General features: G+C 64.9%; 43 protein-coding genes and 1 riboswitch (1 of these 44 running past the window's edge). Of the genes, 22 read left to right on the plus strand and 21 right to left on the minus strand.

The genetic code is table 11. The annotated features are described in order from the left end of the window. The 4 genes in view from F3J45_RS12245 to F3J45_RS12260 are tightly spaced (at most 59 nt apart) and all read right to left on the minus strand, a layout consistent with a single transcriptional unit that may run on beyond the window. Window positions 1-675, minus strand: partial view of an ABC transporter ATP-binding protein gene (locus tag F3J45_RS12245; protein WP_167062411.1) — the beginning only. It extends 960 nt beyond the left edge of the window; 675 of the gene's 1,635 nt are visible here — the first part of the coding sequence; the start codon lies at window positions 673-675; the stop codon falls past the left edge of the window. A gap of 2 nt (window positions 676-677) precedes the next feature. Next, entirely contained in the window at window positions 678-1,505 is an 828-nt protein-coding gene (locus F3J45_RS12250) for an ABC transporter permease (RefSeq protein ID WP_167062414.1), read from the minus strand. Between the two features lie 3 nt (window positions 1,506-1,508). Further along, window positions 1,509-2,462, minus strand: a complete 954-nt coding sequence (locus F3J45_RS12255) for an ABC transporter permease (protein ID WP_205300487.1) — start codon at window positions 2,460-2,462, stop codon at window positions 1,509-1,511. Between the two features lie 59 nt (window positions 2,463-2,521). Continuing rightward, a complete protein-coding gene (locus F3J45_RS12260) occupies window positions 2,522-4,123 on the minus strand; it encodes an ABC transporter substrate-binding protein (RefSeq protein ID WP_167062419.1) in 1,602 nt (533 codons plus the stop codon). A gap of 186 nt (window positions 4,124-4,309) precedes the next feature. Here F3J45_RS12260 and F3J45_RS12265 point away from each other — a divergent pair, with 186 nt between their 5' ends. Further along, the gene (locus F3J45_RS12265; protein ID WP_167062422.1) at window positions 4,310-4,765 is read left to right on the plus strand and encodes an Rrf2 family transcriptional regulator; all 456 of its coding nucleotides are present in this window, start codon (window positions 4,310-4,312) and stop codon (window positions 4,763-4,765) included. A gap of 96 nt (window positions 4,766-4,861) precedes the next feature. Here the strand turns inward: F3J45_RS12265 and F3J45_RS12270 are convergent, their stop codons facing one another. The 10 genes from F3J45_RS12270 to F3J45_RS12315 all read right to left on the minus strand — a co-directional run bounded on the left by F3J45_RS12270 (window position 4,862) and on the right by F3J45_RS12315 (window position 18,047). Next, complete coding sequence (locus tag F3J45_RS12270; RefSeq protein WP_167062425.1) at window positions 4,862-6,043, minus strand: pyridoxal phosphate-dependent aminotransferase; 1,182 nt, start codon at window positions 6,041-6,043, stop codon at window positions 4,862-4,864. Window positions 6,044-6,072: 29 nt separating this feature from the next. Further along, the gene (locus F3J45_RS12275) at window positions 6,073-7,680 is read right to left on the minus strand and encodes a 5-guanidino-2-oxopentanoate decarboxylase (protein ID WP_167062428.1); all 1,608 of its coding nucleotides are present in this window, start codon (window positions 7,678-7,680) and stop codon (window positions 6,073-6,075) included. A 10-nt stretch (window positions 7,681-7,690) separates the two neighbouring features. Further along, on the minus strand, window positions 7,691-9,790 hold the full coding sequence (locus tag F3J45_RS12280; RefSeq protein ID WP_167062431.1) for an acetate--CoA ligase family protein: 2,100 nt from the start codon (window positions 9,788-9,790) through the stop codon (window positions 7,691-7,693). Between the two features lie 18 nt (window positions 9,791-9,808). Then, window positions 9,809-10,969, minus strand: a complete 1,161-nt coding sequence (locus F3J45_RS12285) for an acyl-CoA dehydrogenase family protein (protein ID WP_167062434.1) — start codon at window positions 10,967-10,969, stop codon at window positions 9,809-9,811. 36 nt (window positions 10,970-11,005) lie between these two features. Next, complete coding sequence (locus F3J45_RS12290; protein ID WP_167062437.1) at window positions 11,006-11,797, minus strand: enoyl-CoA hydratase/isomerase family protein; 792 nt, start codon at window positions 11,795-11,797, stop codon at window positions 11,006-11,008. A gap of 267 nt (window positions 11,798-12,064) precedes the next feature. Further along, window positions 12,065-13,471, minus strand: a complete 1,407-nt coding sequence (locus F3J45_RS12295; protein WP_167062440.1) for an amino acid permease — start codon at window positions 13,469-13,471, stop codon at window positions 12,065-12,067. A 125-nt stretch (window positions 13,472-13,596) separates the two neighbouring features. Beyond that, entirely contained in the window at window positions 13,597-15,849 is a 2,253-nt protein-coding gene (locus F3J45_RS12300) for an ATP-binding protein (protein ID WP_167062443.1), read from the minus strand. Then, window positions 15,846-16,610 (minus strand): transporter substrate-binding domain-containing protein, encoded by a 765-nt coding sequence (locus F3J45_RS12305; protein ID WP_167062446.1) that lies wholly within the window; start codon window positions 16,608-16,610, stop codon window positions 15,846-15,848. The genes F3J45_RS12300 and F3J45_RS12305 overlap by 4 nt, the downstream gene beginning before the upstream one ends. Further along, the gene (locus F3J45_RS12310) at window positions 16,607-17,323 is read right to left on the minus strand and encodes a response regulator (RefSeq protein WP_167062449.1); all 717 of its coding nucleotides are present in this window, start codon (window positions 17,321-17,323) and stop codon (window positions 16,607-16,609) included. Before F3J45_RS12310 ends, F3J45_RS12305 begins: the two co-directional genes overlap by 4 nt. Window positions 17,324-17,399: 76 nt before the next feature. Next, complete coding sequence (locus tag F3J45_RS12315) at window positions 17,400-18,047, minus strand: TetR family transcriptional regulator C-terminal domain-containing protein (RefSeq protein ID WP_167062452.1); 648 nt, start codon at window positions 18,045-18,047, stop codon at window positions 17,400-17,402. 137 nt (window positions 18,048-18,184) lie between these two features. Here F3J45_RS12315 and F3J45_RS12320 point away from each other — a divergent pair, with 137 nt between their 5' ends. From F3J45_RS12320 to F3J45_RS12330, 3 genes are all read left to right on the plus strand, one after another. Then, window positions 18,185-18,931 (plus strand): enoyl-CoA hydratase-related protein, encoded by a 747-nt coding sequence (locus F3J45_RS12320; RefSeq protein ID WP_167062455.1) that lies wholly within the window; start codon window positions 18,185-18,187, stop codon window positions 18,929-18,931. Between the two features lie 593 nt (window positions 18,932-19,524). Next, window positions 19,525-19,992 carry a GyrI-like domain-containing protein gene (locus F3J45_RS12325; RefSeq protein WP_205300488.1) on the plus strand — a complete coding sequence of 156 codons (468 nt, stop codon included), beginning with the start codon at window positions 19,525-19,527 and terminating at the stop codon, window positions 19,990-19,992. Between the two features lie 171 nt (window positions 19,993-20,163). Continuing rightward, window positions 20,164-20,916: an SDR family NAD(P)-dependent oxidoreductase gene (locus F3J45_RS12330; protein ID WP_167062461.1), complete on the plus strand. Its 753-nt coding sequence runs from the start codon at window positions 20,164-20,166 to the stop codon at window positions 20,914-20,916. A 48-nt stretch (window positions 20,917-20,964) separates the two neighbouring features. Here the strand turns inward: F3J45_RS12330 and F3J45_RS12335 are convergent, their stop codons facing one another. The 4 genes from F3J45_RS12335 to F3J45_RS12350 form a co-directional block, all read right to left on the minus strand. Beyond that, the gene (locus tag F3J45_RS12335; protein ID WP_167062465.1) at window positions 20,965-21,888 is read right to left on the minus strand and encodes a DMT family transporter; all 924 of its coding nucleotides are present in this window, start codon (window positions 21,886-21,888) and stop codon (window positions 20,965-20,967) included. A 93-nt stretch (window positions 21,889-21,981) separates the two neighbouring features. Beyond that, window positions 21,982-22,686: an SDR family oxidoreductase gene (locus F3J45_RS12340; RefSeq protein WP_167062468.1), complete on the minus strand. Its 705-nt coding sequence runs from the start codon at window positions 22,684-22,686 to the stop codon at window positions 21,982-21,984. Window positions 22,687-22,784: 98 nt separating this feature from the next. After that, complete coding sequence (locus F3J45_RS12345; RefSeq protein ID WP_167062471.1) at window positions 22,785-23,678, minus strand: LysR substrate-binding domain-containing protein; 894 nt, start codon at window positions 23,676-23,678, stop codon at window positions 22,785-22,787. 20 nt (window positions 23,679-23,698) lie between these two features. Further along, window positions 23,699-23,887: a DUF1737 domain-containing protein gene (locus F3J45_RS12350; protein ID WP_167062474.1), complete on the minus strand. Its 189-nt coding sequence runs from the start codon at window positions 23,885-23,887 to the stop codon at window positions 23,699-23,701. A 185-nt stretch (window positions 23,888-24,072) separates the two neighbouring features. Between F3J45_RS12350 and F3J45_RS12355 the strand changes: the two genes are divergently transcribed. From F3J45_RS12355 to F3J45_RS12390, 8 genes are all read left to right on the plus strand, one after another. Further along, window positions 24,073-24,609, plus strand: coding sequence for a sigma-70 family RNA polymerase sigma factor (locus F3J45_RS12355; protein ID WP_167062477.1), 537 nt, complete (start codon window positions 24,073-24,075; stop codon window positions 24,607-24,609). After that, window positions 24,602-25,585 carry a FecR domain-containing protein gene (locus tag F3J45_RS12360; protein ID WP_167062480.1) on the plus strand — a complete coding sequence of 328 codons (984 nt, stop codon included), beginning with the start codon at window positions 24,602-24,604 and terminating at the stop codon, window positions 25,583-25,585. Before F3J45_RS12355 ends, F3J45_RS12360 begins: the two co-directional genes overlap by 8 nt. Before the next feature lie 95 nt (window positions 25,586-25,680). Further along, complete coding sequence (locus F3J45_RS12365; RefSeq protein WP_167062483.1) at window positions 25,681-28,146, plus strand: TonB-dependent receptor; 2,466 nt, start codon at window positions 25,681-25,683, stop codon at window positions 28,144-28,146. Window positions 28,147-28,362: 216 nt separating this feature from the next. Beyond that, complete coding sequence (locus F3J45_RS12370) at window positions 28,363-29,085, plus strand: CPBP family intramembrane glutamic endopeptidase (protein ID WP_167062486.1); 723 nt, start codon at window positions 28,363-28,365, stop codon at window positions 29,083-29,085. Between the two features lie 115 nt (window positions 29,086-29,200). Then, entirely contained in the window at window positions 29,201-30,568 is a 1,368-nt protein-coding gene (locus tag F3J45_RS12375; RefSeq protein WP_167062488.1) for a diguanylate cyclase, read from the plus strand. Beyond that, window positions 30,568-31,896, plus strand: coding sequence for a glycosyltransferase family 2 protein (locus tag F3J45_RS12380; protein ID WP_167062491.1), 1,329 nt, complete (start codon window positions 30,568-30,570; stop codon window positions 31,894-31,896). Before F3J45_RS12375 ends, F3J45_RS12380 begins: the two co-directional genes overlap by 1 nt. A 12-nt stretch (window positions 31,897-31,908) precedes the next feature. Continuing rightward, window positions 31,909-33,993, plus strand: a complete 2,085-nt coding sequence (locus tag F3J45_RS12385; RefSeq protein WP_167062494.1) for a hypothetical protein — start codon at window positions 31,909-31,911, stop codon at window positions 33,991-33,993. Next, on the plus strand, window positions 33,990-35,015 hold the full coding sequence (locus F3J45_RS12390) for an HlyD family secretion protein (RefSeq protein WP_167062497.1): 1,026 nt from the start codon (window positions 33,990-33,992) through the stop codon (window positions 35,013-35,015). Before F3J45_RS12385 ends, F3J45_RS12390 begins: the two co-directional genes overlap by 4 nt. A 159-nt stretch (window positions 35,016-35,174) precedes the next feature. Here the strand turns inward: F3J45_RS12390 and F3J45_RS12395 are convergent, their stop codons facing one another. Beyond that, complete coding sequence (locus tag F3J45_RS12395; RefSeq protein ID WP_205300489.1) at window positions 35,175-37,286, minus strand: TonB-dependent siderophore receptor; 2,112 nt, start codon at window positions 37,284-37,286, stop codon at window positions 35,175-35,177. Window positions 37,287-37,538: 252 nt separating this feature from the next. Here F3J45_RS12395 and F3J45_RS12400 point away from each other — a divergent pair, with 252 nt between their 5' ends. The 3 genes from F3J45_RS12400 to F3J45_RS12410 all read left to right on the plus strand — a co-directional run bounded on the left by F3J45_RS12400 (window position 37,539) and on the right by F3J45_RS12410 (window position 39,010). Further along, a complete protein-coding gene (locus F3J45_RS12400; protein WP_167062500.1) occupies window positions 37,539-37,766 on the plus strand; it encodes a hypothetical protein in 228 nt (75 codons plus the stop codon). Between the two features lie 120 nt (window positions 37,767-37,886). Continuing rightward, window positions 37,887-37,947, plus strand: a riboswitch (cobalamin riboswitch). 59 nt (window positions 37,948-38,006) lie between these two features. After that, window positions 38,007-38,225: a CbtB domain-containing protein gene (locus F3J45_RS12405; protein ID WP_167062503.1), complete on the plus strand. Its 219-nt coding sequence runs from the start codon at window positions 38,007-38,009 to the stop codon at window positions 38,223-38,225. Between the two features lie 14 nt (window positions 38,226-38,239). Beyond that, window positions 38,240-39,010, plus strand: a complete 771-nt coding sequence (locus tag F3J45_RS12410) for a CbtA family protein (RefSeq protein WP_167062506.1) — start codon at window positions 38,240-38,242, stop codon at window positions 39,008-39,010. A gap of 348 nt (window positions 39,011-39,358) precedes the next feature. Here the strand turns inward: F3J45_RS12410 and F3J45_RS12415 are convergent, their stop codons facing one another. Beyond that, the gene (locus F3J45_RS12415; protein WP_167062509.1) at window positions 39,359-40,258 is read right to left on the minus strand and encodes a homocysteine S-methyltransferase family protein; all 900 of its coding nucleotides are present in this window, start codon (window positions 40,256-40,258) and stop codon (window positions 39,359-39,361) included. A 103-nt stretch (window positions 40,259-40,361) separates the two neighbouring features. Between F3J45_RS12415 and F3J45_RS12420 the strand changes: the two genes are divergently transcribed. The 5 genes from F3J45_RS12420 to F3J45_RS12440 all read left to right on the plus strand — a co-directional run bounded on the left by F3J45_RS12420 (window position 40,362) and on the right by F3J45_RS12440 (window position 44,828). Then, on the plus strand, window positions 40,362-41,183 hold the full coding sequence (locus tag F3J45_RS12420; protein WP_167062512.1) for an ABC transporter substrate-binding protein: 822 nt from the start codon (window positions 40,362-40,364) through the stop codon (window positions 41,181-41,183). After that, complete coding sequence (locus F3J45_RS12425) at window positions 41,180-42,001, plus strand: amino acid ABC transporter permease (RefSeq protein WP_167062515.1); 822 nt, start codon at window positions 41,180-41,182, stop codon at window positions 41,999-42,001. The genes F3J45_RS12420 and F3J45_RS12425 overlap by 4 nt, the downstream gene beginning before the upstream one ends. Before the next feature lie 222 nt (window positions 42,002-42,223). Then, entirely contained in the window at window positions 42,224-43,207 is a 984-nt protein-coding gene (locus F3J45_RS12430) for a DUF1852 domain-containing protein (RefSeq protein ID WP_167062518.1), read from the plus strand. A 28-nt stretch (window positions 43,208-43,235) separates the two neighbouring features. Continuing rightward, window positions 43,236-44,264 carry a methionine synthase gene (locus F3J45_RS12435; RefSeq protein ID WP_167062521.1) on the plus strand — a complete coding sequence of 343 codons (1,029 nt, stop codon included), beginning with the start codon at window positions 43,236-43,238 and terminating at the stop codon, window positions 44,262-44,264. Between the two features lie 57 nt (window positions 44,265-44,321). Continuing rightward, window positions 44,322-44,828 (plus strand): flavin reductase family protein, encoded by a 507-nt coding sequence (locus F3J45_RS12440; RefSeq protein WP_167062524.1) that lies wholly within the window; start codon window positions 44,322-44,324, stop codon window positions 44,826-44,828. Window positions 44,829-44,851: 23 nt separating this feature from the next. Here the strand turns inward: F3J45_RS12440 and F3J45_RS12445 are convergent, their stop codons facing one another. Beyond that, window positions 44,852-45,739: a LysR family transcriptional regulator gene (locus F3J45_RS12445; protein WP_167062527.1), complete on the minus strand. Its 888-nt coding sequence runs from the start codon at window positions 45,737-45,739 to the stop codon at window positions 44,852-44,854. A 112-nt stretch (window positions 45,740-45,851) separates the two neighbouring features. Between F3J45_RS12445 and F3J45_RS12450 the strand changes: the two genes are divergently transcribed. Beyond that, complete coding sequence (locus F3J45_RS12450) at window positions 45,852-46,913, plus strand: YeiH family protein (protein WP_167062530.1); 1,062 nt, start codon at window positions 45,852-45,854, stop codon at window positions 46,911-46,913. Window positions 46,914-46,976: 63 nt separating this feature from the next. After that, window positions 46,977-48,350, plus strand: coding sequence for a nucleotide 5'-monophosphate nucleosidase PpnN (gene ppnN / locus F3J45_RS12455; protein WP_167062533.1), 1,374 nt, complete (start codon window positions 46,977-46,979; stop codon window positions 48,348-48,350). Window positions 48,351-48,758 lie beyond the last annotated feature (408 nt).

Consider the following 48,758-nt stretch of genomic DNA (forward strand, 5'->3'; position numbering starts at 1 on the left):
GTCGGCCATCTGCGCCACCACCGCCAGGTCATGGCTGATGTACAGCGCGGCGCTGCCGAAGGTTTTCACCGCATCGCGGATCGCCGCCAGCACCTCGATCTGGGTGGTGACATCCAGCGCCGTGGTCGGCTCGTCGAAAATGATCAGGTCCGGGTGGCAGGCCATGGCCATGGCGGTCATCACCCGCTGCAACTGCCCGCCGGAAAGCTGGTGCGGGTAACGCTGGCCGATATGCTCAGGGTCGGGTAGGCGCAGCAGGCGGTACAGCGCCACCGCCTCGGCCTCGGCCGTGGCACGGTCCTGGCCGCCGTTGATCACCGCGGTTTCCACATGTTGGTCGATCAGCCGGTGCGCCGGGTTGAACGAGGCGGCGGCACTCTGCGCCACATAGGCGATGCGCAGCCCGCGCAGTTTGCGCAGGGCCTCGGCGCTGCAATCAAGCAACTGCAAGCCATCGAAACACACGCTGCCGCCGGTGATCCGGCAGCCGTCGCGCACGTAGCCCATGGCAGCCAGGCCCAGGGTCGACTTGCCAGCACCGGACTCACCGATCAGGCCCAGCACCTCGCCGCGCCGAAGGGTCAGGTCGATGCCCTTGATCAGCGGGTGCCAGGCACCGTCATGATGGCCTTCGATGTGCAGGCCGCGGATTTGCAGCAGGGTATCGGCGTTCATGTTCAGCACTCCTTCAGACCACTGGACAGGTGCAGCACCCAATCGACGACGAAGTTCACGCTCACCGTGATCAACGCCACGGCCAGGGCCGGCAGCAACGGGCTGATGTCACCGAAGGTGATCAGCACCGCGTTATCGCGCACCATGCTGCCCCAGTCGGCGGTGGGCGGCTGGATGCCCAGGCCAAGGAACGACAGGGCGCTGATGAACAGGAAGACGAAGCAAAAGCGCAGGCCGAACTCGGCAATCAGCGGCGCTGCGGCATTGGGCAACACCTCGCGGGTGACCAGCCACCACAGCCCCTCCCCGCGCAACCGCGCGGCCTCCACGTAGTCCTGCACCACCACGGTCATCGCCACGGCGCGTGACAGGCGGAATACCCGGGTGGCATCGAGCAGCGCGATCACCAGCACCAGCGAGGTGGCCGTGGTGCCGACCACGCTGAGGATCAGCAAGGCGAAGATCAGCTGCGGAATGGCCATCAGGATGTCCACCAGCCGTGACAGGCCCTGGTCGACCCAGCCGCCCTTGAGCGCGGCAACCAGGCCGCACAGGCCGCCCAGCAGGAACGCAAGGCTAGTGGTCAGGAAGGCGATGCCAAGGGTGTTGCGGGCGCCGTACAACAGGCGGCTGAAGGTGTCGCGCCCGAGGTTGTCGGTGCCCAGCAGGAACTGCGGGCTCCAGGGTGCGAAGCCCTCGCCCACCACCTGGGTTTCGCCATACGGCGCCAGCAGCGGTGCGAACAGCGCCACGCCGATGTAGGCAACGATCACCAGCAGGCCGAACTTCGCGCTCAGGGGCGCGCGCAGCAGCGGTGCGATCAGCTTCATGGTCTACCCCTTTGGATGCATCAGGCGTGGGTTGCTGGCGATCGACAGCACGTCGGCGCCGGTATTGAGCAGGATGTAGGTGCCGGCGAAAATCAGGCTGCAGGCCTGCACCACCGGAATGTCGCGCTTGGCCACCGAGTCCACCAGCAGCTGGCCCAGCCCCGGGTAGACGAACACCACTTCCACCACCACCACGCCCACCACCAGGTAGGCCAGGTTCAGCGCCACCACGTTGACGATTGGCGCCAGGGCATTGGGCAAGGCGTGCTTGAAGATGATCCGCGCAGGTGACACGCCCTTGAGCCTGGCCATTTCGATGTAGGGGCTGGCCAACAGGTTAATCAGCGCGGCACGGGTCATGCGCATCATCTGCGCGATCACCACCAGGCTCAGGGTGGCTACCGGCAGCACCGAAACCTCCAGTACGTCAGCCAGCGAGGCGTCGGTGGGCAGGCTGGAAATGCCTGGCAGCCAGGCCAGCTTCACGGCGAACACCAGAATCAGCAGGTAGGCCACGAAGAACTCGGGGAACGATACCGCGCTCAGCGCGCCGGTGTTGAGCAGGCGGTCGAACCAGCTGTTGCGGTACAACGCCGCGAGCATGCCCAGCAGCAACGCCAGCGGCACCGAGAACAGCGCCGCCAGCAGGGCCAGGCTGAAGGTATTGCCCAACCGCGCGCCCACCAGTTCGGCAATCGGCCGCTGGTTGGCCAGCGACACCCCAAGGTCACCGTGCAGCAGGCGCCAGGCCCACTGCACGAAGCGTTGCAACGGCGACAGGTCCAGCCCCAGCTGGGTGCGCAGGGCCGCGACGGTTTCCGGGGTGGCCGACTGGCCGAGCATGGCCTGGGCGATGTCCCCTGGCAGCATGCCCACTGCCAGGAAAATCACCACCGAGACCGCAAACAGCGACAACAGGCCCAGGGCCAGGCGCTGCACAAGCAGTTTGCCAAGCATGTTCACCGTAGATGTCCTCGAATGAAAAGGGAGCGTTCAACCCTGCAAGCGCCGACGGCTCAGGCTTGCCACCAGCGCTCGATCACCCGCAGGCCGTCCAGCTCGCCGTAGGGGGCGGTCTGCGGGCCGTGGGCCACGCGGCTGGAGCGGGCGGCAACGGAGCTGGCGAACAGCGGCACGATCGCCCCGCCGTCGTCGCGGCACAGGGCCTGCATCTCGTTGTACATCTCGCGGCGCAGCGGCTCGTTCATCTCGCCGCGGGCGGCGTTGAGCAACTGGTTGAAACGCGGGTTGTCCCAGTGGGTTTCATTCCATGCCGCGCCCTTGGCGTAACCGATACTGAACATGCGGTCGGCGGTGAGGCTTGAGTACCAGAACGAGGTGGTGAACGGCTGTTTCATCCACACGTTGGTGAAAAAGCCATCGGCGGGCTCGCGCACCACGTCGATGTCGATGCCGGCCTGGCGGGCCTGCTCCTTGAACAACACGGCAGCGTCCACGGCGCCGCTGTAGGCTGCGTCGGAGGCCTGCAGGCGTACCTTGAGGCTGTCCATGCCGGCCTGGCGCAAGTAGAAACGGGACTTGTCCGGGTCGTAGAGACGCTGCTCCAGGGCCGGGTTGATGAAGCGGTTGCCCGGTTGCAGCGGGTGGTCATTGCCAACCTGGCCATAGCCGTACAGCACCGAGGCCAGCAGGGCCTGGCGGTCGACCGCGTGCTTGAGCGCCAGGCGCACGTTGTTGTCGGCGAACTGCGGGCTGTTGCAGGCCATCGGGAAGGTGTAGTGCTGGGCGCCCTTGGTTTCCTCGATCACCAGTTTCGGGTTGCGCTTGAGCAGGGCCACGGTCTTGAGGTCGACCTTGTTGATCACATCGACCTTGTCGGTGACCAGGGCGTTGACCCGCGCCGCGCCATCGGCAATGGCGATCAGCTCGGCGCTGGCAAAGTGCGCCCTGCCCGGTTTCCAGTAGTCCGGGCTGCGCTCAAGGTCCATGCGCACGCCCGGCTCGAAACCCTTGATGCGGTAACCACCTGTGCCCACCCCGGCCTGCCAGTCGGCCAGGCCATCCTTGGCGGGCATGATTACCAGGTGGTAGTCGGCCACCACGTAGGCGAAGTCGGCATTGCCCGAGTGCAGTTCGAACACCACGGTGTCCGGCGCGCTGGCGTATACCTTGGCGACATCGCCCAGCACGGTCTTGGCCGCGGAGGTGGACTTCTCGCCCAGGTGATGCTGGATCGAGGCAACCACGTCCTCTGCAACCAGCGGCTTGCCATTGTGGAACGTTACGCCCGGGCGCAGCTTGAACGTCCAGGTTTTCGCCTCCGGGCTGGATTCCCAGTGCTCGGCCAGTTCAGGGATGGCGGTGCCGTCCACGGCAATTTCGGTGAGGGTGTTGTACACCGCCGAGAAGCCGATGAAGGTGAAGGTGTCGACCCAGGAACCTGGGTCTTTCGAGTCACTGGTGCTCCCCCCTGCCAGGCCCAGGCGCAGGGTGCCGCCGGGCTTGGGCGTGGCCTCGTCGGCGTGGCTGCGCAGCGGCAGGCCGAAGGCGAAGGCCCCGGCGATGGCCGCCGCGCCAGCGCTGAACCTGAGGAAATCTCGGCGCGGCAGGCTGCCTGCGGGAAAGGCGTGCGGATTGTTCTTGTTGTTATCGCTCATGGCAGTTGCCCCTGTTGAACCGCAAGGAATTGTTGTTCGGTCAAAGCGGATTGCGTAGAAGCTGTGTATTATTTGTAATTGTTACCGTAACAAATACATTAGCGCGTGGACAAGCTGATTTCCAGCGCCCGCTAACGTGCTTTGGCAACCGTGTACTATCTACGCTTTCGCAGGGAGCATTGCCCCATGAGCCAGTCGACCCGGCTGATCACCGCTTCGTACATCCTTTCCTTCGTGGCTGCCAATGCGCCGCAGAAGCTGCGCACCGAAACCATCGCCAAATGGGTCAAGGTGCACCCTACCCGGGTGCGCTCGATGGTGTCGCAGATGGTCAAGGCCAATATTCTGATGTCGTACCGCGGCGCCCAGGGCGGCGTGACCCTGGCCCGCCCGCCGCAGCAGATTACCTTGCGCGAGGTGTATGACGCGGTGCAGGAAAGTTCGCTGATCGCCGAGAAGATCGACAACCCGTTCGCGGGGCTGGAAGACCATTGCAAGGTGTACGAGGTGTTCACCCGGCTGTTCGCGATGCTGGAGCAGAACATGCGCCTGGACCTGGGTACGATCACGGCGGATCAGTTATTCGTGGCGTTCGATACGCCCAAGGAACAATGCCCGCAAACGCGCCGCAATCCTTTGTAGGAGCGGGCTTGCCCCGCGAACACCGGCGAAGCCGATGCCACGCACCGCGGTGCTTGCTTCGCGGGTCAAGCCCGCTCCAACAGAACTCGCCACGCCTCACGCGGCCCCCATCAGCGCCTTGGCACACAGCGCAATCCGCCGACACGCCTCACCCAGCGCCTCAGCCCCCAACACCAACCCCAGGCGGATATGCCCAGCAGCGCTCGGCCCAAAGGCCTCCCCCGCCAACACCGACACCCCATGCAGGTCCAACAGCCGGTCGGCAAACGCCTGCGCGCTAAGCCCGGTTTCGCGAATATCGACCATCACGAACATCCCACCATCAGGCCGCAACGGCCTTAGCCCTGGGCAGTTCGCAAGGCTGGCGCACACCAGGTCGCGGCGTTCACGGTAGGCCTCGCGCATGCCATCGAGCTCGGCCAATGGCTGCTCCAGCGCCACCACCGCAGCGTCCTGAATAAAATCAGGGCAACCGTAAAGCATGCACAACGCCAGGTTTTCAAGGTGCCCGGCCAGTGCCGGTGGCCCCACCACCCAGCCAACCCGCCAGCCGGTCATGGCGTGGGACTTGGAAAGGCTGTTGAGCGTTGCCGTGCGCTCGGCCATGCCGGGCAGGCTGGCCGGGCTGATGTGCTCGCCGTCGAACAGCAGCTCGCTGTACACCTCGTCGCTGATCAGCCACAGGTCATGGGCAACGCACAGCTCGGCCAAGGCCTCCCAGGTACTGCGCGGCAGGCTGGCGCCGGAGGGGTTGTGCGGGCTGTTCAGCGCCAGTGCGCGGGTGCGCGGGGTGATGCGTGCGGCCACCTCCTGGGCCTGCACACGAAAACCGTGCTCCGGGCGCACCGGCACCGGAATCACTGTAGCGCCACAGGCGCCGAACACGGCCTCGTAGGTAACGTACATCGGCTCGGCGACGATCACTTCATCGCCCGCCTGCAGCACGCACTGGGCCACGCTGAACAGCGCGCACTGGGCCCCAGCCAGGACGGTCACCTGGTCAGCGGTCACGGCCTGGCCGCTGCGCCGCTGGTGCCTACGGGCGATGGCTTCACGCAGGCTGCGTTTGCCGCGCACGTCGGCGTAATGGGTATTGCCGGCCTGCAGGCTGGCCACGGCGGCCTGAACGATCGGCGCCGGGGTGTCGAAGTCCGGGTCGCCAACCGATAACAGCAGCACGTCCTGGCCCTGCTCCAGCATGGTCAGGGCACGGTAGTGAATGTCCCAGGCGGCGGCGCCGTCACCGGCGATGCGTTGTGTGAGTGAGGAAAATCGCATGGTTCGCTTCCTGTGGTTCTGGGCCAGGCTCAGCGCGCGCAGGCGTGCTTGAGCTCGATCAGGGTTACGCCGTTGCGGGCAAAGCCGCTGCGCAGGTCGCGTTGCAGCTCATCCAGGCTTTGCGGCTGTGCGACCGAACAGCCAAAGGCGCGGGCCAGGCCCGCGAAGTCGGGGTTGCGCGGCAGCACGCCGATGGGCTCGATGGCCAGGGCCTGCATGTCGTCGCGAATCTGCCCCAGCGCGTCGTTGTTCCACAGCAACACCACCAGTGGGCGGTCGAGCTCTTCCACGGCGGTGGCCAGTTCCTGGGCGGTGTAGAGAAAACCGCCGTCGCCCACCAACACCAGGCCGGGGCGCCCTGCGCTGCCGAACATCGCCCCGATGCCGGCCGGCAGGCCAAACCCAAGGGTGCCGTAGCCGGTCGGGTGCAACCAGCTGCGCGGCGCGCGGCTGTTGAACACATAGTTGCCGGTGTAGGCCAACTGGGTCATGTCGGTGCTGATGAACGCGTTGTCCGGCAGCGCTGCGGCCACTCGCTGCAGAATGGCCTGGTGCAGCGCCTGCAACGGGCCATGGCCGGCCTGCACGGCCTCGCGCAGGCGCGCCACCACCGCCGTGGCCTGGGCCGCATCACGCCGCTCGCCCGGCAAGCGTTCGAGCAGCGCCGCCAGGGTTTGCCGGGCATCGCCGTGCAAGGCCTGCGCGCAGGGGTAGAAGTCGTTGAACTTGCGTGGGTCGATATCCACCCGCAACAGCTCGCCGTTGAGCGGCAGGCGTTCGCGCCAGAAATCGGTGTCGGCCATCTCGGTGCCCACCGCCAGCACCACATCGGCCTCGGCGATCAGTGCCCAGCCAGGCTCCACGCACAGGGTGGAACCGGCGTTCAAGGGCGAATCGAGCGCCGCCAGGCCTTTGCCGGCCACGCTGGTGAACAGCGGCGCCGCCAGGCGCTCGCTCAATGCCTGCAGTTCGGCCCCCGCCTGCAGTGCGCCACCGCCGGCAATGATCATCGGGCGCTTGGCTGCGGCCAGTAACCGGGCCGCCTGCTCCAGGCTATCGGGGTTGGCCGGGCCGCGCGCGGGGCGGCGCACCACCTGCGCGCTCCAGTCATGCGCCACCGGCGCGGCCAGCACATCCAGCGGCACGGAGATATGCACCGGCCGCGGGCGCTCGCTGTCGAACACCGCATAGGCGCGGGCGATCAGCTCGGGCAGGTCCTCGGGCTTCAGGGCCACGGCTGAGAAGGCCGTGATGGGCGCGGTCATGGCGCGTTGGTCCTGGGTTTCGTGCAGGCAGCCCCAGCCCTTGCCCAGGCTCGCGGTGTGGTTGACGCTGGAAATCACCAGCAGCGGAATCGAATCGGCGTAGGCCTGGCCGATGGCCGTGGCGGCGTTGGTCACGCCGGGGCCGGTGATGACGAAGCACACCCCGGGCTTGCCACTGGCCCGGGCATAACCGTCGGCCATGAAGCCTGCGCCCTGCTCGTGGCGGGTGAGCACGTGGCGGATGCCGCTGCCGGGCAGGCCACGGTACAGCTCCAGGGTATGCACGCCGGGGATGCCGAAGACCGTGTCGACGCCATAGTTGGCCAGCAGGCGCACCAGCGCCTGGCCGGCGGTGAGGGTTGGGTGGGTCATGTTCATGTCCTTACGCCTGGCCCAGGCGAATCAAGGCATCGACGGCGGTGGTGCCGCTGGCACCGACCATCAGGGGGTTCACATCCAGCTCCAGCAATTGGCTGGCGTTTTCACAGGCATAGTCGGCCACGGCGCCGATGGCGGCGACCAAGGCGTCCAGATCGGCCGCAGGCTTACCACGGTAGCCCTGCAGCAGCGCTGCACTGCGCAGGGACAGCACGGCCTTGCGGATCGCACCTTCGGTGGTGGGCAGCAGCAGGCTGGTGCTGTCCTTGAGCAGTTCGACCAGGGTGCCACCTGCGCCTATCACCAGCGCCAGGGCAAAGTCCGCCTCACGCTTGATACCCACGATCAACTCGGCCAATGGCGCAGCGGCCATGGGTTCGAGCAGCACCCGGTCGAATGCCAGGCCCGGCGCGTAGGCGGCGATGCGCGCCTGCATGTTCGCCAGGGCCTGGCTGAGCGCTGCCTCGTCGGCAAGGTTCAGGGCCACGGCGCCCGCTTCGGTCTTGTGCGGCAACTGCGCACTGATGGCCTTGAGCACCAGCGGGTAACCCACCTCGCGGGCAGCGGCCAATGCGCCCTGTGGGCTGCTGGCAACGCCCAGCGGCACCGGCAGGCCGAAACTGCGCAGGGCTTGCTTCGACACCCATTCGTCCAGCACCTGGCTGGCACCTTGCAGTGCCGGTGGGCACAGCGGCACCAGCGCCGACTCGCCCAGCGCCAGCAAGGCCTGGCGGTTCCGGGCATAGTGCGCCACGCGCCCCCAGGCCGCCAGGCCATCCTCGACACCTTGCAGCGCCGGCACGCCGGCCGCATGCAAACGCTCGCGGGCGCTGGCCGGCAGCAGTTCAGGGAAGGCCGAGGCCACGAAGCCCACCTTGCCATGGCGGGCAAGCGCCGCGCAGAAAAGCTCTAGCAGCAGGTCGCACTCCTTGCGCTCGCCGGTGAACTCGGCGGGATAGTCGAGCACCAGCATGGCGGCGTCGGCATCGCTGCGCAGGGCGCAGTCGAGCATGTGCTGCTTGGCCGGGCCATCACCCCAGATGGCCGTGGTGAAGTCCAGCGGGTTGACCAGGTTGGCGTAGGCCGGCAGCACCTGGGCCAACGCTTCGACCTGGCTGGCGTCCAGAGCCGGCAAGCACAGCTGGTTGCTTTCGCTGTAATCGGCGATCAGCCCGGCATCGCCGCCCGAGCAGGCCAGCGCGATCAGGCTGTTGCCCTTGGGCAGATGGCCGCAGGCGGCGGCCTTGAGGGTTTCGACGAAGCTCACCGGGCCGCTGACGCGGATCACCCCCAGGCGCTGGAACAGGCTGTCGTACAGCGCATCGGAGCCAGACAGCGAGCTGGTGTGGCTCAGCGCAAGCTCCGCGCCAATCTGCGAAACGCCGGTTTTCAGGGCAACGATCGGGATGCCCTTCTCCAGCGCCTTGTGCGCTGCACGGGCGAACCCCGGCACATTCTTCAGGCCTTCCAGGTGCAGGCCGATGGCGGTGACGCGCGGCTCATCGAGCAGCACGTCCATCAACTCGGCGATACCCAGTTGCGCCTGGTTGCCGACCGAGGCCATGTAGGCCACCGGCAGCGAGCGGTCGCTCATCGACAGGTTGTAGGCGAAGTTGCCGCTCTGGGTCAGCACCGCCACGCCCCGCTCCACCGCCTTGCCACCATGGGCCACTGGCCACAGCGCGGCACTGTGCAGGTAGTCGAGCAGGCCGTAGCAGTTAGGCCCAAGCAGGGCCATGTCGCCAGCGGCCTGCAGCAGCTGGCGTTGCAGGGCCTGGCCCTCGGCGCCGCTTTCGGCGAACCCCGAGGCATAGCAGATCGCCCCGCCCGCCCCTTTGGCGGCGAGTTCCGCCACGCAGGCCAGGGTCAGTTCACGGTTGGTGGCGACGAACGCGGCGTCTGGTGCGCACGGCAACTCGGCCACACTGCGCACGCAGGGCACGCCGTCGAGGCTGTCGTGCTGCGGGTTGACCAGCCACAGCGGGCCCTGGAAGCCACCCTCGGCGCAGCGCTTGAGCGCACGGGCCATGCTGCGCCCGCCAACGAAGGCCAGGTGCCGGGGCGCCAGCAGGCGCTTGAGGTTGTCACGAATGGCGTGGGACATGGCGATTCTCCGGGGTGCTCAACGCAGCAGTGGCCGCAGCAATTCGCGGGCGATGATGTGCCGCTGGATTTCCGAGGTGCCTTCCCAGATCCGCTCGATGCGTGCATTGCGCCAAATTCGCTCGACCGGCCCCTCGTCCATCAGGCCCATGCCGCCGAAAATCTGCACCGCCTCGTCGGCCACCTTGCCCAGCACTTCGCTGGCAAACAGCTTGGCCATGCCGGCTTCGCCGTCGGTCATGCTGCCTTGGTCCATCTTCCAGGCGGTGTGCAGGGTCAGCAGCTCGGCGGCTTTGATCTGCGTGGCCATGTCGGCCAGCTTGAACGACACGCCTTGGTAGGTGCCAATGGGCTGGCCGAACTGCTTGCGGTCGGCGGCCCATTGCAGCGACACGTCCAGCGCGCGCTGGGCCTGGCCGACGCAGTTGGCGGCGACCATCACCCGGCCTGCAGTAAGCCAGGCGTTGGCCACTTCCCAGCCTTTGCCAACCTCGCCCAGCACCTTGCTGGCCGGCACCTTGCAGTCGTCGAAGAACAGCTCGTAAGTGTGGTAGCCACGGTTGCTCACGCATTTGGGGCCGCGGCGGATGGTCATGCCCGGGGTGTTGCGGTCGACCAGCAGGGCGGTGACGGCGTTGCGCTTGCGGCCGTTGTGTTCATAGGTGTCGGTCACGGCGAACACAATCGCGAAGTCGGCGTGCCCGGCATGGCTGATGAAGTGCTTGCTGCCGTTGATCACGAAGTCGTCGCCTTCGCGTATTGCGCGGGTCTTGATCGAGTTGGCGTCGGAGCCTGCGCCCGGCTCGGTCAGGGCGAAACAGTCGGTTTTTTCACCGCGGATGCACGGCAGCAAGTAGTCCTCGACCTGCTGGCCTGTGCAAGCCATGAGGATTTTCGACGGCCGCGCCACAAACACATGCAACGCCCAGGACACCTTCGACAGCTCGCGTTCGATCAGCGCCTGGGACAGGTAATCGAGGCCGCCGCCGCCCACTTCCTCGGGCATGTTGAACGCATAGAAGCCAGCGGCGATGGCTTTGCCGCGGATCTGCGCGGCCAGTTCCGCTGGCACCTCGTCGGCACGGTCGACCGCTTCTTCATGGGGCAGCAACTCCTTGGCAACGAAGCTGCGTACGGCATCCACCAACATTTCTTGTTCTTGGGTCAGTTGGAAATTCATGGCCTGTTCCTGGGTAACCGGGGAATGAGGAAGTGCTTACTTGCCGGTGAAGCGTGGCGGGCGTTTTTCCGTGGCTGCGCGCAACGCCTCGGCGCCGTCGGCGCTGCGCCCGCACAGCAGCCCGGCGGCCAGTTCGGCGCTGAGCTGGTCGGCGAGGTTGCGCGAGGCGCCTTGGCGTATCAGGCGCTTGGTTTGCGCAAAGGCGAAGGTCGGGCCTTGAGCCAGGCGCGCTGCCAGTTCGGCGGTGGCGCCAGGCAACTGGTCATCGTCGACCAGCTCACCGACCAGGCCGGCCGCCAGGGCGCGCTCGGCGCTCCAGAGCTCGTCGAGGAACAACAGGCGCTTGGCTTGCTCGCTGCCGATCAGGCGCGGCAGGTGCCAGCTGGCACCGGCGTCCGGTGAGTAGGCCATGCTGGTGTAGCCGGCCTTGAAGCGTGCCGAGCGGGCGGCCAGGCGCAGGTCGCAGCACAGCGACAGGTCCATACCGGCGCCCACGGCGGTGCCGTTGATGGCGGCGATGGTGGGTTTGTCGAGGCTGTGCAGGCAGTGCATCAGGGCATGGGCGGTTTCGGTCCAGCCGTAGCTTTCCAGGGCGCCGCGGGCTTCGGCCTCGGCCCATTCGGCGAGGTCGGCGCCGGCGCAGAAGCTGCGGCCAGTACTGGTCAGCACCACCACACGCACGGCGGGGTCGGTGTTGTATGCCGCGAGAGTGGCATGCAGGGCCTTGAGGGTGGGAATGTCCAGCGCATTGCGCTGTTCGGGGCGGTTCAGGGTGAGCCAGGCGACACCGGCTTCAACCTGCGTGAGGAGGGACGACGGAGCAGTCATGACAGGCCTCGAATTATTGTGATTGGGGTGAGACGTGAGGCTCATGCTAAACGAGTGTTCAACAAGGAGGCAATTGGGGTAGGAGGCGGTGTTACAACTTCGAACAAGATCAAGCGCCGCCTGTGCGGCGGATCGCGACCTACGGTCGCTCCTACGTCTGTGTTGGGCCAAATATCGAAACGTAGCGAGCGCAGCTCGCGATGCGCCGCGCGGGCGGCGCTCGATCTCACGGGCGCTGCAAAAACACCGGCGAACCCTTGCCGCCCCTCAAGCCACCGACACTTCCACCCCCACCCCCTGGCGCTTGCGCTGCACCAGGAAATACGCCGCATAGCACACAGCAATAAACCCAAACCCCCAATACAACGAAGGCCGCTGCGTCTCATCCATCGCCAAAAACACGAACAGCGAACTGCACAAGGTGATGCACAACAACGGCAACAGCGGATACAACGGTGCCCGGTACTTCAGCTCACTCAACTGCCCCCCTTCACGCAGGAACTGCCGGCGGAAGCGGTACTGGGCCAGGGCGATGACGATCCAGGTCACCGTGCCCGACATGCCGCTCACCGCCATCAGCACCATGAACAACGTGTCGGCGGCAATGAAGCTGGTCAACAGCGAAACCAGGGCGAAACACAAGGTGATGAACAGCGCCCGCAGCGGCACCCCACGGCTGCTCAGGGGCGACAGGCTGCGCGGGGCCATGCCGGTCTTGGACATCGCCCAGAGAATCCGCGTAGAGGCATAAAGCCCAGAGTTGCCCACCGAAAGAATCGCCGTGAGGATCACGAAGTTCATCAGGTCTGCAGCAAAGGGAATGCCGACCATGTCGAACACCTGCACGAACGGGCTTTCCATCAACCCGGCCTGCTGCCACGGCACGATCGCCGAGAGCACCACGATCGCCAACACATAGAAAATCAGCACACGGAACACCACATTGCGCACGGCGCGGGGGATGCTTTTCTCCGGCTGGTCCGTCTCGCCCGCCGCCACGCCCATGATCTCGCAGCCTTGGAAGGCATAGACCACGGTCATCATCACCGCGAACACCGCAGGCAGGCCATTGGGGAACAGTGAATCACCGACCAGGTTGCTCATCAGCGGCGCTGGCGCCCCGCTGGTCAGCGGTATGGCGCCGAAGATCACCAGCACGCCGACGATGATGAAGCCGAGAATCGCCGCCACCTTGATGCCGGAAAACCAGTATTCCGCCTCGCCGAACGCCCGTGTCGCCAGGGCATTGATACCGAACAGCACGGCCACGAACAGCGCCGACCAGTACCAGATCGGCACCGCTGGGAACCAGCGCACCATCAGCATCCCTGCGGCCGTGAATTCCAGGCCTACGGTGGTGGCCCAGCTCATCCAGTACACCCAGCCGATCATGAAGCCCGTGGCCGGGCCGATGAACTTCGTCGCGTGGGCCTGGAAAGAGCCAGACACCGGCATTTGCACCGACAGCTCACCCAGGCAGACCATCACCAGGTACATCAGGAACCCGGCCACCAGGTAGGCGAGGATCGCGCCCACCGGCCCGCCCTGGTTGATGGTCACGCCCGAGCCCATGAACAACCCGGTGCCGATCACGCCCCCGAGCGAGAGCATGAAAATGTGCCGGCTCTTCAACGCCCGCGTGAGGTGAATACCTTCAGCTTTACGGCCTTTCATTATTGTTATCTCCAATAAGCCTCGTGAACCGCGTGGGTGGCGGTTGCCTGGATTATTGGAAAGCGATGTAAGGCCCGGTTGAACGTAAGGATCGAAGATGTAAAAAGTCGTAAGTTTTTTGTCGCTCAGCCGGCCAGCAAGGCAGCCAGGCTGGCGTCGGCGCGCTGCAGTTGCTCGCGCAGCAGCGGGCCCAGGGCTTGGACCCCGGGCTTGTCGCAGGCCAAGGCCTGCGCCTCAAGCCCACGCAAGGTTGCCGCCAGGCCGCACAGTCCCATGGAGTCGCTGCTTCCGGCCAGGCGATGGGCCAGGTGCGTGACTTCCGTGCAGTCGCCGGCTTCCAGTGCCTCCAGCAAGGGCTGGCGCTGTTGCGCCAGGCCGTCACGCAGGCTGCCCAGCAGGCCGTGCAGCTTTTGCTCGCCCAACAGCGTGCGGTGGGTGTCCAGCAGCGCCTGGTCGAGCCAGGCAGCAGTGGCCGGCGCGCTCGCGGGCCCCTGCCCTGCCAGGGCCTGGCGCAAGCTGGCCAGTTTCAGAGGCTTGCCCAGCACCCCTTGCATGCCGGCATCCAGGTAACTGCGCACCACCCCAGGCTGCACACTGGCCGTCAGGGCCAGGATGCGCGTGTGGCGGTTGGCTGTGCTACCCGCGCGCAATTGCCGGCACAGCTCCACGCCACTGATACCCGGCAGGTGCACGTCGAGCAGAATCAGGTCGAAGCGCCGCTGCGCGCACAGCTGCAAACCCTGTTCGGCATCGTCGGCCAGTTGCACCCTGTGCCCGTCGCGCTCCAGCAACCCGCTGGCCACCTCGCGGTTCAGGGCCACGTCTTCCACCACCAGGATGTTCAGCGGCGAGCTGCTGGCAATCGCCAGCGCCTGCACTGGAGCTGGCTGCACGCTTGCAAGTTCCAGCTCCAGCCAGAAGCAGCTGCCCTCGCCCTCCCGGCTGTGCACGCCAATCTGCCCGCCCATCTGTTCAACCAAGTGCTTGCTGATCGCAAGCCCCAGGCCCGTGCCGCCATAGCGCCGCGCCACCGCCTCGCTGGCCTGGACGAAGCGCCCGAAAATCTTCGGCAACATGGCCGGGCAAATGCCGATGCCGTCGTCGGTTACGCTCAGGCGCAGGCGCTGGCGCCCGGCCAACGCCTGCAGCACCTGCACCTCGACCCGAATTTCGCCGCCCTCGGTAAACTTGATGGCATTGGCCAGCAAGTTGCTCAGCACCTGGCGCAGATACTGCTCGGCGCCATGCTGATGCGCAGCCAGTTGCGGGTCGATACGCCACAGCAACACGTTGTCGTTGGCCAGCGCGCGCGGCTCAAGCAACGTAACCACCTCGTCGCACAGCTGACGCAGGGAAAAATCCACGGCTTCAGGGTGGCTTTCACCTTCTTCCAGGCGGGCGAAGTACAACACCTCGTTGAGAATGCCCAACAGCCCCTCGCCGGCCTTGTACAGGGCCTCCAGGCGTTGCCGGTTCTGCCCGTCGAGCCCGGCGCCACGCAGCAGTTCGGCCATGCCCAGGATGCCGTTGAGCGGCGTTCGCAGCTCGTGGCTCATGGTGGCCAGAAAGCGCGACTTGGCCAGGTTGGCGGCCTCTGCCTCGTTCTTGGCGTGCATCAGGCTTGCGGTGCGCCGCTCCACCCGCTTCTGCAGCTCATCGCGTTTACCCTGCAGGGCCCGGCGGTCGTTTTCACGGCGCTCGCTGTCGGTGAGAATGGCCCGGCGCATGTCATCCAGCGCCAGCGCCACGCTGTCGATTTCATCCGTGTGCGGCGAGCGGCGCTTGTTCAGGCGCAGCGGCTCGTGCCACTGCCCGGCGCCGATACGCCGGGCGAACTCGGCCATCACCTGCAGGTGCCGCGTCACCAGGCGGTAGAACAACCCCGACAGCGCCAGCGCCAGGCCACAGAGAAACACGCCCATCCACAGCAGGCTGGCAAGCCCGGTGGCGACCAGCCGCCGGTGCACCGCGCCGAGGTCGGTGCTCACCTCCAGCTCGCCCAACTGCCGCAGCGGCCCGGACGGTGGCTGGTAATCCAGGGCAAAGCGCTCGACCCGTAACGGCCCCGTTGCCGTCGGGTCGCCCTGCTGCAAGGTGAAGTCGGGGCTGCTCAGGCGCACCAAGGCCACATCGGAAAAATCCACCAGGCCGCGCAACTGCACGTTCAGTTGCTCCTGGTTCAGGTCCCACAGGCTGCGCTCCAGGCTGGCCAGGTAGCCGGCGCGGATCAGCGCCATGCGCGTATCGATCTCGCGCATTTCCCGGCGGTATTCGAAGTACAACTGCACGCTGCTGGCCAGCACCGTGAAGCACAGGCTGAACAGCAGGATGAACAGCAGCAGCCGGCGCAGCAGGCCACCGGGTTGCAGGCGGCTCATGGCTGGCGAACCATGTCGCGGTAGGTGACCTCGCTTTCCTGCAGCCAGCGCTCCAATTCGCCTGCATCAGCCATCTGCTGCAGCTGCGCGTCGATCTCGGCCATGTGCGCGCTCAACGGTGAGCGGCGCGACACGGCCACGCGCAGGTAGTCGACGCTCAGCGCCGGTGGCAGCGCAACGATGTCGCCAGCGCCGGGCAGGTGCTCGACGAACAGCTGGCCGGTGCGCCGCTCTTGGATCACGAAGTCGATGCGCCCGCGAATCAGCTTGCCGAAGTTCTGCCCGCTGCTGGAAACCCATTCAATGTTCTGGTGCTGGGCCACGAATTGGTCGAACGCCGGCCCATAGCTTTCGCCGAACAGCAGCCCGCCACGGTAGCGCGCCAGGTCCTCCAGCCGGTTGAAGGCCAATGGGTGCTGGCGGTTGGCGAACACCGCCACCTCCTCGCGCAGCACCGGCACCTTGGAAAAACGCAGGGTCTGCTCACGCTGCGCCGAGGTGTACGCCAGCACCACGTCCACCCGCCCCTCGGCGGCATCGAGCAGGCAGCGCTGCCAGTTGCCCAGTACCACCATCTCGACACGGTAGCCCAGCCGCCCGAACAACTCGCGCACCACCGTGGGTGCCAGCCCGCGGGGCTGCTTGCCGTCACTCCAGGACACCGGCGGGTACACCGGGTAGTCGCAATAGCGCACGCTGGTTGCCGCCTGCAGCGCAGTGCTGGCCAGCAGCGCCAGCAGGCCCAGCACGCTGCGCCTCACGCCGCCACGCTGGCGGTGAACAGGTAGCCGGCACCGTGGATGGTGATGATCAGTTCCGGTTCGGCCGGGTCGTCATGCAGCTTGCGCCGCAGGCGGCCGACCAGCACGTCGATGGAGCGGTCGTTGGGCACCCATTCGCGGTTGCGAATCTGGTCCATCAGCTGGTCACGGCTGAGGGTGTGGCCGCTGTTGCGCAGGAACACGCTGAGCAGTTGGAATTCACCCTGGGTCAGCAGGGTTTCGCCGCCTTGCGGGTCAACCAGGCGGCGGCGATCGCAGTCCAGCGCCCACGCGCCGAACTGCTTGAGGGCCAGGTTGGCCGGGGCGCTCGGGCGGGCGACCTGGGCGTGGCGCACGCGGCGGATCAGGTTCTTCGCGCGGGACACGAGTTCGCGGGGGTTCAGCGGTTTGCTCACGTAGTCGTCGGCGCCGCATTCCAGGCCGACGATGCGGTCGATTTCGTCATTGCGGCCGGTGATCAGGATGATCCCCACTTCCGAGCGCACCCGCAGCTCGCGGGTCAGGGTCAGGCCGTCCTTGCCGGGCAGGCGGATATCCAGCATCAGCAGGTCCACCGGCTGCTCGGCCAGCAGCGCTTCGGCCTGCTCGGCAGTGGCGGCGCAGTGCACGGTGTAGCCTTCCTGGGACAGGTAGGCCTGGAGCAAATCACGAATCAGCGGATCGTCGTCGACGATCAGTACCTGAGAGGTCATCGCGCAGTGTCCTGAGGCGCCCGAGGGCATTGTTCTTATTAGACTGGGCCAAGACTAACGATTGCTGAACGGTCGATCAACAGCCCTCATCGGGCAGGGTGAAGCGTTGCCGACCACCGGCTTGCAGGCCATCGACCCAGGCTTCGCAAATCTGCACGCCCTGGGCCGGGGTGAAGGTGCCAGGGTTCAGGCCGGACTCCAGCCATAGCCCGTCGAGCAAGGCGCTGAGGCTGATGGCGGCAAGGTCGGCGTCGAACTGCTTCCAGCCCTGCTCGCGGGCAAGCTCGGCAAGCAGGGTACGCAGCTCGCGGCGGTACTCGCCGTAGGAATGGTCATGGACCTGGTTGATCGCCTCGGCGGTTTTCACCGCCCCCCAGAACGCCAGCCAGGCGTCCAGCAGCTGTGGGTCGAGCAGTTCGGCGCTGAAAGAGCCGCGAAAGAATGCCGACAAGCGCTCGCGGGCATTGGGCGCGGCCTGGGCCATGGCCTCGCGCAGCAGTTGCATGACCCTGCCGGTGACGGCCATGTAGGCGTCGGCTACCAGCTCGTCCTTGCCGGCGTAGTGATGGCTGATCAGGCCCACGGATACGCCGGCCTCGGCGCAGATCTTGCGAATCGAGGCACCTTGGAAGCCATGGCGCTTGAGGCATACCAGGGTGGCCTCGACCAGGTTGGCCTTGCGCAGTTCGGGCAGCATGCGGCTGAAGCGGGCTTCATGGGGCATGGGCATTTCTCACAGGCGGCACAGTTGAACGACTGTATAGCAAGTCGCCTGGAAAGCGATACCCTGTTTATACTCCGGGGCGCTGATACACCCCGCCCGCCCCCACGCCCACGATAAAAACAACAGAGGCTAGCGCCATGACCGACCTGATCCAGCACACCCTCGACGAAGGCCTGCTGACCGTGCGCCTGAACCGCCCAGACAAACTCAATGCGCTGACCAACGCCATGTATGCGCGCCTTGCGCAGCTGTTCGAAATGGCCGAGCAGGACCCACAGGTGGCGGTGATCGTGCTGACCGGCAGCTCCAGTTGCTTCACCGCGGGCAACGACTTGCCAGATTTTCTGGAACGGCCCCCGACCGACCTGCAAAGCCCGGTATTTCGCATGATGCGGGCGGTGATGGCGCTGGAGAAACCGTTGATTGCCGCGGTGGCCGGCCCCGCCATCGGCATTGGTACCACGTTGTTGCTGCATTGCGACCAGGTGCTGGTGAGCCGCGATGCCAAGTTGCGCACGCCGTTCGTGGCGCTGGGTGTGTGCCCGGAGTTTGGCGCTAGCCTGTTACTGCCACAGTTGCTGGGCCATGCACGGGCCGCGCAGCTGTTGCTGTGCAACCAGACGCTCAGCGGCGAGCAGGCCGTGCAATGGGGGCTGGCCACCGAATTGTGCGAGGACGGTGCGCAGTGCCAGGCCGCCGCCATCACGCTCGCCCGGCGCCTTCAGCGGCTGCCGGCCGAGGCGCTACGCGTGAGCAAGCGGTTGCTCAAGGCCCCGCAACGCGAAGCGCTGGCGGCCACGGTGAGCACCGAAGGCTTGCTGTTCATCGAACGGCTGAACAGCGCCGAGGCGAAGGCGGCGTTGGCAAGCGCGATGCGCCGGTAGGCGGGCCGCACGCCCCTGAGCGAGCGCAGCTCGCGATGGCGCGCGCAGCGGCCCCAGGGTTTCAGCTTCGCGGTTCTGAACGCCGGGGCTGCGTTGCAGCCCTTCGCGAGCTGCGCTCGCTCCTACCGGGGCGGCGCCGGCCTGCAGATCGGTATCTGAGCAGCAGACCAAGGCTGTGCCGGTGCTTGCAGATCGCATTTTCAAGCACAGACGATGAACCTGGTAGGAGCGAGCGCAGCTCGCGAAGGGCTGCAAAGCAGCCCCGGCATCATCTGCCACGAAGCTGTAACCCTGGGGCCGCTGCGCGCCCCATCGCGAGCTGCGCTCGCTCCTACCGGGGCGGCGTCGCCTGCAGATGGGTGCCTGAGCAGCAGACCAAGGCTGTGCCGGTGCTTGCAGATCGCATTTTCAAGCACAGACGATGAACCTGGTAGGAGCGAGCGCAGCTCGCGAAGGGCTGCAAAGCAGCCCCAACATCATGTGCCACGAAGCTGCAACGCTGGGGCCGCTGCGCGCCCCATCGCGAGCTGCGGGGTATTGCGGTGCATGGTCGTCGCATTATCCTTGCCATTCACCTTTCACGGAGCATGGCCATGCACATCCGGATCGTCGACTTCAGTGAAACCCGGGTGGCCGCACTCGAACACCGCGGGCCGCCCAGCCAGTTGGGGGAAAGTGTCGCGCGGTTTCGCCAATGGCGCATCGACAGTGGCCAATCGCCGGTGGCCAGCAGCCGCACCTTCGGCATTCCCTTCGGCAACCCCGACACCACCCCAGCACATGCATTCCGCTTCGCCGTGTGCGGTGAGATCGACGAAGCCGTGCGCGAAAATGCCGTCGGCGTGCACGAGCGGGTCATCCCCGCAGGGCGTTGCGCCGTGATTCGTCATAGTGGTTCAACTGACCACATTGGCCAAAGCCTCTACCCGCTACTGCACGACTGGCTGCCCGCCAGCGGTGAAACATTGGGCGATCACCCCGTGTTCTTCCACTACCTGAGCGTGTACCCGCAAACGCCGCTGGATCAATGGCAGACCGATATCTACGTTCCCCTCAAGTAGCCACGAACACACCTTCTGCAGCCAGGTTGGCGAACATGGCCAAGCCTTCAGAATGGCGAAGCTCATCATTTCATTTTTGCAACGATGAGTTTCCGACAATTCTATTTTGAAAAACAAAGTTCATCGATAAGCTTCTCCCATCACAGCAAACACCCCCCTTGGAGAAACATCATGAACGGCAAACTTGAAGGCAAAATCGCAATCGTCACCGGTGGCACCAGCGGCATCGGCCTGGCCACTGCCAAGCTCTTCGCAAGCGAAGGTGCCACCCTGTACATCACCGGCCGCCGCCAGGCCGAACTGGACGCCGCCGTCGCGCAAATCGGCAATGCCATCGGCGTGCAGGTCGACTCCTCGAAGCTGGAACAACTCAACGCATTCTATGACCGCGTCAAGGCTGAACAGGGGCGTATCGATGTGCTGTTCGCCAACGCAGGCGGCGGTTCGATGCTGCCGCTGGGCGAGATCACCGAAGCGCACTACTACGACACCTTCGACCGTAACGTCAAAGGCACGCTGTTCACCGTGCAACAGGCCCTGCCGCTGCTGGCGCCCAATGCATCGGTAATTCTCACCGGCTCCACCGCCGCCAGCTCCGGCACGGCAGCCTTCAGCGTGTACGCCGCCTCCAAGGCCGCCGTGCGGGCCTTCGCCCGGAACTGGATTCTCGACCTGAAAGACCGCAACGTGCGGGTCAACACCATCAGCCCCGGCGCTACCCGCACCCCGGGCCTGGTCGACCTGGCCGGCCCAGACGCGGCGCAGCAGCAAGGCCTGCTCGACTACCTGGCTGCACAGATTCCGCTGGGCCGCGTGGGTGAGCCGGAAGAGATCGCCAAGGCCGCCTTGTTCCTGGCCTCCAGCGATGCCAGCTTCGTCAACGGCACTGAACTGTTCGTCGACGGTGGTCAGGCGCAAATCTGAACCCAACCCGCACATGGCGCGCCCTTCGAGGCGCGCTTTGCGCTTGGCTCAGGAATCGGCCAGAGGTTGCCCAGCCACGCGCCGTCCACCCTTGAGGTTCACCATCACCAGGCCGGCCAGCGACAGCGCCGCACCCAGGATGAAGCTTTGGCTGATCGACTCACCCAGCACGGCTACGCCCATCAACACGCCGAACACCGGCGTCATGAACGCCATGACGCCCAGGCGCGCGGCCAAGTAACGCCTAAGCAGCCAGAACCAGATGAGGTAACTGGCAAACGACACGACCAACGTCTGGAAAACCAGGCTGGCAGTGGCTGTCGCCGTGAAGGATGCGCGGGTCTGGCCGGTTGCCAAGGCCACCACCAGCAACAGCACACAGCCACCGGCAAGCTGGTAGAACAGCGTTTGCGTGGCCGGCGCTTCGCTCAACCGGCTGGTCCGCACGGCAACCGTGGTCAGGCCCCAGGCGGCACCTGCACACAGGCCCAGCGCATCGCCCCAGAGCCCGGTTGCCCCATCGCCCGGCGAGGACGGCCCCCAGAACGCCACGGCAATGCCGGCAAACGCAAGCCCGACGCCGAACCACTGGCGCGCCTGCAAACGCTCTTCGGGCAACCTGACGTGCAGGCCGATGGCGGCGAACAGGGGTGCGGTATAGAGGAACACGGCCATGTGCGACGCGCTGGTCCAGTGCAAGCCTTGGGCAATGAACAGGAACTCCGCGCCAAACAAGCAGCCAACCACCAGCCCCGAGCGGCACCACAGGCCGTCGATCCAGGGCGTGCGGCTGCCCCACCTACCCAGCAGCCACACCAGCAGCGCCGCAACCCCTGAGCGCAGCGCGACCTGCATCGTCAGCGGAACATCTTCGGCCACCGCTTTCATCGCAACCTGCTGGGCGCCCCAGGTCAGGCACAGCGCGACCATGATCGCCACAGCCAGGCCGTCCACCGGTTTTCTTGCTTGCATGAGATACCTGCCTCAGGGCGCCCGCTGTCAGGCAGGGGCGCATCCAGGTTGGGCAAAGGAAGGCCGCAGCCCTGCAGGCTACGGCCAGGGTGGTCAGACGCTACGGGTGACGCCGCCATCGACCCTGATGTTCTGCCCGGTGATATAGGCTGCGCCTTCACTGGCCAGGAAGGCCACCGTCGCGGCAATTTCCTCGCTGGTGCCGTAGCGCTTGAGCGGCACGCTGTCACGGCGCTGCTCGGTGGCCGGCAGGCTGTCGATCCAACCCGGGAGGATGTTGTTGATACGCACGTTATCCCCGGCGAAATTGTCGGCGAAGATCTTGGTGAACGCGGCCAAGCCCGAGCGGAACACGGCGGAGGTGGGGAACATCTCGCTGGGCTCGAAGGCCCAGGCGGTGGAAATGTTGATGATTACCCCACCCTTCTGGCGCTGCATGTGGGGCGTAACCAGGCGCGTTGGGCGAATGACGTTGAGCAGGTAGGTTTCCATGCCCTTGTGCCAGTCCTCGTCGCTGATCTCCAGAATCGGCGCGCGCGGCCCGTGGCCTGCGCTGTTGACCAGCACATCGATACGGCCCCACTTCTGCACCACGGCATCGACCAGGCGTTGCAGGTCGTCGACCGACTGGTTGCTGCCAGTGATACCGATACCGCCGAGTTCATTGGCCAAGGCCTCGCCCTTGCCCGACGAAGAAAGGATGCCGACCTTGTAACCGTCGGCGGCCAGGCGGCGCGCTGCCGCCGCGCCCATGCCGCTGCCACCGGCCGTGATGATTGCAACTTTTTCTACTGACATGCTGCCTCCAGGGTTGGACTGCTGATTCGCAATTGGCATCCACCTTAGCAGCAGCCCCCATGGCGAGGGAGACAGCTAAACTTTACCCATCCAGTAGATTAACTATCGCCTACCTGTTGCTTGAGCCACCTTTGCACGATGGCCAGCGACTCGGGTTGGCGCACCTTGCGCGGCCACACCAGGTAAAACGCCTTGTCCAGCCGAAGCTGCTGGGCAAACACCTGCACCAACCTGCCGGCGGCAACGTCATCGCTGACGAACGCCAGGCTGGCCAAGGCAATACCCTGGCCGCTGATCGCCGCCTCGATGGCCAGGGAAGTTTGGTTGAAGCGCAGGTTCCTGGCCGTTGGCTGGGCGTGCTGTGGGAACACCTGCGCCAGAAACTGCGGCCAGAAATTGTGGGCATCGTGCAGCATGAGGAAGTCTTGCAGCTGCTCGAAACTGGCAGGCAACTCAGCCCCCGCGAACAGGGTTGGGCTGGCCACGGCAACGATGCGCTGCTCCATCAGTTTCTCGCTGTTCAACCCTGCGCCGAACTCGGGCTTGCCATAGCGCACGGCAAGGTCCACGCCATCGGTGCTGAAGTGGGAAAGGCGGTCCGTGGCCAGCACGCGCAAGTCGATATCCGGGTGGCCCTGGGCGAAGTTGCCAAGCCTTGGAATGAGCCATTTCGAGGCAAAGGTGGGGGTAACGCTGACGGTCAGGTGAGCGGCTTGCGGCCTGAGCACGCGGGTGGCCTCATCGATCATCGCCAGGGCGCTGCGAATGCTGCCGCTGTAGCTGCTGCCTGCGTCTGTCAGGGCCAAGCCACGGGGCAGGCGCTCGAACAGGCGCAGGTCCAGGTTCGCCTCCAGCCCACGGATCTGCTGCGCCACTGCCGCCTGGGTCACGCCCAGTTCCTCGGCGGCCAGGCGAAAGTTCAAGTGGCGGGCAACCACTTCGAACACACGCAAGGCATTGAGCGAGGGCAACTCAGGAAAACCGTCGGACATGGTGGTGGCTCCGAACACCGCTAACCCTGCACGCCTGCCCAGATTACGGCCTGTGCCACGATCACATCCTTGCCATTGAACGTCAGCGCAGGCGAACCATGCAGCTGGTAGCCCAACTCCAGCGCCTCACTGACGCGCCGGCAAAATGCCGAGTCATCGGGGCCGGTCAGTACCCGGTAGATGGGTAACCCATTCGGTGGTTGGCTCATCGCTTCGCTCCTTGTTTCAGCCTGCGTGGTTCACGGGAGCACGATCATAGCCCAAACCTCGACCAGCGCCTGCATGCGGTGCGGTGAGGCCCATCGCATTGCATTCTTCACCCGATAACCCAATAATCCCGCCGTCATGATAATGATTGTCTTTTGATATACCTTCTCAGGCGCTCTGTTCCAGCATGTCGACCAAGCCCCTCGATCACCTCTACAGCGAGCATCATCCCTGGTTGCGCCAGTGGCTGAGCCGGCGCCTGGGCTGCAGCGCCGATGCAGCCGACCTTGCCCATGATGCATTCCTGCGGCTGCTGCTAAAACCCGTGCAGCCGGTGTTCGACAATGCCCTCGCCGCCCGTGGTTACCTGCGCAAGGTGGCCAATGGGCTGTGCATCAACCTGTGGCAACGCCGGGAGATCGAACAAGCCTGGCTCGATGCCCTGGCTGCCCAGCCGGAACGCTTTGCCGACTCTGCAGAACATTGCGCGGCGGTGCTGCAGGCGTTGCAGGAAGTTGGGCAGATGCTGATCGGGCTGCCCGGCAAAGGTGCCCAGGCCTTCGTGCTGGCGGTGGTGTGCCAGATGACTGACAAAGAGGTGGCCGCCGAACTGGGGGTGTCCGACCGCATGGTGCGCAAGTATGTGGCCAAGGCCATGCTCGCCTGCCTGAGCTTGCAGGCCGCGCAAGACATGGCCATGTTTTATCAAGACCACGATGCCTGAGGCGCGCATTCAACCCCCGTTCCAGGTATTGGAGCAAGCCGCCGAATGGTATGCCGAGCTGCGCTGCGGTGGTGCCGACACGGCCCGCCAGCAGGCTTGGCAACACTGGCTCGCCGCCGATCCCATGCACCGGGCCGCCTGGCAGGCCGTACAGGGTATCAGCCAGCGTTTCGAGCCGCTGGAGCACCTGGCGGACCGGCGCAACACTGCCGAGCGCCTGCTCGGTGCCCACCAGCGGGTACGCCGGCGCGGCCTGCTGCGCGGCCTTGCCGCCCTGGCCGGTGTGGGCGTGCTGTGGTCCACCTGGCGCCTGACGCCCTTGCCGCACTGGCGCGCGGAATTGGCTGCGGATTACCGCACCGGCACGGGCGAACTGAAACCGGTGCGCCTGAGCGATGGCACCCAAGTGTGGCTCAACACCCGCACCGCCTTCGATGTGGCGTTTTCCAGGAACAGCCGCCGCTTGCACCTGCTGGCCGGCGAGATCCTGGTGGACACCGCTCACGATGCCAAACGCCCCTTCATCGTCACAACCGCCCAGGGCGATATGCGGGCGCTGGGCACGCGCTTCAGCGTGTGCGCCAGCAGCGGGCAAACGCAGCTGTCGGTGTTTGCAGGCGCAGTGGAAGTGACCTTGGCCTCCTCAGGCACCCGCCGGGTGATCGCAGCCGGCCAACAGCAACGCTTCGACTGCCACCAGCTGGCCCCGCCAGGCAATGCCGAACTGGCCCGCGAAGCCTGGACCGAAGGCAAACTGGTTGCGGTAGACGTGCCACTGGGCGAGGTGCTGGACGAACTGTCGCGCTACCACCACGGTTACGTCTCGGTCAGCCCAGAAGTTGCCCAGCTCAAGGTGTTCGGCAACCTGCCGCTGCTCGACTTCGACGGTGCGCTGGCCATGCTCGGTGAGTCGTTACCGATTCGCGTCGAACGGCGCCTGCCGTGGTGGACCACGGTAGCGGCCAGTGGCAGCTGAAAAAAAATTCAATCCGTGGTTCCGCTTTTCACCGCCTCGCCGGGTTAAGGGATGACAACCCATCCATTTCACCCAACGGGGACAAGGACCACATGATGTTTCGTCCAGCACGCGCACCGTTCACCGCCCGCCTGAGCTTTTCCGTCTGCCTGGCCAGCATTGCGGCCACCACCTGGCTCGCCGCCGCACCGCTCACCGCCCAGGCCGCCAGCCGCCAGTACGCGATTCCCGCCGGGCCGTTGAGCCAGGTGCTGTCACGCTTCGCCGCCGAGTCTGGGGTTTACCTGGTGGGCTTGAGCGAACTGGCCACTGGCCGTTCCAGCCAAGGGTTGCAGGGCAGTTTCGATGTCGAGGGTGGCTTTGCCATGCTGCTGTCGGGCACAGGCCTGGCCGCCGAGCCAAGCGGCCCCGGGCAATACCGGCTGCACGCGGTCGACAGCGCGGCCCTTGAGCTTGGCGCCACCAACGTCAATGCCGCGCTGGGGACCACGGTCGAGCCGACCACCTCCTATACCACAAGGGCCATTACCCTCGGCAAGGGCGAGCACAGCATCAGGGAAACCCCGCAGTCGGTCACGGTGATGACCCGCAAGCGCATGGATGACCAGAACCTCAACACCATCGATCAGGTGATGGAACAAACGCCTGGCATCACCGTCTCCGGCTCGCCCATGGGCGGCAAGTACTTCTACTCGCGCGGCTTCAAGATGGATGCGCCATTCCAGTACGACGGCGTGCCGCTGGATGTCGGCGGCAGCTATGTGCAGGCCAACAGTTTCAGCAGCGACATGGCCTTCTACGAGCAGGTGGAGCTGCTGCGTGGCGCCGCCGGCATGATGCAGGGCGCCGGCACCCCGGCCGGCGCGGTGAACTTCGTGCGCAAGCGCGGCCAGGCCACGCCGACTGCAACCGTGACCTTGTCCGGTGGCACCTGGGACAACTACCGCAGCCAGGTAGATGTCGGTGGCCCGCTCAATGCCGAGGGCACGCTACGGGGGCGCGCGGTGGTTGCCGAACAGAAGCGCCGGTACTTCTACGACTACGGCAAGCGCGAAGACCAGCTTGCCTACGGCGCGCTGGACTACGACTTCTCCGACGACACCACCGCTGGCATTGCCATCGCCTATGAAAAGCTCAACGCCACACCCTGCTTTGGTGGCCTGCCCAGCTACAGCGACGGTTCGGACATCAAGCTCAAGCGCTCCACCTGCCTGGGCGCCAGCTGGAACCACTGGGATAGCGAGCGTACGTCGGTGTTCGCCGACGTGAAGCATCGCCTGAACGAAGACTGGACCGCGCGCCTGGCAGGCGCCTACAGCCATAACCAGCAGGACATGAAGTATGCCCAGGGCATAGGGGTTGGCTACGTGACCCCGGGGGCCACGTCATCGGCGATTCAGTCGATCGCCGGCCTGTTCGACTACGACTCGGTGGACTACGGCTTCGACGGCTACCTGGACGGCAAATTCCGCGCCTTTGGCCTGGAGCACGAACTGACCGTGGGTGCCAACACCAGTTACTCCCACAGCCATGATGTTTGGGCGCTGGCCTTCCTGCAGCAGCGCTCCGATGTCTTCAACCCCACGCGCTTCACCGAACCGAGCAACGACTACATCATCAACAACAGCTACCGCGGTGGCTGGCCGTATCCGTCGAGAACTACCGTCAAGCAGCAAGGGGCCTATGCCAACTTGCGCCTGAAACTGGCCGATCCCATGACCGTGGTGCTCGGGGCGCGGGTCAGCGACTGGCACTACACCAATGACAGCCATGCCTACGGCGTGGCGCCGATCGATGAGCGCCGGGAAACCGGGCAAGTCACGCCGTTCGCCGCCGTGCTGTACGACCTGACGCCGCACCTGACGGTGTATGCCAGCTACGCCGATGTTTTCCAGCCACAGTCCTATACCGATGCCAGTGGCAAGGTGCTGGAGCCGAAAACCGGCACCAACTATGAACTGGGGGTCAAGGGCGAGTGGTTCGACGGCGCGCTCAATGGCTCGCTGAACCTGTTCCGTGCCTACCAGGAGCATGCTGCTGTGGCGGTCACCGACAAGAGCATCTGCGCCTCCTGCTCGGTAGACGCAGGCAAGGTCCGCGCCCAAGGCGTGGAGATGGAGCTCACAGGCTCCCCCGTCGAGCGGCTGCAACTGACAGCGGGCTACACCTATACCGCGACCGAAACCTTGAGCAGCAACGTGCGCAACAGCAATGTGGCGGCGGTCGATGGCAGCACTTACAACACACTGGTACCGCGCCACGCGTTGCGGGCCTGGGGCGACTATGCGCTGGCCGGCAACCTGAGCCGCTGGAGCGTAGGCGCAGGCGTGAATGCCCAGAGCGCTATATCCAGGTTGTCTGGCACTGCCAAGACCGAGCAACCGGGGTATGCCATCTGGGGCGCGCGGGTGCAGTACCAGATCGATTCGCACTGGGCCGTGGCGCTCAATGGCAACAACCTGTTCGACAAGGTGTACTACTCGACGGTAGGTGATCGCAGCGGCGGGAATTACTACGGGGAGCCGCGTAATTACATGGTGACCTTGAAAGGTAGTTTCTAACCTACACGCTGCCCCGGTAGGAGCGAGCACAGCTCGCGATGGGGCGCGCAGCGGCCCCAGGGTTTCAGCCTCGCGGCTCATAGTGCTGGGGCTGCTTTGCAGCCCATCGCGAGCTGCGCTCGCTCCTACAGGGTCATTTGTTAAATCAAAGAGTACGACAACGCGTCGACCAGCAACCGCTGTACACTGCCCGCCTCAGACTTAACGGACGAAGTCATGCCACTCGAAGCGCTCCCCATTCTGCAGGGCTACCTCTGGCGCCTGCTTCCACTGTTGGGGCTGTTCGCGTTGTGGCTGTGGCTCACGCCGCGCAGCCAAGCAGGCATGCACGTGCTGATCCTGCTGCTGGCCTTCGTCTGCACCCGTGACATGATGACCCCCAGCGCCATCTGGGCACTGGGCGGCGAGCCGCCGCTGCGCTTCCATGCCAACCCCTGGGTGCTGGCGGCGCTGGGCACCGGCTCGCTGGCACTGCTTGGCCTGCTCGCGCGCGGGCTGCCAACGTGCTGGCAATGGGTGGTGGGGTTCAAGGGAAACCGTACGGCCGGCATCGCCCTGGGGGTTGCCGCAGGGTGCCTGATCGGTTTGCCGATCAGGCTGCACCTGGGCCTCGGACTGGCGCCCCTGCCATGGCTGCTGGGCTTTGCCACGCTGGCCCTGGCCGGCAACGCCCTGGAAGAGGTGCTGTTTCGCGGCATGCTGCAAGGCCTGCTGGAACAGCACACCAGCCCCTGGCGGGCCGCGCTCGGCAGTGCCTGTGCCTTTGCCGCCTGCCATGGCTACCTGGCCCTGGTGCTGACCGACCTGGGTTGGCCGGTGATGCTGTTCACCTTCGTCGAGGGGCTGGTCTGCGCCGCTGTGAGGCTGAAATGGGGCACCTGGCCGGCCGCCGCCGCCCATGGCAGCGCAATTCTGCTGATCGGCGCCCCGCTGGCATGAACACCCCACGATCGCACTAGAGCACCCACTCTAAAGTTGTACAGATTAATCCTTTTGTAGAACTTTACCGGGCAAACGCAGGTCGCACATTCCAGACTTCGAACCTGGAATGCAAATGACTGCCCCGACGCCACGTTTCGCCGCCTTAGGCCCCGGTCCCACTTCGAACCCCGCCATCACGGCCCGTTTCCCAAGCCTTGAGGCCCTGCTCGCCGAGCCCGCCTTCGACCTGCTGGAGCTCACCGCCAGCCCCGAGCAGAATGCCGACTGGGTGCACCAGCTTAGGCGCCACCCGGCCTACGGCCTGACGCTGATCTACTGCCAGGGCGACCACCCCCTCACCGCTGCGCTGGCCGATGGCCCGCTGCCCGCACACCCGGCCAGTGCCCTGCAGCAATGGCGTGAACGCCTGGCTGTGTTCAACCGTGGGCAGCCACCGGAAGGGCCGCAGGCGCAGGTGCTGGCCTACCTCTGGCTGCGCGCCCCTGGCAGCCTGAAGGCCTTGCGCAGCCCACGCTCCCCTGCCCTCTACCACTACCCGCTGGTCGATGCACTGGGCGACGACCAGCTCAACGGCCATGCCCTGGTGCAGGGCCTGGCCCAGCGCAACCTGCTGGACAGCACCACGCTGGTCGACCGCATTCGCCTGTGCCGCAGCTGTGGCAGCGGCCACCTGAACTACGTGGATGTCTGCGTGGAATGCAGCGCGCTGGATATCGTGCGCCAGCCCTCCCTGCACTGCTTCACCTGTGGCCACGTCGGTGCCCAGGCCGACTACCTCAAAGACGGCGTGCTGGTTTGCCCCAACTGCCTGACACGCCTGCGCCACATCGGCACCGACTATGACCGGCCACTGGAGAACTACAGCTGCCAGGCCTGCTCGGCGTTCTTCGTCGATGCCGATATCCAGGCGCGCTGCCTGGACTGTGGCCAGCAGCACGCCCCCGATGAACTGCTGGTGCGCAACATTCACGACTATCGGCTTTCCGAAGCCGGGTTGCTGGCGGCGCGCCAAGGCCTGGACCAAGGCTTCGACCCTTATTTCGGCGGCCTCTCGCTGGTGGGCGTGAACACCTTCCGCACCTTGCTCGACTGGCAGCTGGAATTGATCGCCCGCCACGGCGAGCCCAGCTTTGCCCTGCTCGGGGTGCGCTTCAAGAACCTCGGCGCCGCCCTGGCACGCCTGGGCCCACAACGCGGTCATGCACTGCTCGACGCGCTGATCGAGCGCATTCAGGTGGCCATCCGCGACACCGACCGCTGTACCCGAACCACCGAGGAACACCTCTGGCTGCTGCTGATGTACACCGACAGCGTCGGCCTGCAGCGGGTGACCGAACGCCTGAACCAGATCAGCGAACTGTTCGTCGGCCAGGACCTGCAAGACATCGTGCTGACCACCAGTGGCTGCGTGGCCCCGGCCCAGCTGGTGGAAAAGGAAAACGCCGAACTGCTGATGGCACGCCTGGCGGGGGAACTGTGATGGCCGGCCTGCTCGATCACCTGCACCTCTGGCTGGCCGAGATCCAGGGCCCCGACGGGCACTGGCGGCTGTTCCTGATGGTGTTCCCCTACTTCCTGCTGCTGGAGGTGCCGCTGAACCTGCTGGTCCTGCTGGGCACCCTGCGCTGGTTCGTGCGCGAACGCAGCGCGGTTCCATTGCACCAGGCCTGGTATCCGCGGGTGTCGTGCATCATCACCTGCTACAGCGAAGGCAAGGACGTGGAGCTGACCCTGCGCAGCCTGGCCGAGCAAACCTACCCCGGCGTGATCGAGATCATTCCGATCGTCGATGGCGCGGCGGCCAACCAGGTCACCACCGAGGTGGTGCGGCGCTTCAAGGCCGAACAGCGGCTGCCGCGCAACCGCTTGCTACGGCCAATCGCCAAATGGCAACGGGGTGGGCGGGTGTCCTCGCTCAACAGCGGGCTGGCATTCAGCACCGGTGAAATCTTGATCAACGTCGACGGCGATACCTCGTTCGACAACGACATGGTGCTGCGCATGGTGCGCCATTTCGCCGACCCCAAGGTGCCGGCGGTGGCGGGCAGCCTGCGGGTGCGCAACGCCCGGCAATCGTGGATCGCCAGGATGCAGGCGCTGGAGTACCTGCTGTCGATCCACATGTGCAAGATCGGCCTGGCCGAATGGAACCTGGTGAACAACGTGTCCGGCGCCTTCGGTGCCTTTCGCCGCAGCTTTCTCGAACAGATCGGCGGCTGGGACACCCACACCGCCGAAGACCTCGACCTGACCCTGCGCATCAAAAGCTACTTCCGCCGTTACCGCCTGCGCATCCCATTCGAGCCACGGGCGATTGGCCACACCGACGCCCCGGCGACCCTGCGCGGTTTTCTCGACCAGCGCCTGCGCTGGGACGGCGACCTATTGTTCATCTACCTGCGCAAGCACCGCCACGCCTTCACACCGAAGCTGCTGGGCTGGCCGAACTTCCTGATGCTGCTGGTCAGCGGGCTGTTCTTCCAGCTGGTGCTGCCGTTCATCATCGTCGGCTACAGCCTGGTGGCGCTGTTCATCCTGCCGCCGACGGCCTTGCTGTTCTATTCGCTGCTGATCTACGCGCTGTACCTGGCCATGAGCGGCCTGCTGTACCTGGGGCTGATGCTGATGGTCAGCGAGCGCCCCCGGCAAGACCTGGCACTGGCCTGGATACTGCCGTTCTACCCCCTGGCGATGTACGCCCTGCGCTGCTGGAGCGTGGTCGCCATTCTCAATGAAACCCTGCGGCGCGGGCACGAGGAATCGAGCATGGCGCCCTGGTGGGTACTCAAGCGGGCCAATCGGTTCTAAGGCACTTCTGACATGATCTTGCACACAGCACGACACCTGCTGCCGCTGGCCTTCTGCGCCCCGCTGCTGGCCAATGCTGCGCCCATTACCCTGGAGCAGGCCTTGCAGCAAGCCGGCGATGGCCAGGCTGGCGCCGCCATCAATGCCGAGCTGCAGGCCCGTTACGCAGCGCAGCAACAACGCGAAAGCGAAAGCGGCTGGGAGGTGTTCGGCAACGCCAATGCCGGCCGCTACCACGAACTGGTCACCGAGGACGTGCGCGACGACTACTACGGCCGCAACGCGGCCATTGGCGTGCGCTACCCGTTGCTGGGCAGCCTGGCGCGGCGGCTGGAGGCCGTGCACGCCAGCGAGCGTGACGTGCGCCTGGGCCGCATCCAACAGCAATACCAACGAGCCCGCCAGCGCCTGGCGGTGCGCAGCGCCTATGCCGACTGGTGGCGCGCCAGCCAGGAACAGCAACTGTGCGAAGGCGTGCAGGCCGCTGCCAGCACCGCCGAAACCCAGCTGCGCACCCGCCTGGAAGGCAAGTGGATTCTGCCGTCCGATGCACGCCTGATGCGCAGCGAATGGTCGGCGGTAACCCGCCGCTGCGCACTGCAAGCCGACCTGCTTGCCGATGTGCGTGCCAGCCTGCAAAGCCTGGGGGTGGCGATCAGCCCCGGCGATACCCCGGTTGCCGCACCGCTGGCCGCCCACCCGCAGGCGCTGGAGGCCTGGCGCAACCAGTTGCAGGGCAACCCGCGCATGGCCCGGCGCGATGCCGAACTGGCGCTGGCCGAACAGGGCCGCGAGCGGCCTTGGTACAGCGCCATCGACTCCTACTTCAACGTCACCCAGACCGTGGAGGAGCGCAGCGGCGCTGCCGACCGCGGCAGCGGCCTGAGCGTGGGGGTCACCTTCAGCGCCCCGCTCGACCTGCTCGACTATGGCTCGGCCCGCAGCCGCGAAGGCGAAGCGCGCTACCAGGCGGCGGTACAGGCCAAGGAAGCCGAGCATGGCACGCTGCTGCGCGAACTGGGCAAGGTGATCGAGCAGCAACGACGCAACGCCAATGAATACGCCTGGCGCAGCGAACGCCGCGAGGCCCTGGAGCGCATCGTCGCCGAGCGCCGTCAGCGCTCCAGCCTGGACGCAGGCGAAGCCAGCCTGCGCCTGCAACAGGCCGAGGTCGACCGCTACAACGCAGGTTTCGCGCAGATCGCCGCCTGGCACGCCACCTGGCTGCAGGACGCCGCCCTGCGCCTGTTCGGCGACGACAGCCCGGCCTTCCAGGCACTGCTGGGCAAGCAGTGGTTGCGCTGGCAATCCGGCGCCACCGGGCCAGTGGCACGCACCGGCAACTGGCGCCTGGGCACCTACGCCTGGCAAAGCCAGCGCCTGCTGGCCGCCGCCACCCAGGCCAGCGAACTGCAGGCGCTGCGCAAGGCCGGCATCGGCATCATCCACCTGGGCCTGGATGCCCGGCAGATCCAGAACCTGCCCGCCACCCGCGCCAACCTGAGTGCACTGCTGGGCGCCGCCCATCGCCAGGGCCTGCAGGTCAACCTGCTGCTCGGCGACCCCGCCTGGATCAAACCGCAGCACCGCGCCCAGTTGCTGGAGCTGCTCGGCCAGTTGCGCGAGCTGCCCTTCGATGGCCTGCACCTGGACCTGGAAGTGGAACAGCTGGGCTGGCCGGTGCCCGACCAACGCCTGCACGACTGGCTGGAAACCCTGCGCCAGGCCAAGGCCGCGAGCCCCTGGCCGGTGCAGCTGTCGAGCCACCCGCGCTGGTTCCAGGCACAGGCCAAGCGCTCGCCATGCGTGCCGTGTGAGCTGCAGCGCCTGGGCATCGAAGACGTAAGCCTGATGATCTACACCCGCAACGCGCAAGCCAGCAGCACCCGCGCCGTTGAAATCGCCCGCGCCTGGCCAGGGCTGCACATGCGCCTGGCGCAAAGCGTGGAGCCTGACCAACCGGCAGCGCTGAGCTGGGCCGATGCCGGCAGCAGCCAGCTGCAAGCCCAGGCCGACACCTGGAAACACACATTGCTGCCGGCTGGTATCAGCGGCATCGACTGGCAATCCTGGACCGACTACCCGAGAAGCCGATGAAAATCCGATTCCGCAGCCCCAAGGAACACCACCCCACCCAGGACAACGGCATGCAGGTGCTGTATGCCCCCGGCAAGCGCCTGGCCTTCAAGCTGCGCTGGTACCTGATCCTGTGCCTGATTCTGCTGCCGGCGCTGTGGCTGGTTGGCCACTATGGCCTGGCCCTGCTGCGCGTCGAAGCCCCGGCGCTGGTGCGCCTGCCCACCCTGGAGGTGCGGGCCATGCAACCAGGCGAAGTGCGTGCGCTGCGCGTGCAGGTGGGCGACCACGTTCAGGCCGGCGCACCGCTGGTCGACCTGGACAACCCCGACTGGCGGCTGCGCCTGAGCCTGCTGCAAGCCAGTGCCGTCAACGGCAACGCCAGCACCGCAGGGCTGGGTGCGCACAACCGGGCAGTGCTGCAAAGCCTGGTGGACCGCGCCGCGAAGAAGGTCGACGACACCCGCCGCCTGCTTGCGCAAGGCGCAGCCACCCGTGGCGAAGTGTTGGAGGCGCAGAATGCGCTGGACAGCCGCGAGGCCGAGTTGCTGGCCTTCGAGCGCAGCCTGAGCGGGGGTGCAGGCCAACGCTACGAGGTACAGCAGCAGCGCGAGGGGCAGTGGCTGCAAGAGCAGCTGGCGCGCCTGGATGTACACGCCAGTGAAGCCGGGCGGGTGGCCGAGGTGATTGCCGCCCCCGGTGAGAACGTTGGCCCCGGCACCTTGCTGATGCGCCTGGAGCGCGAAGGCCCGGCGCAGCTGTGGGTGTACCTGGACCCCAAGGACGTCGAGCACTCCACCCCAGGCTCGGCATTGGATGTGCGCCTGCCCAATGGCGATTGGGTAGGCGCCGAGGTCATCAGCAACGCTGAGAGCGCCAACCCACTGCCCAGCGACCTGCGCAAGCCGTTCAGCAGCCCGGCTCGCGGCCTGATGGTGCCGGCACGCTTCACCCAGCCGCTGGACAGCGAATGGCGAATCGACTCGCTGCCGGTGCGGGTGCGCTTTGCCGATCGGCGCGTGCCGCTGTTCGGTGGCCTGTAAGCGATAACACATCCCCTGTAGGAGCGGGCTTGCCCCTCGAACACCGGCGCAGCCGGTGCCATGCACCGCGTCGCATATTTCGCGGGTCAAGCCCGCTCCTACAGAAAGTTGCGATATGTTCCATGAGAAATTGCGGCGCGCTTGCTACCCAGGCTCACATCAATACTTCCAGGTCACCGAGGCCGTCAGGTTGCGCGGGGCACCGTAGCTGGCGGTGCTGGCGTTGTTGTACAGCGACAGCAGGTACTTGCGGTCGGTGACGTTGTTCAGGTTCAGCGAGGTGCTCCAGTTGCTGTCGATGTCGTAGCTGGTCATCAGGTCGACCAGGCCATAGGCGTTCTGGTGGATGGCGCTGTTGGTGTCACTTTCAACGCCAGTCTGCCAGCTGACCCGGGCACCGACTTTCATCTGCGGCAACGTTGGCAGGCGGTAGGTGAGCATGCCGCGCACGCTGTGGGTTGGCACATACTTGCGCGCACGCTCGCCATTGTCGTCGTCGATGCGCACGTAGGTATAACCTGCCAACAGGTCCAGGCCTGGCATCACTTCGCCAGAGGCCTGCAACTCGACACCATGGCTCTTGAAATCGGCCGGCGAGTAGACTTCCCAATTGCCATTGAAGCCCATGTCCACGGCCACGTTGCGTTGTTCGGTCTTGAACAGTGCGCCGGTCAGGTGCAGGCGCTGGTCCATCACACTGCCCTTGATCCCCACCTCCATGCTCTTGCCTTCCAGCGGCGCGAGCTGCTTGCCGTCATCGCCAGCCTTGTTGTACTGCGGGGCGTAGATCTTGGTCCAGCTGCCGTACAGGCTCCACGACGGGTTCAGGTCATAGACCAGGCCGGTGTAGGGGGTGACCTTGCCGTGCGCGCGGGTGGAGTATTCAGCACCGAAGCTCTCGCCCTTGCCATCGGCGCTGAGCATGCGCGCACCGGCGATCCAGTGCAGGTCGTCGGCAAGGCTGAAACGCGCCCCGGCGAACACGCTCTTCTGGGTGTCCTGGAAGTTCTGCGACAGCCCTTCGCTGGTCACGCCGAACGACGGCATGGAGGTGGCGCCGGCCAGGATGCCCGAGAACGAGGTGTCGAACTCACCGCCATGCTCGATGTCTTCGTCATACTCATGGCTTTTCTGGTGGGTGCGCCCGTAGGCCGCGCCGAAGGTCAGCTGATGCTCGCGGCCAAACAGGCTGAACGGTCCCTGCACTTTCGCTTCGCCTAGCAACTGGTGGGCTTCGCTGCTGGTGTGGTTGGCATAGGCCTGGGCGTCGTCGCCGGTGACCGAGTACACGTAGAGCATGTTGGTGTTCTGCTTTTCCTGAATGCCCGTGGCGGTAAGCGTGGCATTCCAGTCGTTGCCGAAATCGTGCTTGAGCTCGACGAAGGCGCGCTGGGTGTGCAGGTTCCAGTAGGTCCATGGCTGGCCGATGCTGCTACTGCGGCTGCTGTAGTGAATGGCGTTACCGGCGCTGTCGACCAGCGGCAGGTTGCCCCAGGTGCTGCCGTTGGAGTCGCTGTTGTGCTGGGAGAAACCGACGGTCACGGTGTCGGCGTCGGTCACGTCGAACGCCAGCAGGCCGGCGGCCACGTTGCGCTCATGGCTGTAGCGGTCCATCCACGAATTGCCTTTGTCGTGGGAATAGATGAAGCGGCCGCGCACCTTGCCCGAATCCGTCAGCGGGCCGGCCACATCGACATCCACACGGCGGCTGTCCCAGGAACCGACGCTGGTGTCGACCTGAGCCTGGAAGGTGTCGGTCGGGCGCTTGCGCACGAAGTTGACAGTGGCAGACGGGTTGCCCGCTCCGCTCATCAAGCCATTGGCGCCATGCAGCACATCTACCTGCTCATACTCGGCCAGGTCCTGGTCACCCACCAGCACTGTGCCAACGAACGGCATGCCCATGCCGTCGTATTCGAAGGTGTTGATGTCGAAGCCGCGGGAGGTGAATTCGGTTCGGTCGGTTTCGGTCTGCTCCACGGTCACCGAGGGCGCCGCGCGCAGGGCGTCCTTGATGCCGTTGATCTTGAAGTCATCCAGCGCCTGGCGGGTGATGGTGGTCACGCCCTGGGGCGTCTGCTTGTCGGTCAGGCCCAGCTTGGTGGTGCTGGAGGAGGCGTGGCCTTCATATCCCTGGCTCGGGCCCTCGCCTTCGTCACGTGTGCTTTCGATCTGCGTCGCAGGCAGGGTGAGGTCGTCGGCGGCGTGAACGACGGGCATGGCGCTGCAGGCGCCGACCAGCAACAGGCTGGCAGGAAGGTGACGTTTCAAGGAAAAAGCCCCAGGGAGTGAATGTAAACGGGATTCATTTTTAAATAGGAATACGAATCTACATCACATTGGTATCACGTTTTTTTAACTTATTTTTCATGTTTAAGGGTGGGGTTCGTCATGCTAGGTGGCGCCTGGATGCCTGGCCCTATTGGGGGGCGCGCTGGGCGATAGTGGCGCTCTGGTTATTTTCGACTAGGGTGCATTGAGTGATGAAGCAGGAATTCCAGTGCACCAAAAAGGAGAGTCACCATGAAAAAAACCTTCAGCGCTTGCGCGATTGCCTTCACCGCACTTCTGGCTCTGCCGATGGCACACGCCGAGGGCGACGTTGCCAAGGACGTTCGCCAGGATGTGCGAGATGTGGACAAGGACGCCAAGCATGACGCCAAGGAAGTGGACAAGGGCGCCAAACACCTGGACAAGGAACGCCACAAGGAAGACAAGCACATCGACAAAGAGGCCAAGAAACATCTTTGACCCATAGGCGTGAATCACGGGCCATGCCTGCAAGGGGGCGCGCGAACTTCGTCGCCCCATTCGCCTTATGAAGCTTCATGAAAGACTTCAAGGCCAAGATGTATTATTTTGTTACTGATTGGGAAGCCGGTGTAAGCCCGGCGCGGTCGCGCCACTGTAATCGCACGTCGAGAGCCAGACCCCAATGCCATCCCCCCTAATAACATCCTGACCGAACGCGTCATTCTCCAGGAGCTTCGTATGTCCACCACCGTTGCCACGTCCGCCGACAGCGACCTGTCGCTGCCGTCCCTGCCGTTGAGCGAGATTCTGCCCTGGGCCATCTTCGCCGGCCTGCTCCTGCTGCTGGCGATCTATTTCGTCGGTGCCGAGCAAGGTGCCACCGCACTGATCTCCGGTGCCTACGTGCACGAGTTCGTGCATGACGGCCGCCACCTGCTGGGCTTCCCCTGCCACTGACCGAGGGTTGTGACATGACAGGCAATCTCCTGCTGCGCGGCATGCTTGCCGGGCTGTTGGCGGGCATCCTCGCCTTTGGCTTTGCGAAAGTGTTCGGTGAGCCTTCGGTGGACCAAGCCATCGCTTTCGAAGAATCCGTGGCCCATGCCCATAGCCATGACCACGGCGGCGGCGCTGCCGACGAAGAAGAAGAGGAACTGGTCAGCCGCGCGGTGCAGAGCAGCGTCGGGCTGTTCACCGGTGTGGTGATCTACAGCGTATCGATCGGCGGCATCTTCGCCCTGGTGTTCGCCTTCGCCATGGGCCGTATGGGTGGCCTGAAGGTAGGCCCGCGTGGCCTGGCGGCCATCCTTGCGCTGCTGGCCTTCATCAGCGTGATCCTGGTGCCGGGGCTCAAGTACCCGGCCAACCCGCCATCGGTGGGCGACGCTGAAACCATCGGCCAGCGCACCAAGCTGTTCTTCCTGATGCTGGTGGTGTCGCTGGCAGCGCTGGTGGTGGCGGTGAACCTGTTCCGCAAGCTGCTGGCTCGCCACGGTGGCTGGACCGCGGCGGTTGCGGCGATCGTGCTCTATGGCGTGATCATGGCCGTGGCCGGCAAGCTGTTCCCGGCCATCAACGAAGTGCCCGAGGGCTTCTCGGCCACCTTGCTGTGGAACTTCCGCATCGCTTCGCTTGGCATCCACGTGGTGCTGTGGAGCGTGCTCGGCCTGGTGTTCGGCTGGCTGGCCCAAGGCCCGGTACTGGCCCCACGCAACCGCCACAACGCCCGCCTGCAGTCCTGAGCCAACGCCCATTGCGCGCTGCGCTCGCTCCTATGGAACAAACCGTAACCATCTGATTTAACGGTGAATCCTGTAGGAGCGAGCGCAGCTCGCGATGGGCTGCAAAGCAGCCCCGGCACTATGAACCGCGAGGCTGAAACCCTGGGGCCGCTGCGCGCCCCATCGCGAGCTGCGCTCGCTCCTACCGGGGACGGCGCTGGCCTGGAGATGGTTGTGGTGTAGGTCAAGCGCCGGTGTTCGCGTATCGCATTTTTGGGCACCCACGCATTGCGGCGCGACTGCTGGCACGGTTCCCTGCGCGACAGCGCAGCCCGCAAGGGCTGGGCTATCTCCTACAGAAATATCCTTTCAGCCCAAATTGCGCTTGAGCACAGCAATGTGCTCCGGGCCAATGCCACAGCAGCCGCCGATCAGGCTGGCCCCGCGCTGACGCCAGTCCTGGGCCCAGGCCAGGTAACCTGGCGGGTCGAGGTCTTCACGCAGTTCATCCAGGCCATCGTTGGCCGTCGCTTCCTTGGGTTGCGGCGGGAAGGCGTTGGCGTAGGCGCCGATGGCGATATCGGCCTGCTTGGCCTGGATCAGCGAATGGGCCACGTCCACCGCCGCGCCGATGACTTCCGGCTGGCTGCAATTGAACAGTACCGCCGCTACCCCCAGGCCTGCCACCGCCTCGATCGCCTCGGCCACCGGCTCACCCGAGCGCAGGCGCGGGGTGGCATCGACCTCTTCGTCCTGCAAGGTGAACGACACCCAGAACGGCTTGCCGTCCGCGGGCAGCTGAGCGTGAATGGCACGGACTTCAGCAATCGAGCTCTGGGTTTCTGCCAGCCACAGGTCCACATGCGGGGCCAGGCCCTGCAACAGCGGCGCCAGCACTTCGGCAACCCGCTCGGGCTGGAACAGGTCTGGCCGATAGGAGCCGAACAGCGGCGGCAGCGAACCTGCCACCTGTACCTGGCCGCCGCTGCCATCGGCGGCGCGGCGGGCCAACTGGCCGGCAACCGTGGCCAACTGCAACCCTTCCCGGGCAAAGCGTTCCTCACCGATATGGAACGGCACCACGGCGTAGCTGTTGCTGGCGATAACTTGGGCACCGGCGGCGATGAACGCCGCGTGCACGCCCACAACGGCCTCGGGCGCTTCGCTCAGGGCCAGTGCCGACCACTCCGGCTGGCGGAAGGGTGCGCCGCTGCGCTGCAACTCCCGCCCCATGCCGCCATCCAGGACCACCATCGCTCGCTGTTTCATATAACTTCTCTAAAGGTGCTTATGACTAAAATTCATTATGTTTGGAGGACCTATAACTATTAAATACCCTACTCGATTTTCAGCCAATTTTTCAGGTATTTACATGCGCTTCGCTGCCTTGCTCGGCTCCAGCCTGCTGCTGCTCGCCTCCGCCTCCCACGCCCTTGCCGGCTCCACCCTGGAGCGTGTCGAGTCGAACAAGGAAATGGTCAACGTGCTGATGGAGAGCTACCCGCCCTTCTCGTTCCTCAACGAACAGAACCAGCTGGACGGTTTCGATGTCGATGTGGCCAAGGCCGTGGCACAGAAGCTCGGCGTCAAGTTGCGCCTGGAAACCCCATCCTGGGACGTGATCGCCGCTGGCCGCTGGAGCGGGCGCTATGACATCTGCATTTGCTCGATGACCCCGAGCAAGGCACGGGCCGAGGTGTTCGACTTCCCCGTGGAATACTACGCCTCGCCTGCCGTGATCGTGGTCAACGCCAACGACGACCGGATTCACACCGCCAAGGACCTGGATGGGCGCAAGGTCGGGCTGACCAGTGCCTCCAGCTACGAGAGCTACCTCAACAAGAACCTGGTGATCGAAGGTGCCGAAGACCAGCACATCGACTACCCGTTCGACTTCGTCCAGGTCGCCCCCTACGACACCGACAACGTCGCCTTCCAGGACCTGGGCCTGGGTGCCGGCGTGCGCCTGGACGCGATTCTCACCAACCTGGTGACCGCGCAACCGCGCCTGGATCAGGACAAGCGCTTCAAGCTGGCCGGCGCACCGCTGTACGAAGAACCAAACTCGGTGGCCATCGAGAAAGGCGACCCGCAGTGGGATGCCAAGGTGCGCCAGGTGTTCGCCGAACTCAAGGCTGACGGCACGCTGGCCAAGCTCTCGCAGAAATGGATCGGTGCCGACATCAGCAAATGAGCGCCTTTCAACCTTCCCCCAAGCCCGTGGCCAATGCCACGGGCGCTCACCTGTTCGGGTTCCGCACCCGGTTGTACCTGACCTGGCTGGCGCTGTTCGCCCTGTTCGTGGCGTTCTTCCTCAGTTTCGACCTGAAGTTCGCCATCATCCTGGACAAGTTCCCCAACCTCGCCGGCTTCAAGCTCGGGCCCAACGGGTTCCTGCAAGGGGCAGCGCTGACCTTGTTCCTGTGCCTGTGTTCGATGGTGGTGTCGGTGCTGTTCGGCTTTGCCGCGGCGCTGGCGCGGCTATCGCGCAGTGCAGTGCTGGTGGGCGTCGCCAGTTTCTACACCTCGTTCTTTCGCGGCACGCCGCTGCTGATCCAGATTCTGCTGATCTACCTGGGCCTGCCGCAGCTGGGCCTGGTGCCCGGCGCCATCAGCGCCGGCATCATTGCCTTGTCGCTGAACTACGGCGCCTACCTGAGCGAAATTTTCCGCGCCGGCATACTCGGGGTTGCCCGCGGCCAGCGCGAAGCCGCCCTGGCACTGGGCATGCGCCCGGCCCAGATCTTCTGGAGCATCACCCTGCCCCAGGCCATGCGGGTCATCATTCCGCCCACGGCAAACCAGTTCATTTCCATGCTCAAGGACTCGTCGCTGATCTCGGTGATGGGCGTGTGGGAAGTGATGTTCCTGGCCCAGTCCTACGGCCGCTCAAGCTATCGTTACCTGGAGATGCTGACCACGGCGGCAGTGATCTACTGGGTGCTGTCGATCCTGCTGGAACTGGTGCAGGCACGCCTGGAACGGCATTTCGGCAAAGCCTACCAGCGGTAGTGCCTGTGCTCACTTGATGCCCCGGCGGCGCTCGATCACCCGTCCCCGAAACCGCTCATGATGAAAAAACATCATGAGCGGAACTAAAAAACCTTTGAAATTTCCTCATTAGCCTCAGCGCCGACCGATCCTTAAACTTCATCTTAATCACAGCCAATTTGCAGATCACTGAGCAACCACCCAACACCGGGTGTGGCCCCAGGATCGGGACAGCGGATCAAGATGAACAGCGACTTCACTTTCAGCCTCAAAAGCATTGCCTTCGACGAGCACTACCAGCCTGCCGAAAACACCCGCATCACCACCAACTTCGCCAACTTGGCCCGGGGTGAAAACCGCCAGGAAAACCTGCGCAATACCTTGAAGATGATCAACAATCGCTTCAATGCCCTGGCGCACTGGGATAACCCTAACGGCGAGCGCTATTCGCTGGAGCTGGACATCGTCTCGGTGGAAATGCACCTTGATACCACGCACAAGGGCCAGGCCCTGCCGCTGATCGAAATATTGAAAACCACCATCGTCGACCACCACACCGGCGAGCGCATCGACGGCATGGTTGGCAACAACTTCTCCTCCTACGTGCGCGACTACGACTTCAGCGTCCTGTTGCTGGGGCATAACAAAGGCCAGGCTTCATTCAGCACGCCAGAGCATTTCGGTGACCTGCACGGCCAGCTGTTCAAGGCGTTCGTCAACTCCGCAGCCTACCAGCAACACTTCGCCAAGGCGCCGGTCATCTGCCTCAGCGTTTCCAGCAGCAAAACCTACCGGCGCACCGAGAACCACCACCCGGTACTGGGCGTGGAATATGTGCAGGATGAATATTCGCTGACCGACGACTACTTCAGGAAGATGGGCTTGAAGGTGCGCTACTTCATGCCGCCCAACAGTGTTGCGCCCCTGGCGTTCTATTTTGCCGGTGATTTGCTGGGCGATTACACCCCGCTTGAACTGATCAGCACCATCAGCACCATGGACACGTTCCAGAAGATTTATCGGCCAGAGATCTACAACGCCAACTCGGCGGCCGGAAAGTCTTATCAGCCCAGCTTGAAACATCAAGACTATTCGCTGACACGCATTGTGTATGACCGGGAAGAACGTAGCCGCCTGGCCATCGAACAAGGCAAGTTTGCCGAGGAACAATTCGTCAAGCCGTATCAGGCAACGCTCGCGCAGTGGTCTGCGCAATACGCTCATTGATCGCTTCTATTATTCAAGGTTATTCCAGATGAAGAAACTGCTCCCCACGTCCACCGCTGGCAGCCTGCCAAAACCCGCCTGGCTGGCCCAGCCGGAGACGCTGTGGTCACCGTGGAAACTGCAGGGCGATGAACTGGTCGAGGGCAAGCAAGACGCCCTGCGCCTGGCGCTGCAAGAACAGCAACACGCCGGCATCGACATCGTCAGCGATGGCGAACAAACCCGCCAGCACTTCGTCACCACCTTTATCGAACACCTCGACGGCGTGGATTTCGAACAGCGCGAGACAGTCAGAATTCGTGACCGCTACGATGCCAGTGTACCGACGGTGGTGGGTGCAGTGGCACGGCGCAAGCCGGTATTCGTCGAGGATGCCAAGTTCCTCCGCCAGCAGACCTCGCAGCCGATCAAATGGGCGCTGCCTGGCCCCATGACCATGATCGACACCCTGTACGACGCCCATTACAAGAGCCGCGAAAAACTGGCCTGGGAGTTTGCCAAGATTCTCAACCAGGAAGCCCGCGAGCTGGAGGCCGCTGGCGTCGACATCATTCAGTTCGACGAGCCTGCCTTCAACGTGTTCTTCGATGAAGTGAACGAATGGGGCGTCGCCACCCTGGAGCGGGCCATCGAAGGCCTCAAGTGCGAAACCGCCGTGCATATCTGCTACGGCTACGGCATCAAGGCCAACACCGACTGGAAAAAGACCCTGGGCTCGGAATGGCGGCAATATGAGGAAGCCTTCCCCAAACTGCAGAAGTCCAGCATCGATATCGTCTCGCTGGAATGCCACAACTCCCACGTGCCCATGGACCTGATCGAGCTGATCCGTGGCAAGAAGGTCATGGTCGGCGCCATCGACGTGGCCAACCATGCCATCGAAACCCCCGAGGAAGTGGCCAATACCCTGCGCAAGGCCCTGCAGTTCGTAGACGCCGACAAGCTCTACCCGTGCACCAACTGCGGCATGGCCCCCCTGCCGCGCCAGGTGGCGAACGGCAAGCTCAAGGCGCTGAGCGCCGGTGCAGAGATCGTGCGCCGCGAACTGTCGCGTTAATGAGCCGCAAGGGCTTGGCCAATGCCAGGCCCTTGCCCCACATCGATAGGATTTCCCATGTCACGTCCTGGTAACGCCATCGAGCCCTTGCGCTTTCGCGAGGCGCTCGGGCACTACGCCTCCGGCATCACGGTCATTACCTCGCAGCATGAAGGCGAGCCACTGGGTTTCACCTGCCAGTCGTTCTACAGCGTGTCGATGAACCCGCCGCTGGTTTCGTTCAGTGTCATGGCCAGCTCCGCCAGCTATCCCGGTATCCGCCAGGCCGGGCGCTTTGCGGTCAATATCCTGTCGGGCGAGCAGGTGGCCATTTCCAATCAGTTTGCCCGCCGTGGCACCGACAAATGGCACGGGGTGCAATGGCAGGCTTCGCCGCTGGGCAACCCGGTGATTGCCGGTAGCCTGCACTGGCTGGATTGCGAGATCCACGCCGAACACGTGGCAGGCGATCACCTGATCGTGATTGGCGAAGTGAAAGCGATGGACCAACAGGCAGTCGCCGCCACGCAGCCTTTGCTGTATTTCAAGGGGCAGTATTGCAACCTCGTGCAGGCGTGCGCCTGAGGCAATCACTGCAGGCGGTGCGCTCAAGCAACGCCTGGCAGCCCGATGCAAAGCTCCATGAACCGCGCTGCCGCCCGTGAGGGCGTGGCAGCATGGGGCAGCAAGATGGAGAACTGCCGCACCAGCGGCTCTGGCGCAATCCGCACCTGGCGCAGCACGCCGTCTTCATGGCGAATCGACATGGCCGAGACAAACCCAATCCCCATGCCCGCCCGCACCGCTTCCTTGACCCCTTCCACGCCGGCAATCTCCAGCGCTACCCGCATCGCCACGCCATGCCGGGCGAACGCCCGCTCAACGATCTGCCGCACCCCCGAGCCACTTTCACGCAGCACCAGCGGGTAGGCGCCCAGCACCGCCAGGCTCTGCTCCTGGGTGTCCGCCAGCGGATGGCCATTGGGCACGATCGCCACGATTTCGTCTTGCCGCCACCCCGTGACGCCCGTCCCCAGCGGCAACTCCTGCCCCGGCGGGCCCTCGATCAGGGCGATGTCGACGTTGCCCAGCGCTGCAACGATTTCCCGCGTGTTGCCGTGTGCGGTGGTGACCAGCACTTCCGGGTAGCGCCCATGGAAATCGGCGATCAGGTACGGCAGCAGGTAGCTGGCCGGCGTGGTGCTGGCACCGATGCGCAAGGTACCGCGCTCAAGGCCCCGCAAAGCCTCGCGCAGGGCCTGGGCCTGGTGGAAGGTTTCGCGCAGGCGCAGGGCATGGGCCAGCAACTGCTCCCCGGCCGCGGTCAGGCGCACGCCGCGGCCAGCGCGTTGGTACAGGGGCTCGCCAAAGTCTTCCTGCAGCAGCTTGAGCTGGCCGGAGACTGCCGGTTGCGACAAGTGCAGGGCCTGGGCGGCGTGGCTGATGTTGCCATGCTCGGCCACGGTGGCGAACGTTATCAGCTGTTCTGGAGTCATTTTCTAAAAATATCAGCTATTCGGATATTTGCCATTTCAAATTACGATTTTTTATAAGCTTATAACCAGATTAACGTAGGCCCTGTCGAAACACCTTTTCCGGAGGACTCACATGGCCACGGTATCGTCCAACCCCGGCCTTGCGCCTACCCTCTCTACCCGAGGGCGGCTCAACGGCATCCTGTTCGTCGCGCTGTTCGCGCTGGCGGTGACTCAACTGGCGGCGCTGCCCGCCATCGCCCACCTGGGCATCAGCCCGCTGATCGTTGGCATCGTCGCCGGCGCCTTGTACGGCAACGCCCTGCGCGATGGCGTACCGGCCAGCTGGGCGGCCGGCATCAACTTCTCCGCCCGCGGCCTGCTGCGCATCGCCGTGGCGTTCTTTGGCCTGCGGGTGAGCCTGCAAGAAATCGCCGAGGTGGGATGGTCGGGGCTGACCGTGTCCTTGCTGGTGGTGAGCAGTACCCTGTTGATTGGCTACTGGTGCGGCACCCGGCTGCTCAAGCTGGACCGCGATACCGCCCTGCTGACTGCCGCCGGCAGTGCCATTTGCGGTGCGGCTGCGGTGCTGGCTTTTGAATCGGCGCTGCGCAGCGCACCGCACAAAAGCGCCATGGCAGTCGGTAGCGTGGTGCTGTTCGGCACCTTGTCGATGTTCCTCTACCCGCTGGCGATCAATGCTGGCTGGCTGCACCTGGACACCTTGGGCGCCGGGCTGTTCCTGGGCGGCACGATCCACGAGGTCGCCCAGGTGGTGGGCGCCGCGAGCAACGTCAGCCCCGAAGCTACCCATATCGCCACCATCGTCAAGATGACCCGGGTGATGCTGCTGGTGCCGGTACTGCTGGTGGTCGGCCTGTGGATCAGCCGCTCGCGCCAGCCCGGCCAGGGCCAGGGCAACGGCCGCATCGCCATGCCCTGGTTCGCCTTCGGCTTCCTTACCCTGGTGCTGGTGAACTCGCTGCAGGTGCTGCCTGCCGGCGTGACCGAGGCGGTCAACGGCCTCGACACCTTTGCCCTGACCATGGCCATGACCGCCCTGGGCATGGAAACCCGCTGGAGCCAAATTCGCCAGGCCGGGCCTCGCGCACTGGTCACCGGCGCCCTGCTCAACCTGTGGCTGGTGGCCGGCGGCCTGGCAATTACCCTGGGTGTACAACGGCTTATGGGTTGACGCGCACTGAACGGTATGGTGTTGTCTTGCAAGGATGTTTTTACCTGCACAGGAAAGACTTACATGCCTCAACGCCATGTCATCAATGCATCCGTCAGCCCCAAGGGCAGCCTGGAGACACTGTCGCAACGTGAAGTCCAGCAACTGAGTGAAGTCGGTACTGGCAGCCTCTACACCTTGTTCCGCCAGTGCGCCCTGGCCATCCTCAACACCGGCGCCCATGTCGACAATGCCAAGACCATCCTCGAAGCCTACAAGGACTTCGAGGTCCGCATTCACCAGCAGGATCGCGGCGTGCGCCTGGAACTGCTGAACGCCCCCGGCGACGCCTTCGTCGACGGCGAAATGATCGCCAGCACCCGGGAGATGCTGTTCAGCGCCCTGCGCGACATCGTCTACACCGAAAGCGAGCTGGCCAGCCAGCGCATCGACCTGGAAAGCTCCCAGGGCCTCACCGATTATGTGTTCCACCTGCTGCGCAATGCCCGCACGCTGCGCCCGGGCGTGGAGCCGAAAATGGTGGTGTGCTGGGGCGGCCATTCGATCAGCAGCGAGGAATACCAGTACACCAAGAAGGTCGGCCACGAGCTGGGCCTGCGCAAGCTGGACATCTGCACCGGCTGCGGCCCGGGGGTGATGAAGGGGCCAATGAAAGGCGCCACCATCGCCCACGCCAAGCAGCGCATGCACGGCAGCCGCTACCTGGGCCTGACCGAGCCGGGCATCATCGCCGCCGAGGCGCCGAACCCGATCGTCAACGAGCTGGTGATCCTGCCCGACATCGAGAAGCGCCTGGAGGCTTTCGTGCGGGTTGGCCACGGCATCATCATCTTCCCCGGTGGCGCCGGCACCGCGGAGGAATTCCTCTACCTGCTTGGCATCCTCATGCACCCGGACAACCAGCACCTGCCCTTCCCGGTGGTGTTGACCGGGCCGCGCAGCGCCGAGCCGTTCCTGCTGCAGTTGCACGCCTTCGTGGGTGCCACCCTGGGCGAGGCTGCCCAGGGCCACTACCAGATCATCATCGATGACCCGGCCGAGGTTGCCCGGCACATGGTGGAGGGGCTGAAGGCTGTGAAGCAGTTCCGCCGCGAGCGCAACGATGCCTTCCATTTCAACTGGCTGCTGAAGATCGACGAGGGCTTCCAGCACCCCTTCGACCCCACCCACGCGAACATGGCAGCCCTGGCCCTGCGCCGCAACCTGCCACCCCACGAGCTGGCGGCCAACTTGCGCCGGGCGTTTTCCGGCATTGTGGCGGGGAACGTGAAGGACAAGGGCATTCGCCTGATCGAGGAGCACGGGCCGTACCAGATCCGTGGCGATGCGGCGGTGCTGGAGCCGTTGGGGCACCTGTTGCAGGCGTTTGTCGACCAGCACCGGATGAAGTTGCCTGGGGGGGCGGCGTATGTGCCGTGCTATCAGGTTGTGACCTAAGGCCAGTTCTACCGAGGCAGCAGGCGTCGCATGGCACCGGCTATGCCGGTGTTCGCGGGCAAGCCCGCTCCCACAGGGAATTGGACTGTTACCCATGTGCGTGAACTGATTTGTACCTATGTGGGTGAGCCATACCCCGCTTTTGTTTTTGCTCTGCTTTTGCTTTTGCTCTGCTTTTGCTTTTGCTCTGCTTTTGCTGTTGCTCTGCTTTTGCTGTTGCTTCTAAGCGCACGGTAGCCCAGCAAACGCAGATTGCGACCTTAGGAGGCCGAGCGTAGGCATTGCGGAGGGAGGTGACGGGCATGGATGCCCGTCAAGCGCTGGGCCCCAGGATGGGGCCTGCAGCGCGGTCCTCCCGGGAGCAAGGCCGGAGCGAGGGAACCCCGAAGCGCAGCGTAGGGGCCGGAT

The sequence above is a fragment of the Pantoea sp. Ap-967 genome (assembly GCF_011752565.1).
Classification (GTDB): Bacteria; Pseudomonadota; Gammaproteobacteria; order Pseudomonadales; family Pseudomonadaceae; genus Aquipseudomonas.

Coding starts and splice junctions, on each gene's coding strand:
- F3J45_RS12250 (WP_167062414.1), bottom strand. CDS start 1,505: ATGAAGCTGATCGCACCGCTGCTGCGCGCGCCCCTGAGCGCGAAGTTC.
- F3J45_RS12255 (WP_205300487.1), bottom strand. CDS start 2,462: ATGCTTGGCAAACTGCTTGTGCAGCGCCTGGCCCTGGGCCTGTTGTCG.
- F3J45_RS12260 (WP_167062419.1), bottom strand. CDS start 4,123: ATGAGCGATAACAACAAGAACAATCCGCACGCCTTTCCCGCAGGCAGC.
- F3J45_RS12265 (WP_167062422.1), top strand. CDS start 4,310: ATGAGCCAGTCGACCCGGCTGATCACCGCTTCGTACATCCTTTCCTTC.
- F3J45_RS12270 (WP_167062425.1), bottom strand. CDS start 6,043: ATGCGATTTTCCTCACTCACACAACGCATCGCCGGTGACGGCGCCGCC.
- F3J45_RS12275 (WP_167062428.1), bottom strand. CDS start 7,680: ATGACCCACCCAACCCTCACCGCCGGCCAGGCGCTGGTGCGCCTGCTG.
- F3J45_RS12280 (WP_167062431.1), bottom strand. CDS start 9,790: ATGTCCCACGCCATTCGTGACAACCTCAAGCGCCTGCTGGCGCCCCGG.
- F3J45_RS12285 (WP_167062434.1), bottom strand. CDS start 10,969: ATGAATTTCCAACTGACCCAAGAACAAGAAATGTTGGTGGATGCCGTA.
- F3J45_RS12290 (WP_167062437.1), bottom strand. CDS start 11,797: ATGACTGCTCCGTCGTCCCTCCTCACGCAGGTTGAAGCCGGTGTCGCC.
- F3J45_RS12295 (WP_167062440.1), bottom strand. CDS start 13,471: ATGAAAGGCCGTAAAGCTGAAGGTATTCACCTCACGCGGGCGTTGAAG.
- F3J45_RS12300 (WP_167062443.1), bottom strand. CDS start 15,849: ATGAGCCGCCTGCAACCCGGTGGCCTGCTGCGCCGGCTGCTGCTGTTC.
- F3J45_RS12310 (WP_167062449.1), bottom strand. CDS start 17,323: ATGACCTCTCAGGTACTGATCGTCGACGACGATCCGCTGATTCGTGAT.
- F3J45_RS12315 (WP_167062452.1), bottom strand. CDS start 18,047: ATGCCCCATGAAGCCCGCTTCAGCCGCATGCTGCCCGAACTGCGCAAG.
- F3J45_RS12320 (WP_167062455.1), top strand. CDS start 18,185: ATGACCGACCTGATCCAGCACACCCTCGACGAAGGCCTGCTGACCGTG.
- F3J45_RS12325 (WP_205300488.1), top strand. CDS start 19,525: ATGCACATCCGGATCGTCGACTTCAGTGAAACCCGGGTGGCCGCACTC.
- F3J45_RS12330 (WP_167062461.1), top strand. CDS start 20,164: ATGAACGGCAAACTTGAAGGCAAAATCGCAATCGTCACCGGTGGCACC.
- F3J45_RS12335 (WP_167062465.1), bottom strand. CDS start 21,888: ATGCAAGCAAGAAAACCGGTGGACGGCCTGGCTGTGGCGATCATGGTC.
- F3J45_RS12340 (WP_167062468.1), bottom strand. CDS start 22,686: ATGTCAGTAGAAAAAGTTGCAATCATCACGGCCGGTGGCAGCGGCATG.
- F3J45_RS12345 (WP_167062471.1), bottom strand. CDS start 23,678: ATGTCCGACGGTTTTCCTGAGTTGCCCTCGCTCAATGCCTTGCGTGTG.
- F3J45_RS12350 (WP_167062474.1), bottom strand. CDS start 23,887: ATGAGCCAACCACCGAATGGGTTACCCATCTACCGGGTACTGACCGGC.
- F3J45_RS12355 (WP_167062477.1), top strand. CDS start 24,073: ATGTCGACCAAGCCCCTCGATCACCTCTACAGCGAGCATCATCCCTGG.
- F3J45_RS12360 (WP_167062480.1), top strand. CDS start 24,602: ATGCCTGAGGCGCGCATTCAACCCCCGTTCCAGGTATTGGAGCAAGCC.
- F3J45_RS12365 (WP_167062483.1), top strand. CDS start 25,681: ATGTTTCGTCCAGCACGCGCACCGTTCACCGCCCGCCTGAGCTTTTCC.
- F3J45_RS12370 (WP_167062486.1), top strand. CDS start 28,363: ATGCCACTCGAAGCGCTCCCCATTCTGCAGGGCTACCTCTGGCGCCTG.
- F3J45_RS12375 (WP_167062488.1), top strand. CDS start 29,201: ATGACTGCCCCGACGCCACGTTTCGCCGCCTTAGGCCCCGGTCCCACT.
- F3J45_RS12380 (WP_167062491.1), top strand. CDS start 30,568: ATGGCCGGCCTGCTCGATCACCTGCACCTCTGGCTGGCCGAGATCCAG.
- F3J45_RS12385 (WP_167062494.1), top strand. CDS start 31,909: ATGATCTTGCACACAGCACGACACCTGCTGCCGCTGGCCTTCTGCGCC.
- F3J45_RS12390 (WP_167062497.1), top strand. CDS start 33,990: ATGAAAATCCGATTCCGCAGCCCCAAGGAACACCACCCCACCCAGGAC.
- F3J45_RS12400 (WP_167062500.1), top strand. CDS start 37,539: ATGAAAAAAACCTTCAGCGCTTGCGCGATTGCCTTCACCGCACTTCTG.
- F3J45_RS12405 (WP_167062503.1), top strand. CDS start 38,007: ATGTCCACCACCGTTGCCACGTCCGCCGACAGCGACCTGTCGCTGCCG.
- F3J45_RS12410 (WP_167062506.1), top strand. CDS start 38,240: ATGACAGGCAATCTCCTGCTGCGCGGCATGCTTGCCGGGCTGTTGGCG.
- F3J45_RS12415 (WP_167062509.1), bottom strand. CDS start 40,258: ATGAAACAGCGAGCGATGGTGGTCCTGGATGGCGGCATGGGGCGGGAG.
- F3J45_RS12420 (WP_167062512.1), top strand. CDS start 40,362: ATGCGCTTCGCTGCCTTGCTCGGCTCCAGCCTGCTGCTGCTCGCCTCC.
- F3J45_RS12425 (WP_167062515.1), top strand. CDS start 41,180: ATGAGCGCCTTTCAACCTTCCCCCAAGCCCGTGGCCAATGCCACGGGC.
- F3J45_RS12430 (WP_167062518.1), top strand. CDS start 42,224: ATGAACAGCGACTTCACTTTCAGCCTCAAAAGCATTGCCTTCGACGAG.
- F3J45_RS12435 (WP_167062521.1), top strand. CDS start 43,236: ATGAAGAAACTGCTCCCCACGTCCACCGCTGGCAGCCTGCCAAAACCC.
- F3J45_RS12440 (WP_167062524.1), top strand. CDS start 44,322: ATGTCACGTCCTGGTAACGCCATCGAGCCCTTGCGCTTTCGCGAGGCG.
- F3J45_RS12445 (WP_167062527.1), bottom strand. CDS start 45,739: ATGACTCCAGAACAGCTGATAACGTTCGCCACCGTGGCCGAGCATGGC.
- F3J45_RS12450 (WP_167062530.1), top strand. CDS start 45,852: ATGGCCACGGTATCGTCCAACCCCGGCCTTGCGCCTACCCTCTCTACC.
- ppnN (WP_167062533.1), top strand. CDS start 46,977: ATGCCTCAACGCCATGTCATCAATGCATCCGTCAGCCCCAAGGGCAGC.